At 54.2% G+C, this 55645-nt stretch carries 72 protein-coding genes and 1 rRNA gene (1 of these 73 cut by a window edge); 71 read left to right on the forward strand and 2 right to left on the reverse strand.

The genetic code is table 11. The features are described 5' to 3' along the window. Positions 1 to 290: 290 nt before the first annotated feature. From rrf to QMF38_RS13680, 69 genes are all read left to right on the forward strand, one after another. Positions 291 to 407: ribosomal RNA gene (gene rrf / locus QMF38_RS13340) — 5S ribosomal RNA — on the forward strand. A 293-nt stretch (positions 408 to 700) separates the two neighbouring features. After that, positions 701 to 1168, forward strand: coding sequence for a CtsR family transcriptional regulator (locus QMF38_RS13345; protein WP_058095338.1), 468 nt, complete (start codon positions 701 to 703; stop codon positions 1166 to 1168). 19 nt (positions 1169 to 1187) lie between these two features. Further along, a complete protein-coding gene (locus QMF38_RS13350) occupies positions 1188 to 1706 on the forward strand; it encodes a UvrB/UvrC motif-containing protein (protein WP_058095337.1) in 519 nt (172 codons plus the stop codon). 12 nt (positions 1707 to 1718) lie between these two features. Beyond that, complete coding sequence (locus QMF38_RS13355) at positions 1719 to 2798, forward strand: protein arginine kinase (protein WP_281759729.1); 1080 nt, start codon at positions 1719 to 1721, stop codon at positions 2796 to 2798. Next, positions 2795 to 5230 carry an ATP-dependent Clp protease ATP-binding subunit gene (locus QMF38_RS13360; protein WP_040288508.1) on the forward strand — a complete coding sequence of 812 codons (2436 nt, stop codon included), beginning with the start codon at positions 2795 to 2797 and terminating at the stop codon, positions 5228 to 5230. Before QMF38_RS13355 ends, QMF38_RS13360 begins: the two co-directional genes overlap by 4 nt. 162 nt (positions 5231 to 5392) lie before the next feature. Continuing rightward, entirely contained in the window at positions 5393 to 6745 is a 1353-nt protein-coding gene (gene radA / locus QMF38_RS13365; protein WP_281759730.1) for a DNA repair protein RadA, read from the forward strand. Positions 6746 to 6754: 9 nt separating this feature from the next. Continuing rightward, positions 6755 to 7834, forward strand: a complete 1080-nt coding sequence (gene disA / locus QMF38_RS13370; protein WP_006445748.1) for a DNA integrity scanning diadenylate cyclase DisA — start codon at positions 6755 to 6757, stop codon at positions 7832 to 7834. Positions 7835 to 7855: 21 nt separating this feature from the next. Beyond that, positions 7856 to 8587: a CDP-diacylglycerol--serine O-phosphatidyltransferase gene (pssA, locus tag QMF38_RS13375; protein ID WP_074693290.1), complete on the forward strand. Its 732-nt coding sequence runs from the start codon at positions 7856 to 7858 to the stop codon at positions 8585 to 8587. A 202-nt stretch (positions 8588 to 8789) separates the two neighbouring features. Next, the gene (locus tag QMF38_RS13380) at positions 8790 to 9878 is read left to right on the forward strand and encodes a PIN/TRAM domain-containing protein (RefSeq protein ID WP_074693291.1); all 1089 of its coding nucleotides are present in this window, start codon (positions 8790 to 8792) and stop codon (positions 9876 to 9878) included. A gap of 126 nt (positions 9879 to 10004) precedes the next feature. Continuing rightward, a complete protein-coding gene (locus tag QMF38_RS13385) occupies positions 10005 to 10736 on the forward strand; it encodes an IspD/TarI family cytidylyltransferase (protein ID WP_074693292.1) in 732 nt (243 codons plus the stop codon). Further along, positions 10714 to 11214, forward strand: coding sequence for a 2-C-methyl-D-erythritol 2,4-cyclodiphosphate synthase (gene ispF / locus QMF38_RS13390; protein ID WP_006445752.1), 501 nt, complete (start codon positions 10714 to 10716; stop codon positions 11212 to 11214). The genes QMF38_RS13385 and ispF overlap by 23 nt, the downstream gene beginning before the upstream one ends. Beyond that, the gene (gene gltX, locus QMF38_RS13395; RefSeq protein ID WP_006445753.1) at positions 11211 to 12659 is read left to right on the forward strand and encodes a glutamate--tRNA ligase; all 1449 of its coding nucleotides are present in this window, start codon (positions 11211 to 11213) and stop codon (positions 12657 to 12659) included. Before ispF ends, gltX begins: the two co-directional genes overlap by 4 nt. 51 nt (positions 12660 to 12710) lie before the next feature. Continuing rightward, on the forward strand, positions 12711 to 14111 hold the full coding sequence (gene cysS, locus QMF38_RS13400; RefSeq protein WP_452038984.1) for a cysteine--tRNA ligase: 1401 nt from the start codon (positions 12711 to 12713) through the stop codon (positions 14109 to 14111). Next, positions 14108 to 14506: a Mini-ribonuclease 3 gene (locus tag QMF38_RS13405; RefSeq protein ID WP_058095327.1), complete on the forward strand. Its 399-nt coding sequence runs from the start codon at positions 14108 to 14110 to the stop codon at positions 14504 to 14506. Before cysS ends, QMF38_RS13405 begins: the two co-directional genes overlap by 4 nt. Before the next feature lie 14 nt (positions 14507 to 14520). Then, positions 14521 to 15303, forward strand: coding sequence for a 23S rRNA (guanosine(2251)-2'-O)-methyltransferase RlmB (gene rlmB, locus QMF38_RS13410; RefSeq protein ID WP_390854684.1), 783 nt, complete (start codon positions 14521 to 14523; stop codon positions 15301 to 15303). Beyond that, positions 15278 to 15820 carry a YacP-like NYN domain-containing protein gene (locus QMF38_RS13415; RefSeq protein ID WP_058095326.1) on the forward strand — a complete coding sequence of 181 codons (543 nt, stop codon included), beginning with the start codon at positions 15278 to 15280 and terminating at the stop codon, positions 15818 to 15820. Before rlmB ends, QMF38_RS13415 begins: the two co-directional genes overlap by 26 nt. Before the next feature lie 115 nt (positions 15821 to 15935). After that, on the forward strand, positions 15936 to 16592 hold the full coding sequence (gene sigH, locus QMF38_RS13420; protein ID WP_006445758.1) for an RNA polymerase sporulation sigma factor SigH: 657 nt from the start codon (positions 15936 to 15938) through the stop codon (positions 16590 to 16592). An 86-nt stretch (positions 16593 to 16678) separates the two neighbouring features. Continuing rightward, positions 16679 to 16828: a 50S ribosomal protein L33 gene (gene rpmG / locus QMF38_RS13425; protein ID WP_040288514.1), complete on the forward strand. Its 150-nt coding sequence runs from the start codon at positions 16679 to 16681 to the stop codon at positions 16826 to 16828. Positions 16829 to 16870: 42 nt separating this feature from the next. Further along, the gene (secE, locus tag QMF38_RS13430) at positions 16871 to 17101 is read left to right on the forward strand and encodes a preprotein translocase subunit SecE (protein ID WP_006445760.1); all 231 of its coding nucleotides are present in this window, start codon (positions 16871 to 16873) and stop codon (positions 17099 to 17101) included. A 37-nt stretch (positions 17102 to 17138) separates the two neighbouring features. Beyond that, on the forward strand, positions 17139 to 17684 hold the full coding sequence (gene nusG, locus QMF38_RS13435; RefSeq protein WP_040288515.1) for a transcription termination/antitermination protein NusG: 546 nt from the start codon (positions 17139 to 17141) through the stop codon (positions 17682 to 17684). 126 nt (positions 17685 to 17810) lie between these two features. Then, positions 17811 to 18239: a 50S ribosomal protein L11 gene (gene rplK, locus QMF38_RS13440; protein WP_143027511.1), complete on the forward strand. Its 429-nt coding sequence runs from the start codon at positions 17811 to 17813 to the stop codon at positions 18237 to 18239. Positions 18240 to 18293: 54 nt separating this feature from the next. Next, positions 18294 to 18995 (forward strand): 50S ribosomal protein L1, encoded by a 702-nt coding sequence (gene rplA, locus QMF38_RS13445; protein ID WP_006445763.1) that lies wholly within the window; start codon positions 18294 to 18296, stop codon positions 18993 to 18995. Between the two features lie 159 nt (positions 18996 to 19154). Then, a complete protein-coding gene (gene rplJ, locus QMF38_RS13450) occupies positions 19155 to 19682 on the forward strand; it encodes a 50S ribosomal protein L10 (protein WP_058095322.1) in 528 nt (175 codons plus the stop codon). Positions 19683 to 19761: 79 nt separating this feature from the next. Continuing rightward, positions 19762 to 20130, forward strand: coding sequence for a 50S ribosomal protein L7/L12 (gene rplL / locus QMF38_RS13455; RefSeq protein WP_040288518.1), 369 nt, complete (start codon positions 19762 to 19764; stop codon positions 20128 to 20130). Between the two features lie 64 nt (positions 20131 to 20194). Next, positions 20195 to 20791, forward strand: a complete 597-nt coding sequence (locus QMF38_RS13460) for a class I SAM-dependent methyltransferase (protein WP_281759732.1) — start codon at positions 20195 to 20197, stop codon at positions 20789 to 20791. 361 nt (positions 20792 to 21152) lie between these two features. Next, entirely contained in the window at positions 21153 to 24671 is a 3519-nt protein-coding gene (gene rpoB, locus QMF38_RS13465) for a DNA-directed RNA polymerase subunit beta (RefSeq protein ID WP_390854761.1), read from the forward strand. Positions 24672 to 24719: 48 nt separating this feature from the next. Next, entirely contained in the window at positions 24720 to 28355 is a 3636-nt protein-coding gene (gene rpoC / locus QMF38_RS13470) for a DNA-directed RNA polymerase subunit beta' (RefSeq protein WP_281759733.1), read from the forward strand. Between the two features lie 115 nt (positions 28356 to 28470). Next, positions 28471 to 28728: a ribosomal L7Ae/L30e/S12e/Gadd45 family protein gene (locus QMF38_RS13475; protein WP_281759734.1), complete on the forward strand. Its 258-nt coding sequence runs from the start codon at positions 28471 to 28473 to the stop codon at positions 28726 to 28728. A 119-nt stretch (positions 28729 to 28847) separates the two neighbouring features. Continuing rightward, entirely contained in the window at positions 28848 to 29267 is a 420-nt protein-coding gene (gene rpsL / locus QMF38_RS13480; protein ID WP_006445770.1) for a 30S ribosomal protein S12, read from the forward strand. 48 nt (positions 29268 to 29315) lie between these two features. Next, positions 29316 to 29786, forward strand: coding sequence for a 30S ribosomal protein S7 (gene rpsG / locus QMF38_RS13485; protein ID WP_040288524.1), 471 nt, complete (start codon positions 29316 to 29318; stop codon positions 29784 to 29786). A gap of 33 nt (positions 29787 to 29819) precedes the next feature. Then, the gene (fusA, locus tag QMF38_RS13490; RefSeq protein WP_006445772.1) at positions 29820 to 31895 is read left to right on the forward strand and encodes an elongation factor G; all 2076 of its coding nucleotides are present in this window, start codon (positions 29820 to 29822) and stop codon (positions 31893 to 31895) included. A 13-nt stretch (positions 31896 to 31908) separates the two neighbouring features. Beyond that, complete coding sequence (gene tuf, locus QMF38_RS13495) at positions 31909 to 33096, forward strand: elongation factor Tu (RefSeq protein WP_006445773.1); 1188 nt, start codon at positions 31909 to 31911, stop codon at positions 33094 to 33096. 245 nt (positions 33097 to 33341) lie between these two features. Continuing rightward, positions 33342 to 33650: a 30S ribosomal protein S10 gene (gene rpsJ / locus QMF38_RS13500; RefSeq protein ID WP_040288526.1), complete on the forward strand. Its 309-nt coding sequence runs from the start codon at positions 33342 to 33344 to the stop codon at positions 33648 to 33650. A 57-nt stretch (positions 33651 to 33707) separates the two neighbouring features. After that, positions 33708 to 34340 (forward strand): 50S ribosomal protein L3, encoded by a 633-nt coding sequence (gene rplC, locus QMF38_RS13505; RefSeq protein WP_281759735.1) that lies wholly within the window; start codon positions 33708 to 33710, stop codon positions 34338 to 34340. A 28-nt stretch (positions 34341 to 34368) separates the two neighbouring features. After that, positions 34369 to 34989 (forward strand): 50S ribosomal protein L4, encoded by a 621-nt coding sequence (rplD, locus tag QMF38_RS13510; RefSeq protein ID WP_281759736.1) that lies wholly within the window; start codon positions 34369 to 34371, stop codon positions 34987 to 34989. Then, complete coding sequence (gene rplW / locus QMF38_RS13515; RefSeq protein WP_040288527.1) at positions 34989 to 35276, forward strand: 50S ribosomal protein L23; 288 nt, start codon at positions 34989 to 34991, stop codon at positions 35274 to 35276. Before rplD ends, rplW begins: the two co-directional genes overlap by 1 nt. A gap of 41 nt (positions 35277 to 35317) precedes the next feature. Beyond that, a complete protein-coding gene (gene rplB / locus QMF38_RS13520; RefSeq protein WP_006445778.1) occupies positions 35318 to 36148 on the forward strand; it encodes a 50S ribosomal protein L2 in 831 nt (276 codons plus the stop codon). Positions 36149 to 36192: 44 nt separating this feature from the next. Continuing rightward, complete coding sequence (rpsS, locus tag QMF38_RS13525) at positions 36193 to 36474, forward strand: 30S ribosomal protein S19 (RefSeq protein ID WP_040288528.1); 282 nt, start codon at positions 36193 to 36195, stop codon at positions 36472 to 36474. Between the two features lie 78 nt (positions 36475 to 36552). Next, complete coding sequence (gene rplV, locus QMF38_RS13530) at positions 36553 to 36894, forward strand: 50S ribosomal protein L22 (protein ID WP_058095314.1); 342 nt, start codon at positions 36553 to 36555, stop codon at positions 36892 to 36894. Between the two features lie 16 nt (positions 36895 to 36910). Then, positions 36911 to 37594 carry a 30S ribosomal protein S3 gene (gene rpsC / locus QMF38_RS13535; protein ID WP_058095313.1) on the forward strand — a complete coding sequence of 228 codons (684 nt, stop codon included), beginning with the start codon at positions 36911 to 36913 and terminating at the stop codon, positions 37592 to 37594. A 3-nt stretch (positions 37595 to 37597) separates the two neighbouring features. Continuing rightward, a complete protein-coding gene (gene rplP, locus QMF38_RS13540; protein WP_040288530.1) occupies positions 37598 to 38035 on the forward strand; it encodes a 50S ribosomal protein L16 in 438 nt (145 codons plus the stop codon). After that, the gene (gene rpmC / locus QMF38_RS13545; protein ID WP_040288531.1) at positions 38022 to 38219 is read left to right on the forward strand and encodes a 50S ribosomal protein L29; all 198 of its coding nucleotides are present in this window, start codon (positions 38022 to 38024) and stop codon (positions 38217 to 38219) included. The genes rplP and rpmC overlap by 14 nt, the downstream gene beginning before the upstream one ends. Before the next feature lie 20 nt (positions 38220 to 38239). Next, complete coding sequence (gene rpsQ, locus QMF38_RS13550; protein ID WP_040288533.1) at positions 38240 to 38500, forward strand: 30S ribosomal protein S17; 261 nt, start codon at positions 38240 to 38242, stop codon at positions 38498 to 38500. A 31-nt stretch (positions 38501 to 38531) separates the two neighbouring features. Further along, positions 38532 to 38900 carry a 50S ribosomal protein L14 gene (gene rplN / locus QMF38_RS13555; RefSeq protein WP_006445785.1) on the forward strand — a complete coding sequence of 123 codons (369 nt, stop codon included), beginning with the start codon at positions 38532 to 38534 and terminating at the stop codon, positions 38898 to 38900. Positions 38901 to 38941: 41 nt separating this feature from the next. After that, positions 38942 to 39253, forward strand: coding sequence for a 50S ribosomal protein L24 (gene rplX, locus QMF38_RS13560; protein WP_040288574.1), 312 nt, complete (start codon positions 38942 to 38944; stop codon positions 39251 to 39253). Positions 39254 to 39280: 27 nt separating this feature from the next. Beyond that, entirely contained in the window at positions 39281 to 39820 is a 540-nt protein-coding gene (gene rplE / locus QMF38_RS13565) for a 50S ribosomal protein L5 (RefSeq protein ID WP_040288536.1), read from the forward strand. 26 nt (positions 39821 to 39846) lie between these two features. Then, a complete protein-coding gene (locus QMF38_RS13570) occupies positions 39847 to 40032 on the forward strand; it encodes a type Z 30S ribosomal protein S14 (RefSeq protein ID WP_040288537.1) in 186 nt (61 codons plus the stop codon). A gap of 26 nt (positions 40033 to 40058) precedes the next feature. After that, positions 40059 to 40457, forward strand: coding sequence for a 30S ribosomal protein S8 (rpsH, locus tag QMF38_RS13575; protein ID WP_006445788.1), 399 nt, complete (start codon positions 40059 to 40061; stop codon positions 40455 to 40457). 26 nt (positions 40458 to 40483) lie between these two features. Next, positions 40484 to 41023, forward strand: coding sequence for a 50S ribosomal protein L6 (gene rplF, locus QMF38_RS13580; RefSeq protein WP_281759737.1), 540 nt, complete (start codon positions 40484 to 40486; stop codon positions 41021 to 41023). Between the two features lie 37 nt (positions 41024 to 41060). Further along, a complete protein-coding gene (rplR, locus tag QMF38_RS13585) occupies positions 41061 to 41420 on the forward strand; it encodes a 50S ribosomal protein L18 (protein WP_040288540.1) in 360 nt (119 codons plus the stop codon). 21 nt (positions 41421 to 41441) lie between these two features. After that, positions 41442 to 41939, forward strand: coding sequence for a 30S ribosomal protein S5 (rpsE, locus tag QMF38_RS13590; protein WP_006445791.1), 498 nt, complete (start codon positions 41442 to 41444; stop codon positions 41937 to 41939). A 13-nt stretch (positions 41940 to 41952) separates the two neighbouring features. Then, the gene (gene rpmD / locus QMF38_RS13595; RefSeq protein WP_006445792.1) at positions 41953 to 42141 is read left to right on the forward strand and encodes a 50S ribosomal protein L30; all 189 of its coding nucleotides are present in this window, start codon (positions 41953 to 41955) and stop codon (positions 42139 to 42141) included. 21 nt (positions 42142 to 42162) lie between these two features. Then, the gene (gene rplO, locus QMF38_RS13600; protein WP_058095310.1) at positions 42163 to 42606 is read left to right on the forward strand and encodes a 50S ribosomal protein L15; all 444 of its coding nucleotides are present in this window, start codon (positions 42163 to 42165) and stop codon (positions 42604 to 42606) included. 1 nt (position 42607) lies between these two features. After that, complete coding sequence (secY, locus tag QMF38_RS13605; protein ID WP_281759738.1) at positions 42608 to 43903, forward strand: preprotein translocase subunit SecY; 1296 nt, start codon at positions 42608 to 42610, stop codon at positions 43901 to 43903. A 61-nt stretch (positions 43904 to 43964) separates the two neighbouring features. Beyond that, a complete protein-coding gene (locus QMF38_RS13610) occupies positions 43965 to 44615 on the forward strand; it encodes an adenylate kinase (RefSeq protein ID WP_281759739.1) in 651 nt (216 codons plus the stop codon). 11 nt (positions 44616 to 44626) lie between these two features. Beyond that, positions 44627 to 44962, forward strand: a complete 336-nt coding sequence (locus tag QMF38_RS13615) for a KOW domain-containing RNA-binding protein (RefSeq protein ID WP_040288575.1) — start codon at positions 44627 to 44629, stop codon at positions 44960 to 44962. Continuing rightward, entirely contained in the window at positions 44949 to 45167 is a 219-nt protein-coding gene (gene infA, locus QMF38_RS13620; protein WP_006445797.1) for a translation initiation factor IF-1, read from the forward strand. Before QMF38_RS13615 ends, infA begins: the two co-directional genes overlap by 14 nt. Before the next feature lie 61 nt (positions 45168 to 45228). Beyond that, positions 45229 to 45342 (forward strand): 50S ribosomal protein L36, encoded by a 114-nt coding sequence (gene rpmJ, locus QMF38_RS13625; RefSeq protein ID WP_008339738.1) that lies wholly within the window; start codon positions 45229 to 45231, stop codon positions 45340 to 45342. A gap of 234 nt (positions 45343 to 45576) precedes the next feature. Continuing rightward, positions 45577 to 45945 carry a 30S ribosomal protein S13 gene (gene rpsM, locus QMF38_RS13630; RefSeq protein ID WP_040288550.1) on the forward strand — a complete coding sequence of 123 codons (369 nt, stop codon included), beginning with the start codon at positions 45577 to 45579 and terminating at the stop codon, positions 45943 to 45945. 17 nt (positions 45946 to 45962) lie between these two features. After that, positions 45963 to 46379, forward strand: coding sequence for a 30S ribosomal protein S11 (rpsK, locus tag QMF38_RS13635; RefSeq protein ID WP_006445799.1), 417 nt, complete (start codon positions 45963 to 45965; stop codon positions 46377 to 46379). Between the two features lie 123 nt (positions 46380 to 46502). After that, positions 46503 to 47129: a 30S ribosomal protein S4 gene (gene rpsD, locus QMF38_RS13640; RefSeq protein ID WP_040288552.1), complete on the forward strand. Its 627-nt coding sequence runs from the start codon at positions 46503 to 46505 to the stop codon at positions 47127 to 47129. A gap of 73 nt (positions 47130 to 47202) precedes the next feature. Beyond that, positions 47203 to 48141, forward strand: coding sequence for a DNA-directed RNA polymerase subunit alpha (locus QMF38_RS13645; RefSeq protein WP_006445801.1), 939 nt, complete (start codon positions 47203 to 47205; stop codon positions 48139 to 48141). Positions 48142 to 48192: 51 nt separating this feature from the next. Further along, complete coding sequence (rplQ, locus tag QMF38_RS13650; RefSeq protein ID WP_040288553.1) at positions 48193 to 48558, forward strand: 50S ribosomal protein L17; 366 nt, start codon at positions 48193 to 48195, stop codon at positions 48556 to 48558. Continuing rightward, the gene (truA, locus tag QMF38_RS13655) at positions 48558 to 49364 is read left to right on the forward strand and encodes a tRNA pseudouridine(38-40) synthase TruA (protein ID WP_281759740.1); all 807 of its coding nucleotides are present in this window, start codon (positions 48558 to 48560) and stop codon (positions 49362 to 49364) included. The genes rplQ and truA overlap by 1 nt, the downstream gene beginning before the upstream one ends. Positions 49365 to 49444: 80 nt before the next feature. Next, positions 49445 to 49888 carry a 50S ribosomal protein L13 gene (gene rplM / locus QMF38_RS13660; RefSeq protein WP_058095304.1) on the forward strand — a complete coding sequence of 148 codons (444 nt, stop codon included), beginning with the start codon at positions 49445 to 49447 and terminating at the stop codon, positions 49886 to 49888. 15 nt (positions 49889 to 49903) lie between these two features. Next, positions 49904 to 50296 (forward strand): 30S ribosomal protein S9, encoded by a 393-nt coding sequence (gene rpsI / locus QMF38_RS13665; protein WP_040288554.1) that lies wholly within the window; start codon positions 49904 to 49906, stop codon positions 50294 to 50296. A gap of 138 nt (positions 50297 to 50434) precedes the next feature. Next, the gene (locus QMF38_RS13670; protein ID WP_281759741.1) at positions 50435 to 51199 is read left to right on the forward strand and encodes an N-acetylmuramoyl-L-alanine amidase; all 765 of its coding nucleotides are present in this window, start codon (positions 50435 to 50437) and stop codon (positions 51197 to 51199) included. A 20-nt stretch (positions 51200 to 51219) separates the two neighbouring features. After that, a complete protein-coding gene (locus QMF38_RS13675) occupies positions 51220 to 51696 on the forward strand; it encodes a hypothetical protein (protein ID WP_281759742.1) in 477 nt (158 codons plus the stop codon). A gap of 63 nt (positions 51697 to 51759) precedes the next feature. Further along, positions 51760 to 52860, forward strand: coding sequence for an Mrp/NBP35 family ATP-binding protein (locus QMF38_RS13680; protein ID WP_281759743.1), 1101 nt, complete (start codon positions 51760 to 51762; stop codon positions 52858 to 52860). An 81-nt stretch (positions 52861 to 52941) separates the two neighbouring features. On the opposite strand, the gene gerD is transcribed toward QMF38_RS13680, so the two are convergent. Together gerD and pdaB are read right to left on the reverse strand one after the other, a co-directional pair. Next, positions 52942 to 53607, reverse strand: a complete 666-nt coding sequence (gerD, locus tag QMF38_RS13685) for a spore germination lipoprotein GerD (protein WP_281759744.1) — start codon at positions 53605 to 53607, stop codon at positions 52942 to 52944. A gap of 84 nt (positions 53608 to 53691) precedes the next feature. Continuing rightward, entirely contained in the window at positions 53692 to 54426 is a 735-nt protein-coding gene (pdaB, locus tag QMF38_RS13690) for a polysaccharide deacetylase family sporulation protein PdaB (protein ID WP_058095300.1), read from the reverse strand. Positions 54427 to 54647: 221 nt separating this feature from the next. On the opposite strand from pdaB, the gene QMF38_RS13695 reads away from it, so the two are divergent. Then, complete coding sequence (locus QMF38_RS13695; protein WP_281759745.1) at positions 54648 to 55340, forward strand: SGNH/GDSL hydrolase family protein; 693 nt, start codon at positions 54648 to 54650, stop codon at positions 55338 to 55340. A gap of 84 nt (positions 55341 to 55424) precedes the next feature. Further along, positions 55425 to 55645 carry the beginning of a diadenylate cyclase CdaA gene (gene cdaA / locus QMF38_RS13700; RefSeq protein WP_006445812.1) on the forward strand. 601 nt of this gene lie beyond the right edge of the window, so the window shows 221 of its 822 coding nt (coding positions 1-221); its start codon is at positions 55425 to 55427; its stop codon lies beyond the right edge, outside the window.

A 55645-nucleotide genomic window follows, 5' to 3' on the forward strand; every position in this document is an offset into this window, starting at 1 on the left:
GCGTAGTGATACGTGGAGCGGACAGATACGAATCGGTCGAGGGCTTCACCCGCAAGCAAGGTCATTTCATAGCAGAAGCAAAGGTACATAGCAGAAGACAACCTGAAGCGAAGTTTGTTCTGAGCAAACACACCCGCAGGCGAAAGCCAAAGCCACGTGAGTGCCAGGACAAACGTAGTCAGCACAAAGGTTGCACGAAGGACAACCTGAAGCGAAGTTTGGTCCGAGCGAACACATCTGCAGGCCGAAGGCCGAAGCCGTGTGAGCGAGGAGCAAACGAAGCATGAAAGTCTGGTGACCATAGCGGAGGGGAAACACCCGTACCCATCCCGAACACGGACGTGAAGACCTCCAGCGCCGAGAATACTTGTCTCGAGAGGGACTGGGAAGGTAGGTCGTTGCCAGGCAAGAGAGAACAGAGTCAGGCGAAGATGCCTGGCTCTGTTTTGCTATATGCACCATTCCTCGCCCACATCCCCGAGAACAGAAGCTCATCCCGACCGAGTGCATCTAAAGGTCAGGATGAGGCCGGCCTGACATGATTGGTACGAGCACACTCCACATGCCAACCTCACATTTTGTTCAGACTACGCGAATGAAAGTTGCATTTGCCCTTCCCTGCTGTATAATATGGTCAACAAAAGTCAAAGTCAAAATACGTTAAAGGGCGGTGCTGCCACACAAATGGGGGTTGCGGCCAATGGGCAATAACATTTCGGATATCATCGAACAGTACCTGAAACGTATTTTAGAGGAAAGCGACTTCGATATGGTCGAAATCCAACGCAGTGAATTGGCCGAGCAGTTCCATTGCGTTCCGTCTCAGATTAACTATGTGATCAGTACTCGTTTTACCGTCGATCACGGATATATCGTCGAGTCCAAACGAGGTGGCGGAGGTTACATCCGAATTCGGCGGGTGAAGTTGGATCGGGAACACTTAGTGTTGGAAGTGTTGCGCTCCCTTGGGGACGAGATCAGTCAGGCGACAGGTGAGGCTCTCATCGAGCGGCTGTATCGCGAGGGTTGGGTCACGCGCCGAGAAGCGCAAATGCTTCAAAATATGTTGCGCCGCGAGGTTCTTGCTGTAGACCTTCCATTACGGGACAAATTGCGAGCCAAGCTATTGTATGGTGCGTTACAGGTGATCGCTGCTCATCGGGACTGAGGAAACGAGGTGTTCGGGTGTGTTGTGTGAGCGATGTCACGAGCGTCCGGCGACGGTTCATGTGACGAAAATCATCAATGGTGAAAAGACAGGCTATCATCTGTGTGAGGTGTGTGCAAAAGAGCAAGGAGAGGTGATGAACCCATTCCTTGCAGGCAATGCGTTCGATTTTAACAAGTTGTTAAGCGGTCTCCTCAGCATGGATTCATCGCCTGGATTTGCACCTGTGCAGGCCCAGGTTCAACCTCGATGTGGAACCTGCGGAATGACCTATAACCAGTTCACCCAGGTTGGGAGGTTTGGCTGCCCGGACTGCTACGATAGTTTTGCGGCCAGACTAGAGCCTCTTCTGCGCAGAATTCAGACTGGCAACCGTCATACAGGTAAGGTACCCGTGAAATCAGGAGCGAAGATTAAGAGACTGCGTCAATTGGACGCTTTGCGCCGTGAATTACAGCAAGCCGTCGCTCAGGAACAGTTTGAACGGGCCGCTGAGTTGCGGGATCAAATTCGCATGTTGGAGCAGGCGTCGGAATAAGGAGGAAGTGGCATGTCACTCAGCGACTTTTTGCAGAGGGCAGTCAGCAAATGGATGCGGGAGGGCGGCCCGGAAGACGACATTGTACTCACGAGCCGCATTCGCGTTGCCCGCAACCTGCAGGGTTACCCATTTCCCATTCTGCAGACCGACAGCCATGCGGATGAGATCGTGCGGTTGATGGAACAGGCCATACAGTCGCCGGTTATGCAACAACTCGGGAACTATGAAATGGTTCGCTGTCGCGATTTATCGCCGCTGGATCGACAGGTCTTTGTCGAGAAGCATTTGATCAGTCCCGACCTAGCACAGCAAGAAAAGCATGGGGCTATGGTGATTCGCGAGGATGAGCTCGTGAGCATCATGGTGAACGAAGAAGATCACTTGCGAATCCAGTGTATTTTACCGGGATTGCAACTGCTCGATGGCTGGCGGATGGCTAGTGCCATTGACGACGCGTTAGAGCAACATCTCACATATGCATTCCACGACCAATATGGCTATTTGACAGCGTGTCCTACGAATGTCGGCACTGGGATTCGGGCTTCAGTGATGATGCATCTGCCTGGACTGGCGTTGACAGGGAGTATCAACCGCATGTTGACCGCTGTGTCCCAGGTCGGTTTGGCAGTACGAGGGATCTATGGGGAAGGTTCCGAATCATACGGGAATCTGTACCAGGTATCAAACCAAATTACGCTCGGCGAGACTGAAGAAGAGATTGTTGCCAATTTGCAGAGTGTCGTTTATCAACTGATTGAACATGAGCGCAATGCGAGAAAGGCGTTGTTAGCCAGGAATCGTACACAGCTCGAAGACAGAGTTAGCCGCTCGTTTGGCATTCTGGCATACGCCCGTCGCATCGACACGAAGGAGACCATGGAGCGCTTGTCGGATGTTCGCTTGGGCATTGATCTGGGCATTATTCAAGGCGTGTCTGCCGGCATTTTAAAAGAGTTGATGGTCATGACACAGCCGGCCTTTTTACAAAAATATTATCATCGTGAACTTGCGGCGACAGAACGAGACATTCGCAGGGCGGCGCTGATTCGCGAAAGGTTACGTTTGGACGACTCGGAGGTGCATCGATAATGTACGCAAGATTTACGGAGCGAGCGCAAAGAGTGTTGGCCTTGGCACAAGAAGAAGCGACAAGACTGAGTCATCCAGGAGTGGGCACTGAACATATTCTGCTTGGTCTTGTCCGCGAAGGTGAGGGTATCGCTGCGCGCGCTTTGCAAATGTTGGGCGTTCAAGCAGATAAAGTGCAACAGGAAGTCGAGCGGATCATCGGCAAAGGTCAGGGTCAAGTCAGCGCGATGACCTACACGCCCCGCGCCAAAAAGGTGATTGAGCTGTCCATTGATGAGGCTCGCAAGCTCAACCATTCTTATGTCGGCACTGAGCACATTCTGCTCGGCCTTATCCGCGAGGGTGAAGGGGTTGCGGCGCGGGTTTTGGCCAACATGAACGTCAGCTTGAACAAAGCCCGCCAACAGGTACTGCAACTCCTTGGTGGTGACGCGGTCGATCTCGCAGGCGATAAGGACAGCTCAGTAGGTACTCCGACACTCGACAGCCTCGCACGCGACTTAACACAGATGGCGCGTGATGGCAAGCTCGATCCGGTAATTGGACGCGCCAACGAGATCGAGCGCGTGATTCAAGTGTTGTCTCGGCGTACAAAAAACAATCCTGTCCTGATTGGCGAACCTGGCGTCGGTAAGACGGCTATCGCCGAGGGTCTGGCACAGCGTATTGTGGCCGGAGACATTCCGGAGACGCTGCGCAACAAGCGCGTGATGGTGCTCGATATGGGGACAGTCGTCGCGGGAACGAAGTATCGTGGCGAATTTGAAGATCGCCTAAAGAAAATCATGGATGAAATTCGGCAGGCGGGTAACATCATTTTGTTTATCGACGAGTTGCACACGTTAATTGGTGCGGGTGGCGCTGAGGGCGCAATCGATGCATCCAATATCCTGAAGCCAGCATTAGCTCGCGGGGAACTTCAGTGCATTGGCGCAACCACGTTAGATGAGTACCGCAAACACATTGAAAAGGACGCAGCACTCGAACGCCGCTTTCAGCCGATCACGGTCGATCAACCGTCTCCAGAAGAGGCCTTGGAGATTCTTCGTGGGTTGCGCGATCGCTATGAGGCCCATCATCGCGTAAAAATTACCGATGAGGCTTTGGAAGCCGCTGTGCGGATGTCGGATCGGTACATTTCGGATCGCTTCTTGCCAGATAAGGCCATCGATCTGATTGATGAGGCAGGTTCGCGCGTGCGTTTGCGGACGCACACTGCACCGCCGAATCTCAAGGAACTCGAGCAGAAGTTAGAAAAGGTTCGCAGTGAGAAAGATGCTGCCGTGCAAAGTCAGGAGTTCGAACAAGCGGCCAGCCTGCGCGATCAGGAGCAAAAGATTAAGCAGGAGCTTGAACAATTGAAGGAACGCTGGCAGCAGACGCAGCAACACGATGATGTCCGGGTTACGGCGGATGACATCGCGCATGTGGTGGCGGCTTGGACGGGGATACCGGTGAAGCAGTTGGCGCAAGAGGAATCGGAGCGGCTGTTGCATATGGAACAACTTTTGCACGAGCGCGTGATTGGTCAAGATGAGGCGGTGCAAGCCGTATCGCGTGCCATCAGGAGGGCGCGGGCCGGCTTGAAGGATCCGAAGCGTCCGATTGGCTCTTTCATTTTCCTCGGTCCAACCGGCGTTGGTAAGACGGAATTGGCACGTGCCTTGGCCGAATCGATGTTTGGCGATGAAGATGCTCTTATTCGCATCGACATGTCCGAGTTTATGGAGCGCCACACGACGTCCCGTCTCGTAGGTTCTCCTCCGGGATATGTCGGCTATGAGGAGGGCGGGCAACTCACGGAAAAGGTACGCCGTAAGCCCTATTCGGTCGTGTTGCTCGACGAGATCGAAAAGGCACATCCAGAGGTATTTAACATCTTGCTACAAGTGCTGGATGATGGGCGGTTGACCGATGGTAAAGGTAGGACGGTCGATTTTCGCAACACGGTCATCATCATGACGTCGAACGTCGGAGCTGAGGAGTTGCGCAAAGGTGGAAGTGTGGGTTTCAAGCGCGACGAAAGCAGCCGCTACCTCGATATGAAAGACAAGGTCATGCAAGACTTGAAGAAGACGTTTCGCCCTGAGTTTCTCAATCGCATTGACGAAATCATCGTCTTCCACTCACTGGATGAAGACCATATCGGCAGGATTGTCGACATGATGGTGCATAACCTCCAGCGTCGCTTGAAGGAACAAGAGATCGAATTTACGCTGACAGACGAAGCAAAGAAATTCTTGTCCAAGGAAGGCTTCGATCCGCAGTATGGCGCACGCCCATTGCAACGGGCGATTGTCCGCCATATCGAGGACCGGCTATCGGAGGCCTTATTGTCCGGCCAAATTAAGAAAGGCGACAGCGTCGTGTTGGGCCTCGATGGCGATCACCTGCGCATCGAACAGGTCAATCAGCATCCTGTAGGCGTGTAACAGGCAGCAGGCTGAATGAAAGCAGCCGCCCGGCTCTATTGGGGCATGTGGGCGGCTGCTTTCGTGTGAACAATGATTGTGTTGGATCATCTCCTGTCCGCCATGGACGAATCGCCAGAGTTCTGTATCATGTGTGATGAGGAAGAGGAAGGCGGGAAGGTATTGCCGAAGACGAAAACACAGTACGTGTGTCAGTCCTGCGGACATGTCGAGGTCAAATGGATGGGGCGCTGTCCCGGGTGCGGCGAATGGAATACGCTTATCGAGGAAGTCACTACATCGTCCCCGCATCGGGTGACGGGAAGTCTCACGCGCAGTCAGGCGTTACCTATTTTATCGATTCCAGCACAAGGGGAACGGCGCTTTCAGACGGGCGTTCAGGAATGTGATTATGTCCTTGGCGGTGGTGTTGTACCGGGATCGCTTGTCCTCATTGGTGGTGACCCGGGCATTGGCAAGTCGACGTTGCTGCTTCAGGTGTCACATGCCATCGCGCGCTCCGGTAGACGGGTTTTGTATATATCAGGCGAGGAAAGCGCCACGCAAATTCGGCTGCGGGCCGAACGATTGGGAACGGTGCACGATGATCTCTTTGTGCTAGCAGAAACGGATCTTGATCTCGCCATCGAAGCTGCGGGACAGTTGCGTCCTGATTTTTTAATTGTCGACTCGATTCAAACTGTCTTTCGGCCGGGATTGACATCGGCTCCTGGTAGCGTTGCGCAGGTGCGCGAATGTACCGGGGTTTTGTTGCGCTTTGCAAAGTCGCAGAATATCGCCACGTTCATTGTTGGCCACGTCACCAAAGACGGTGCCATCGCTGGGCCGCGCATGTTGGAGCACATGGTCGATGCCGTTTTATACTTTGAAGGCGAGCGCCATCATATGTATAGAGTATTGCGCGCTGTGAAGAATCGGTTCGGTTCGACGAATGAGTTGGCGGTTTTCGAAATGCGGGACGATGGCTTGCGCGAAGTCGCAAATCCCTCTTTGTTGTTTTTGTCGGAGAGGCGGGTCATGGCACCCGGATCCGCCGTGGTCGCAGCGATGGAGGGCAGGCGTCCCTTGTTGCTTGAAGTGCAGGCATTAGTGGCACCTACCAGTTTCGGTACACCACGGCGCATGACGACAGGGGCAGATCTGCAGCGTGTGAATATGTTACTCGCCGTATTGGAGCGGCGGCTTGGCCTGCAAGTCGGGGCATCGGATGCATATGTCAACGTCGCCGGCGGCGTTCGGGTCGACGAACCGGCGGTCGATCTCGGCATCGCCCTCGCACTTGTGTCAAGTCATCGCGATAGGCCGCTGGCACATGGCGACCTGTATATTGGCGAGATCGGGTTGACGGCAGAAGTAAGAGCTGTGACGAGGCTTTCGGAACGACTTCGCGAGGCGCGTAAGCTCGGGTTCGAGCGCTGTTTTGTACCCGCGGCGCAGACGATGACCGATTCAGTTGCCGGTCTCGAGGTTGTTCCGGTCCAATCAGTTCAAGACGCAATACAGAAGGCCTTTTGAGGTGACATTGTGAAAGAAGACGCGAAACGAGAAGCGGCAATTAATAAAATTCTCCGTATGGTGGCACCTGGGACCGTGTTGCGCGAGGGGATTGAGAACATTCTTCGAGCCAAGACGGGGGGGTTAATTGTCGTCGGTGCATCGGACACAGTCCTGTCGATCATGGACGGAGGGTTCTCCATTCAGTGCGAATTGACGCCTTCTCATCTCTACGAGTTGGCCAAGATGGACGGTGCGATTATCATCAGTGAGGACGCCCGGCGGGTTCATTATGCCAATACAAATCTGAATCCGGATCACACCATACCAACCTCGGAGACGGGTACGCGCCATCGAACGGCTGAACGCGTCGCCCGGCAGAGCGGGCATCTGGTCATCTGCATATCCCAGCGTAGAAATGTGATAACCCTGTATCAAGGCAACTTCAAATATGTCTTGCGCGACATTGGCGTCATCTTGACCAAAGCAAATCAAGCGTTGCAGACCCTGGAAAAATATAAGACGGTATTAGAGCAAGAGCTGACGGACCTCACTGCACTGGAATTCGAAGAGGCCGTAACGCTGGACGAAGTGACGACGGTGTTACAACGATTCGAAACAGTATTGCGTGTGACGGCTGAAATTCGGCGCTACATTATTGAGTTGGGCAGCGAGGGGCGTCTCGTCAGCATGCAGCTTGAGGAGTTGGTAGCCAATCTCGACGAGCAGGCATACCTCCTTCTTAAAGACTTTGTAAGTCCTGAATCGACGCATACACCGCATCAAATTATGTCGCAAATCCACAGCATGTCGGCTGAAGAGCTACTCGATGGCAGTCTCATGGCACGTGCACTCGGGTATTCACCAAGCGCAAATCAACTAGAGGAGACCGTTTCATCGCGCGGCTATCGCGTGTTGAACAAAATTAGCAGGCTTCCACAACCAGTTATTGAGAACCTTGTTGAGCATTTCGGCGTCCTTTCTAACATATTGAAAGCCAGTATTGCCGATCTCGACAAAGTGGAGGGGGTGGGGCCGGTTCGGGCGCGGATGATCCGCAACGGACTCAGCCGCATACAGGAACAAGTTCTGATTGAACGGCAGATTTGACATCATGGGAGGCGTCTTCGGTTGTTCATTCGCGCGATTCCAAACGCGTTGACGTTGTTCAATCTCGTGGTCGGTGTCGCCGCTGCGTTAGTTGCTTTACATGGGCGATTGGACGAAGCGGCACTTCTTGTTGTCTTGGGCATGTTGCTCGACGGTCTCGATGGAAGAGCCGCGCGCTTGCTCCACGCCGAAAGTGAGTTTGGTAAGCAACTTGATTCCTTGTCGGATATGGTCACGTTTGGTGTTGCACCCGTCGTGGTCATGTACCAGGTGCAATTGCGACAGTTAGGTTTGCTGGGAGACTTGCTGGCTGTGTTATTTCCGATTTGTGGTGCCTTACGCTTAGCGCGTTTCAACACGCAAACGAAGGTACGCAACTACTTCGTTGGTCTTCCCATTACCGCTGCCGGTGGCGTGCTTGCGACCATGGCCTTGATGAAACCTGTTCTCCATCCAGCACAGGTGATCCTACCGGCGGGCCTGTTCATTTTGTCGCTATTAATGGTCAGTTCCGTACGCTACCCGAATTTTAAACGGGTGTCGTATCCTAAGTCGGTGTTTGTGCTTGTGCCCGTGTTTGCCATGACTATTTTCGTATTGATCAGGTGTCACATCGTGCGCACCGATTGGCTGGCGTTCGGAATTCTCGGCCTTTACGCATTGTATGGTGTTATGCGTTCCATCCGATATAGGCTACTGACCGCAAGACGACGTTCGACGCCAACAGATATGGCGACGAGGTCTAAAGATTAATGTGCATACTTCGATAACTGTGGGACGCAGCGCCCCTGAATCGGCTTTTGACGAGCTGTCGGGGCAATGGTACACTGGAACTAGCACCCCAATATTTGCAAGGCTACTTGTGTTTTTTCATTATACTTTCCATCGTTTTTCATCAATTTTGATTAGGCTTGGATAAAGGAAGTGCATACTAACGGTAGGAGGTGACGCCGCCATGATGAAGAAGGTCGTCCATCTGTTTTTTATCGTATTGGGAGTCGTTCTAGGTTATCAGCTTTGCCCGGACTTATTCATTCACGTATTTCATCTTCATCACTCGCTGCTGACGTCAAATTGGTTTGGCGCCGCCATTGGCGGGGCGCTACTCTTGGTTGCGACCATTTCCTTGGCAGGCTACGTTTCGGCGCTTTTGCGCTGGCTGGAGGAACGTTTGAAAAGTGCACCGCTCGCCGACATTCTCGGTGGAACCATCGGGATGGTGATTGGTCTCGTTGTGGCTTACCTGTTTTCTCCTGAAATTCGTTCCATCCCGGTGGTTGGGGTGGCCGTTCAGTTTTTCGTGGCGGTCTTTTTTGCGTATCTGGGATTGCGCATTGGTTTTACCAAGCGAGAAGAACTCTTCAATTTGTTTTCCGGACGTTTGTCACTGAAAGAACGCGGTGAAGCCCGAGATAAAAAGGGAGCATTGCGCCCGGGCGACGCCAAACTGCTCGATACATCGGTCATCATCGATGGCCGAATCGCTGATTTGGTGGATACGGGCTTCGTCGACGGCACGTTGATTATTGCCTCGTTTGTGCTTGAGGAGCTGCAACATATTGCAGATTCGTCAGACGTGCTCAAACGCAATCGAGGGCGCCGTGGCCTCGATGTGCTGAATCGAATTCAGAAGGAGTCCAAAGCGACAGTTCAAATCGTCGAGATCGACTTCGACGATATACAGGAAGTGGACTCCAAACTGGTGCGGCTTGCAAAGCAAATGCACGGTAAGGTGATGACAAACGATTTTAACTTGAATAAGGTCTGTGAATTGCAGGGTGTACCCGTGCTCAATATCAATGATCTTGCGAATGCGCTGAAACCTGTCGTGTTGCCCGGCGAAGAATTGCACGTACAGGTGATTAAAGACGGCAAGGAATACAATCAAGGTGTGGCGTATTTAGATGATGGTACGATGATTGTCATCGAAGGCGGTCGTGAATACATTGGCGGCAGGGTGACCGTTTTGGTAACGAGTGTTTTGCAGACGTCGGCGGGTCGAATGATTTTTGCTAAACCGAAATTACTAGAGAAGGCTTTGTGATGAGATCAAGCCTAAATTGCACAGCACGCAGTTCGAAAAGGCGAGGGGTACCTGACGAAAGTCGGTGCTCCTCGGCTTTTCCATGCTTGGACATGGTATTCCAGGATGGAAAGGTAGGAGGCAAACATGTATCTTGCAATTGTCGTCGCCGCGGGCGAAGGCCGGCGCATGGGTTTTAAGAAGCAGTTTCTCGATCTCGCGGGAAGGCCTATGTGGTTACGCTCCGCAGAAGCTATGCTGGCTGGCGGTGCGGAGCGCGTGGTTGTCGTTACAGGAGAAGCTGATGTGACACGCATGCGTGAAGAATGGGCTGTCTATGGCTGTGATGATCGTATTTCTTTTGTACAGGGGGGCGCGACGCGCCACGAATCCGTGACGGCAGGCATGCGTGCGCTATTGGCCATGGTAAGCGAGACGGGCTTTTACATTCGTGAAACCGTCGCTGCGGTACACGATGGCGCGCGCCCGTTCGTACAAGCTGAAGATGTGGTTCGCGTCTACACAGCTGCGGCCGAGCATGGTGGAGCGGTACTCGGCAAACCGTGCCGAGATACGGTAAAGTGGGTGGAAGGGCAGCACGTGGAACGTACCATCTCGCGGGACAAGCTGTTTTTGGCGGAAACTCCACAGGCCATCCGCGGAGATTGGATTCAGCAGGCGTACTTTGGGGATTTACCCCTGGCATCGCCTACGGATGACAGCTCGCTCATGGAGGCGCTTGGCATTCCGGTTGCGGCTGTCGAATCGAACAGTTATAACGGGAAAGTGACGACGCCAGCGGATCTTGCATATGCGGAGTGGCTGGCAAATCGGTTGTGGGGGAGTCTGGAAGACCATGCGAATCGGATTCGGATATGACGTGCATCCCATCGGTTCAGATCGGCCTTTGGTGCTTGGGGGCGTGCATATCGAGGCGCCTTTTGGCCTGGTTGGGCACTCGGATGCGGACGTGATTGCGCATGCGGTTATGGACGCGATGTTGGGCGCGCTCGCGCTGGGTGATATCGGTGCCCATTTTCCGCCTGGCGATGAGACGTATCGCGGTGCGGATAGCATGGAGTTGATGGCGCACGTAGTCGCACTCATCGCGAAGGAAGGCTATGGTCTGGGCAACGTTGACGTCATGGTTTTGGCGGAGAAACCCAAGCTGTTACCTCACGTGCCTGCCATGCGGGAAAACATTGCACGCGTCTGTGGGGTCGATCCCGGACAGGTATCAATCAAAGCGACAACGACCGAGAAACTTGGATTCGTCGGGCGAGGGGAAGGTATCGCAGCTCAAGCCGTCGCTTTGCTGGTCAAGGCTGATGAATCTATCAGGGAGGTGGCAAGATGACTGTACGGGTGCGCTTTGCGCCAAGTCCCACGGGACATTTACATATCGGCAGCGTACGCACAGCGCTGTTTAACTTTTTGTTTGCGCGCCATCACGGCGGCCAATTTATCTTGCGTCTTGAGGACACGGACACAAATCGAAATGTAGAGGGGGCGGACATTCAATTTCTCGATGGGTTCCGCTGGCTCGGGATCAAGTGGGACGAAGGTTTCGACGTCGGCGGTCCCTATACCCCGTATCGCTGTATGGAGCGGCTTGACATCTATCGCCAGTACATCGATCGGTTACTCCGGGAAGGCAAGGCTTACCCATGTTTTTGTACGGATGACGATCTCGCAGCAGAGCGCAATCAAGCGGAACGGGAAGGGAGGATCCCGCGCTACAGTGGGCGCTGCCGCCATTTACCCGAGGCCCTGCGCGAGTCGAGAATGGCCAGCGGCGAACCCTACAGCATTCGCTTCATCGTGGAACCTGGTCGCGAACTGGTGGTACACGACTTGATTCGCGGTGACGTGTCATTCCAGTCGGATGATATCGGCGACTTTGTCATTGTGAAGTCGAACGGTATTCCCACGTACAATTTCCAGGTAGTCATCGACGATATTGAGATGCACATCACACATGTCATTCGTGCAGAAGAGCACTTATCCAACACGCCGCGGCAGTTGCTTGTTTATGAAGCCTTTGGCGCAACTCCGCCTGCATTCGCTCATCTGCCCATCGTCCTTGACGAGCAACGCAAAAAGTTGAGCAAGCGGGATCCGAATGTGCTGCCTATTGCGACGTATCAATCGCTAGGGTATCTGCCTGAGGCATTCATCAACTTCCTTGCTTTGCTCGGTTGGTCTCCTGGCGGCGAGCAGGAGTTGTTTACAGTCGATGAGCTTTGTCGGCTGTTTGATCTCGATCGCGTTGGGAAGTCGGGGGCTGTCTTTGATGTCGAAAAGCTAAACTGGATGGCGAATCAGTATTTTAAGGCCCTGCCCGTCGCACAAGCCGCACGCATGGTTCGGGAACAGTTGGATCGAGCAGGCATTGGGCTTCCTGCACATGCCGATGACACGTGGTTGGAGGAGGTTGTGTCGCTATATCAAGATGGGATGCGCTGTGCACATGATTTTATTGAGATGAGCAAGACGTTTTTCACGCGGCAGGTCGAGTGGGAGGACGACGCCATTGTATTGTTGCGGGATCCAACTGCGCGATCGGTCGTTGAGGCGTACTTGGCGCACTGCCGTGAGGCTGGCGAAGCATGGACCGCAGAGGCGAGTCGCGAGCGGTTCAAACGTGTGCAAGCGGATCTTGGTGTTAAAGGGCGGCAGTTGTTTATGCCTGTCCGGGCGGCCTTGACGGGGCAACTTCATGGCCCGGATCTTCAAAAGACGATTGCGCTATTGTCGCAGAAGGTTGTCATCGAGAGGTTGAGCGCAGCACTTGCTGGTTAGGAATCGGTTGGGAAAGGGTGGACGAGATTGAGTATCGTTCTTTACAACAGCATGAGCGGGGAAAAGGAACCACTGCAGACCATCGAGCCTGGTAAGGTGAGATTCTACGCCTGTGGACCAACCGTCTATCACTATTTTCACCTGGGCAATGCTCGCATGTTCGTCGCCTTTGACACCATTCGCCGATATCTGGAGTATCGAGGTTACGACGTTCGGTTTGTGCAGAACTTCACTGACGTCGACGACCGCATCATTCAGCGTGCCAATGAACTCGGTGTAAATCCGCGTGAACTGGCAAAACAGAATATCGCGGACTACTTTGCGGATGCAGAGGCGCTGTTTATCAGGCCGGCAACGGTACACCCACGGGTGACGGAATGCATACCGGAGATCATCCGGTTTATTGAAGATTTGATTCGAGATGGTCACGCCTACGAGCGGAACGGCAGCGTTTACTTTGATACCTCGTCGTTTCCGGAATACGGGAAGCTATCGCATCAGTCCCCGGACGACATGCGCGCTGGCTACCGGATCGATATTCAAGACGAAAAAGACGACCCAACCGACTTCGCCTTATGGAAGGCGGCGAAGCCCGGTGAAGAGTTTTGGCAGAGCCCTTGGGGTGTTGGGCGCCCAGGATGGCACATCGAGTGCTCGGTTATGAATTTGTTGTATCTTGGCGAACAAATTGACATTCACGCCGGCGGTCGTGATTTGATTTTTCCGCATCACGAAAACGAGATCGCGCAGAGTGAGGCTCACTCAGGCAAGGTGTTCGCGCGCTACTGGTTGCATAATGGCACATTGAATATCAATGGTGAGAAGATGTCGAAGTCGACAGGAAACTTCATCATGACGCGGGACTTGTTGGCTCGCCGCGACGGTCGCAGTGTACGCTTTTTTCTACTCAGCGCTCACTATAGGCATCCGCTCAATTATACGGAAGAAGCCTTAACCCAGGCTGAGCAGGGGTTGGGGCGGATCGATCGCCTACTTCGTAGTATCGATCACCATCTTGCTGCGCTGTCCGAACGCGCTGACGTGGTACCCGTTACCGGGGCGCTGCCCGGGGCAACCGCGACAGGTGATTGTGCCGAGATCCGCACAGCCTTTGTGGCGGCGATGGATGACGATTTTAATACAGCCGATGCCATTTCTGCGATTTTCGACGGCGTGCGCCTGATCAACACGCGACTCGAGTCCGAGCGATTGACAATGGCGGATTTGGAAGCTTACCGCAACGTGATTGTAGAATTGCTTGATGTCCTTGGGATTCCAGAACAGCATGCGGCACAGCTCGAGGCTGAGGTGGAGGCGCTGATTGAGGAGCGACAGTCTGCGCGGGCCCGCCGCGATTTTGCCAGAGCCGACGAGATTCGGGATATCTTAAAGCACCGTGGCATTATTCTTGAAGATACGCCTCAGGGGACGCGTTGGAGCTTTGAGTCATGAAACAGTTGTGGCGAGCCGAGGATATTTCGCCGCTTGGACTGGCGTTCATCGGGGATGCAATCTGGGAAATTTATGCGCGCAATCACTGCCTTAATGCAGGCGTCCGCAAACCACGCGATTTGCATCTGCGCTGCACTCGCTACGTCGCCGCCGCGGCACAGGCTGAGGCCCTGAAGATGCTGGAACCCGTGCTGAATGAGGCAGAACTGGAGATGGTCCGGCGTGGGCGAAATCAGAAGTCGGCGCACGTCAGGCGCAATGTCGATGTCCTCGTCTATCGCTACAGCACCGGCTTTGAAGCTTTGATTGGCTATTTACATGCGACGGACCAAATTGAGCGGCTACACGAGTTGGCAGCCTTGGCGCTGGCGTATTTGGACGAGATCGAACGGTGAGGGAGTGTATGCCGATGAATCGCAGCAAGGGACGGCGCATGCAACAGCCACCCCGGAGCGGATCGGAACATGTGGAAGCAGGGACAGCGCTGATTAAAGGGCGTCACCCTGTAGCGACGGCCTTGGCAGAAGGCCGTCCAGTGAACAAGGTGCTGATTGCGGAAGGTACGGAAGGACTACAACATGTTGTGGCACGGGCGCGCGAGCAGGGGGTGCTCGTGCAATTTGTTCCGCGATCGCGCCTCGATGCCATGGCGGGCGATCATCACCAAGGTGTTGCGGCATATGTCGCCCCGTACGCGTATGTCGATCTCGACACGGTCGTCACGCGCAACACGGGCCATGCGCCATTGGTCGTGGTCATCGACGGGGTAACGGATCCCCACAACCTAGGCGCCATTGTCCGTACTGCCGAGGCGGCGGGCAGTCAAGGCGTTGTGATCAGCAAACATCGGGCGAGCCCACTGACGGAGACGGTGGCCAAGGCGGCAGCTGGTGCGCTCGAGTATTTACCCGTCGCGCGTGTTGCGAACCTCGTTCAGGCGCTGAAGGAATTGAAGGAGCGTGGCTATTGGGTGGTCGGGACCGACGTGGAGGCCAAGACCAGTCTGACAAGTGTGGATTATTCGGGCCCCACGGTCGTGGTCATTGGTTCGGAAGGTGAAGGTATGCATCGGTTGGTCCGCGAAACGTGTGACTTTCTTGTCTCGATCCCGATTCTTGGACAGGTGCAAAGTCTAAACGCATCGGTCGCGGCGGGGGTCATGCTGTATGAAGTCGTCCGTCAGCGCACGTAAGCGGAAAGGGCAGCGCTGTCTGATTGTCGATGGATACAACGTCATCGCGCGGCGGGCGGGCAGGGCCCTGGCACAAATTGTCGATCTTGAGCAAGCCCGGCGGGATATGGAAGATTTGCTGAGCCAGTACCGCGCCATCTACGACGAGGATGTGGTCTTGGTCTATGACGCCCATCAGCGAGAAGGGTTAGGGGCGCTTGAGGAGCGCAGCGGCATTCGCATCGTATACACAGACACAGGTGAGACGGCCGATGCTCGAATCGAACGCTTGGTCTACGACATGCGCGACGACTACCGCGAGATTACAGTCGCGACATCCGACGCGGCGGAGCAGCAAGTCTCCTTCGGCGGAGGAGCCTTGCGTATCTCGGCCAACGAGTTGCTGCGGCGGATCGATAGAATGCAAGATTATATCATTCGACAGACGCAGCAGGAAAACGGCAAATTGCGACATACACTCGCGGATACCTTGCGCACGGATGTGGCGAAGCAGCTCGACAAATGGCGAAGAACATAGTGACGAAGGCTGAAGATCGCCGTCAGAATGCATATTTTTCTGCTCTATCACAATTGCTTCTCGTAGATTACATAATGTATAATGGCGTCATTCACGAGGCTCGGGGTGATACAGTTTGTCGACACAGCCGACACAGTTGGACGCCGATGTAACGCTATACGAAGAGCAAACCGACGAAGAACTGGTAGAAGCGGTTCGTCAAGGTGACACCGACGCGCTCGAGTATCTTATCCAGAAATACAAAAACTTTGTGCGGGCAAAGGCGAGATCCTACTTTTTAATTGGCGCGGATCGTGAGGATATTGTTCAGGAAGGTATGATTGGGCTGTACAAGTCCATCCGCGACTTTCGCGGGGACAAGCTTTCCTCTTTCAAGGCGTTCGCTGAACTGTGTATCACGCGCCAAATTATTACCGCTATTAAAACTGCAACGAGGCAAAAGCACATTCCTCTCAATTCTTATGTCTCGCTTGACAAGCCGATTTACGACGAGGATTCAGATAGAACTCTGCTCGACGTGATTTGTACGGTAAGAGTAGCGGATCCGGAAGAATTGATTATAAACCAGGAAGAGTTTGACGATATTGAAGATAAGATGTCAGAGTTGTTGAGTGATTTAGAAAGAAAGGTCCTGATGCTTTACCTGGATGGGAGATCGTATCAGGAAATTGCTGTTGACTTGGCGAGACATGTCAAATCGATTGACAACGCACTACAACGTGTCAAACGCAAACTTGAGAAATACTTGACGGTTCGCAATGTCATATGCTAATGTGATGCAGGTATGAGTCCCCGGTTTCGGGGGTTCTTCTGTTTTTGTGTCGCCAATTCGTTTCGCTGTTCGGGGAGGTGCTTGGGATGCGCGAAATTATCACCCTTGCTTGCACAGATTGCAAACAGAGAAACTACACCACGATGAAGAACAAGAAGAATGATCCAGACCGGATCGAGCTTAAGAAGTATTGTCCGACCTGCAATTCGCACACGACGCACCGTGAAACCCGCTAATTCCTGCGGCTGAGCGAACGGCGATAGAAGGAGCATCCGAACGTGGCAAAGCCAAACGATACGTTGGTGGAAGTGAACGAGCAAAAGAGATCCGGTTTTATCGCCTTTTTTGCGGAATCGTTTCGCGAATTGCGGCGCGTCCGCTGGCCTAAACGCCGTGACGTCGTCGTATATACGACTGCCTCGCTTTTGGTATGCGCCATTCTGGGGTTGTTGATATGGGGATTCGACATCGGCGTTGCGCGCCTGATGTCGGTAATCGGTGTAGATTAAGGCGTCTTGGGGGTGTCCGGGCCTACGGCCTGTGCTGATGGAAAACCTCGAAAAGAACTGGTACGTCATCCACACGTACTCCGGCTACGAAAACAAGGTCAAAAGCAACTTGGAGAGCCGCGTGCAGACGATGGGTATGGAGGATCGCATTTTTACGATTCTCGTACCGACGGAAGAAGAGCTTGAGATCAAGAATGGCAAAAAGCGCGTGGTGCAGCGCAAGACGTATCCGGGTTACGTCTTGGTCGAGATGATCATGACAGATGACTCTTGGTATGTTGTTCGCAATACGCCGGGTGTAACTGGGTTTGTCGGGTCGACTGGCGCTGGTTCGAAGCCTGTTCCGCTTATGCCGCATGAAGTGCAGGCAATTCTGAAGTCGATGGGCGTCAATCAACCGCGTCCAACTGTCTCGTTTGACGTCGGTGAAGTTGTGCGCCTTGTTGAAGGGCCATTTGCCGATATGGTGGGTACCGTCGAAGAGGTTGAGCCCGAACACCAGAAGTTAAAGGTGCTGGTATCGATGTTTGGGCGGGAAACACCGCTCGAGGTCGATTATACGCAAGTTGAGCACCTAACATGACATGGGCAGCAAGTTGGGTGGTTCGCCATCCACTTTCTGTGGCTCGCTGTGCGAGCCGTATAGATGGTTTCAAGTGGGAGGGCTTTGCCCGAAACACCACATTCTGAAGTGAAGGAGGTGGCTGTGTTGCCGAAAAAGGTTATCAAGGTTGTGAAATTGCAAATTCCAGCCGGGAAAGCAACACCTGCGCCGCCGGTAGGTCCTGCGCTTGGTCAAGCGCAAGTTGGCAACATCATGGGGTTTTGTAAGGAGTTCAATGCGCGCACTGCAGATCAGGTCGGTCTGATCATCCCGGTGGTGCTGTACGTCTACGAAGATCGTTCGTACACGTTTGACCTCAAGACTCCGCCAGCTGCTGTCCTGCTGAAAAAGGCTGCCGGTATCGAATCTGGTTCGGCTGAACCCAACCGCAATAAGGTTGCGACATTGACTCGTGACAAGGTGCGCGAGATTGCCGAGCAGAAGATGCCCGACTTAAACGCTTCGTCGATTGAAGCGGCGATGCGGATGGTCGAAGGTACGGCTCGCAGCATGGGCATCACGATTACCGACTGATTGGCGGCGGATCGTGGGAGGTTGTAAAACCGAATACCACATGGAGGTGAAACGATGGCGAAGTTGAGCAAGCGTGCCCAAGAGTTGGCGAAGCTCGTGGAGCGCGATAAATTGTACGAAGTCGACGAAGCTTTCTCGTTGGTGAAACAAACGGCGAAGGCGAAGTTTGACGAAACGGTGGAAGTCGCTGTCCGTCTGGGTGTGGACCCGAAGAAGCAGGATCAGCAGGTGCGCGGTGCGGTCGTTCTTCCGCACGGTACTGGTAAAACGGCTCGCGTCTTGGTTTTTGCGAAGGGCGATAAGGCCCGCGAAGCCACGGAAGCCGGCGCTGATTATGTGGGTGACGAGGATTTAATCCAGAGGGTTTCACAAGGTTGGTTCGACTTTGATGTTGTTGTGGCAACGCCTGATATGATGGCGTCGGTCAGCCGGTTGGGTCGTATCCTTGGTCCGCGTGGTTTGATGCCAAACCCGAAAACTGGTACGGTAACCTTTGAGGTTGCTCGCGCTGTTAACGAGATCAAAGCCGGTAAGATTGAATATCGTCTGGACAAGGCTGGGATTATTCACTGTCCGATTGGTAAAGCTTCCTTCGAGGTTGACCAATTGGCTGGCAATTTCCGTGCGTTGATTGGTGCCTTGATTAAGGCGAAGCCTTCGGGTGCCAAGGGTGTATATGTGCGCGGCATCACGATTTCATCGACGATGGGGCCTGGTATTCGCGTCAATACACAACGTGCGGTAGCTGGCGAATAAAGCATTGTAAACAAGCGAAATACGACCGTAGACAGCAGGTCCTTGGATAATGCCGAGGTTAAAGTTGCCTGCCGAGGTGTTGCAGATAGCCTTTGTGGCTGATGGGCGCCTCGTGCTGTCGAGGCGCCTTTCGTGTATCCGTTGGAGGAGGTGGATGGTTTGGCTGTACGCGCAGAAAAAGAACAGTTGGTTCAGAGTGTCGCGGAACGCCTCGAGCGCAGCAAGAGCGTGGTGCTTGCGGATTACCGTGGTTTGAATGTCGCTGAAGACACAGAGCTCCGGACGCGCTTGCGCGCTGCTGGTGTTGAATATGCGGTCATTAAGAACACGATGACCAGTCGTGCCGCGAAGCAGGTAAATCTCGAAGGGTTAGATGAGTTCCTCTCTGGCCCGACGGCCATTGCATTTGGTTACGAGGATGCTGTGACGCCTGCAAAGATTTTGCACGAGTTCGCGCGTGAACACAAAGCGTTGGAACTCAAGGGTGGCGTCGTCGAAGGGCGGATCGTCTCGGGTGCGGAGCTCGCAGAGATTGCGAAATTGCCTTCCCGTGAAGGCTTGCTCTCGATGTTGCTCAGCGTTTTGCAAGCACCAATGCGCAATCTTGCGTACGTGGTCTCGCAGGTTGCCGAGAAGAATGGCGGAGCCGGTGCTGCATCTGAAGCCGAAGCCGCTCCTGCCGAGTAATGTACATCGTCTGCGCTTGTGGTTATCAAAACCGACTGGTAGAGCCGGTTAGGAATGTATATCTAAGGAGGTTATCTCATTGACAACAGCAGAAATCTTGGAAGCCGTTAAAAATATGACGGTGCTCGAATTGAACGAATTGGTCAAGGCTATTGAAGAAGAGTTTGGCGTTACGGCGGCTGCTCCTGTTGCTATCGCTGGTGCTGGTGCGGTTGCTGACGGCGGTGCCGCTGAGCAAACGGAGTTTGATGTCATCCTTGCAAACGCAGGTGCTTCGAAGATTGGCGTTATCAAGGTTGTTCGTGAAATCACTGGCCTCGGCTTGAAGGAAGCTAAGGACCTTGTTGACAACGCTCCGAAGCCGCTTAAGGAGAAGGTTTCGAAGGAAGAGGCAGAAAGCATCAAGGCGAAGCTCGAAGAGGCTGGCGCTTCCGTCGAAATCAAGTAAGTTTCCCTTTCGTGAGGGTGCCCGTTTCTTGGGCACCCTTTTTGTTATCGTGGGGGGTGTGAACATGACGGACCATTACTATAGCCAAAGGCCATCCGTTGCCAGTGATGAACGTACAATCCACATCGATGTGCGTGGCGTGTCGATCGATCTCGTTACGGATCGCGGTGTGTTCGCGAAGAGTGGCTTGGATGAAGCGACACGCCGATTGATTGAGACGGTAGATTTGGCTGGTGCCACTGAGGCCTTGGATTTGGGGGCTGGGTACGGTGTGGTAACGGCGGTGCTGGGCAGGGTGTATCCAGGGATACAGTGGACGCTTATCGACATCAATGAGCGAGCCATCGACCTTGCCGTGCGCAATACAGTAGGTTTACTCAGAAAGCCGGTGGCTCTCGTGCATGACGGTATACCGGACGGCATGGAAGCTGTTTTCGACCACGTCCTCCTGAATCCACCCATCCGTGCTGGGAAATTGGTGATGTACCGTTTGTATGAGCAGTCGAAACGCGCTTTGCGAAAAGGGGGCAAGTTGTGGGTTGTCATTCAGAAAAAACATGGAGCGCCTTCGACCTTGGAGGAATTGCGGAGACACTTCGGCTTTGTCGAGACCGTCTATAAAAAATCTGGTTATTTCATTTTCTGTGCAGAAAAAGATTGATCAGCTTGCGCAGATGTGATAACCTTATCCAATGCAAACTGTGATGATTGGACGGATGCGCACCTCTTTACTGAATAAACTCCGTGGTTTTTGGAAATAGGTGAATACGAACCGACGTGTCCATGAACGTCTAGTATGGCGATGTGCAAAGAGAAGATTCTGCATGTATCGTTGCTTGCGGCGATGTGGACTCCTTTTTTGGGAGACTTGCGCGCATGCGTGGCGTAGCATGTCAGAGGTCGTCTCTTCGTCGTCTGTGGGCGCTAGTCCGAGAGTCAACAGGCCTCATCTTCTATAAGCCTCACAAAGTATCGCATCGTCCAACAAATCCGCTTGAGGGGTGACGGTTTTGCAGGGACATATGGTCAAGTACGGATGGGCGGAGCGTCGTAGCTACTCGCGCATTCGTGAAGTCCTCGATCTGCCCAACCTGATTGAAATCCAGCAAAAATCGTATGAATGGTTCTTGCGTGAAGGACTGCGTGAAATGTTTGCCGACATTTCCCCAATTCAGGACTTCACGGGCAATCTGGTGCTCGAATTCATCGACTACAGTCTCGGCGAGCCGAAATATGACGTCGAAGAGTCGAAGGAACGCGATGTCACGTATGCAGCTCCGCTTCGTGTCAAGGTGCGTTTGCTGAATAAAGAGACCGGGGAAGTGAAGGAACAGGAAGTGTTCCTTGGCGACTTTCCGCTGATGACAGACACAGGAACGTTCATTATCAACGGAGCTGAGCGCGTGATTGTCAGCCAGTTGGTTCGTTCGCCTAGTGTCTATTATAGCAGTAAGATCGACAAAAATGGCAAACGTACGTTCGCTGCTACTGTAATTCCAAACCGCGGTGCTTGGTTGGAATTCGAAACCGATGCGAAGGACGTCGTCTATGTCAGGATCGACCGTACGCGCAAACTGCCAATCACGGTATTGCTGCGTGCGCTTGGCCTTTCGTCCGATCACGAAATCATCGACCTGTTGGGCGAGGATGAGTACCTGCAGAACACTCTCGATAAAGACACGACCGATTCGACGGAACGGGCTTTGGTGGAGATCTATGAGCGCCTGCGACCGGGCGAGCCGCCGACGGTGGAAAATGCGCGGGCGCTGTTGGCGTCGCGTTTCTTTGATCCGAAGCGCTACGATTTGGCGAGTGTCGGTCGCTATAAAATCAATAAGAAACTGCATTTGAAAAACCGGCTTTTAAATCAACGGTTGGCCGAGACGCTCGTCGATGCGGACACCGGTGAGATCATTGCAGAGGCAGGGGCGGTACTCGATCGCCGGACGTTGGATCGGGTGATTCCGCATTTGAACGGCAATGTGGGCCGTTTCACGATTCGTGCCACGCGGGATCTGCTTGAGGACGAAGTTGTGCCGTTGCAGATGATCAAGATTTTCAGCCCATCCGAGGACGGGCGCGTATTGCATGTGATCAGCAACGGTGAATTGCCGTCTGACGTGAAATACATCACGCCGTCCGATATCTTGGCGGCTGTGTCGTATTTCTTTAACTTGTTGCGTGGGGTTGGTACGACCGACGATATCGACCATTTGGGCAATCGTCGTCTGCGCTCCGTGGGCGAGTTGTTACAGAATCAGTTTCGCATCGGGTTGTCGCGCATGGAACGGGTCGTCCGTGAACGAATGTCCATTCAGGATGCGAGTGCCATCACACCGCAGGCTCTGATCAATATTCGTCCGGTGATCGCGGCTATTAAGGAATTCTTTGGTTCTAGCCAGTTGTCGCAATTTATGGATCAAACCAACCCGTTGGCGGAGTTGACGCACAAGCGTCGTCTGTCTGCCTTAGGGCCTGGTGGCTTGACGCGTGAGCGTGCCGGTTTCGAAGTGCGCGACGTTCACTATTCCCACTATGGGCGCATGTGTCCGATTGAAACTCCTGAAGGTCCGAACATCGGGCTTATCAACTCGTTATCGACGTATGCTCGGATCAATGAGTATGGATTCATTGAAACGCCGTATCGTCGCGTTGATCCCGAGACCGGTGTCGTCACGGATCAAATTGATTATTTGACGGCCGACGAGGAAGAGAACTATGTCATTGCGCAGGCCAACGAGCCGCTGACAGAAGATGGCCGTCTCGCTTCGGAAGAAATCACGGTTCGCTCCCGCGAAGACGTGATTACGGTCAATCGGGATCGCATCGATTACATGGACGTGTCTCCGAAGCAAGTCGTGTCGGTTGCGACGGCTTTGATCCCGTTCCTCGAAAATGACGACGCGAACCGTGCTTTGATGGGTTCGAACATGCAACGCCAAGCGGTTCCGCTGTTGGTGACCGACTCGCCGTATGTCGGCACAGGTATGGAACATCAGGCGGCGAAAGACTCCGGCGTTTGCGTCGTCTCGCGTCATAACGGCGTGGTCGAACGCGCGACGGCTCGCGAGGTCTGGGTCCGCCAGGAAGCGGAAGTCGATGGCAAGGTCGTGAAGGGCGATCTCGCTAAGTACCGGTTGATTAAGTTTGCGAGATCGAACCAAAACACATGCATTAACCAGCGGCCAATTGTGCGTGAGGGCCAGCGAGTCAAGGTTGGCGATATTTTGGCCGATGGACCTGCAACTCAGAACGGCGAGCTGGCGCTTGGACGCAATGTGCTTGTCGCGTTCATGACGTGGGAGGGCTACAACTACGAAGACGCCATCCTGCTATCTGAAAAGATGGTCAAGGAAGATGTCTATACGTCGATTCACATCGAGGAGTACGAAATCGAGGCGCGCGATACGAAGTTGGGGCCAGAGGAGATCACGCGTGACATTCCGAATGTCGGCGAAGATGCTTTGAAAAACCTCGACGAGCGCGGCATTATCCGGATTGGCGCAGAAATCCGCACGGGCGATATCTTGGTTGGCAAAGTGACGCCCAAAGGCGTGACGGAGCTGACAGCGGAAGAACGCTTGTTGCATGCCATCTTCGGAGAAAAGGCACGCGAAGTGCGCGATACCTCGTTGCGCGTCCCGCATGGTGGCGCCGGGATCGTGGTGGATGTCAAGGTGTTCACCCGCGAGAATGGAGACGAGTTGCCGGCGGGTGTTAATGAACTGGTGCGCGTGTACATCGCACAGAAGCGCAAGATTTCGGAAGGCGACAAAATGGCTGGTCGACATGGTAACAAGGGTGTTGTCGCCCGCATTTTGCCGGAGGAAGACATGCCGTTCCTAGAAGATGGAACGCCGGTCGAAATCGTGCTGAATCCGCTCGGCGTGCCGTCCCGTATGAACATCGGGCAGGTGCTTGAGACCCACTTGGGTATGGCGGCGAAGGTGCTCGGGCTGAAAATGGCGACCCCGGTCTTCGATGGCGCGCATCCTGAAGATGTGTTTTCGACGCTGAAAGAAGCCGGATTGCCTGAGGATGGCAAGCAGGTTCTGTACGACGGACGCAGCGGTGAGCCGTTTGAGAACCGTGTTACGGTTGGCTATGTCTATATGCTGAAGTTGCACCACCTCGTCGACGATAAGATTCACGCTCGTTCGACGGGCCCGTATTCTTTGGTGACTCAGCAACCGCTGGGTGGTAAGGCGCAGTTCGGTGGCCAGAGGTTCGGTGAGATGGAGGTTTGGGCGCTCGAAGCGTATGGCGCTGCATATACCTTGCAAGAAATCCTCACGGTCAAGTCCGACGACGTCGTTGGTCGCGTGAAGACGTACGAGGCCATTGTGAAGGGTGAAAACGTACCGGAACCAGGCGTGCCAGAGTCTTTCAAGGTCTTGATCAAGGAATTGCAAAGCCTTGGTATGGATGTGAAGATCCTCAGCGGTGACGAACGCGAGATCGAGATGAAGGAGATCGACGAGGACGACGACGGGTCGGAAAAGCTCAACCTGAATCTCGAATACAACGAAGTCGGCGATTGACCAGACGGTGTCCGTTGAAGCAGGCGCTACGATTGGAGGGTGCACGATTTGCTGGATGTGAACAACTTTGAGTTCATGAAAATCGGCCTCGCATCGCCGGAAAAGATCCGCTCGTGGTCGCACGGCGAAGTGAAAAAACCGGAGACCATTAACTACCGGACGCTCCGCCCGGAAAAGGAAGGCCTGTTCTGTGAAAAGATCTTTGGCCCGACTCGCGACTGGGAGTGTCACTGCGGCAAATATAAGCGCATCCGCTACAAAGGTGTCGTTTGTGACCGCTGTGGTGTCGAGGTAACACGTGCGAAGGTTCGTCGTGAGCGGATGGGCCATATTGAACTGGCCGCTCCGGTCTCGCACATTTGGTACTTCAAAGGGATTCCGAGCCGGATGGGGCTTGTGCTCGACATGTCTCCGCGCGCGCTTGAGGAAGTTATCTACTTCGCGTCCTATGTCGTGACCGATCCGGGCGATACGCCACTGGAGAAAAAGCAACTGCTTTCGGAAAAGGAATATCGTTCGTATCGGGAAAAGTACGGCTACGCGTTCCAGGCGGGCATGGGTGCAGAAGCTATCCGCACGCTTCTGCAAGAGATCGATCTCGATCGCGAAGTCGAGTTGTTGCGCGAAGAACTGCGTACAGCTCAGGGTCAACGACGCAATCGGGCCATTAAACGGCTGGAGGTCGTCGAGGCGTTCCGCCAGTCCGGTAACAAACCGAGCTGGATGATTCTCGAGGCACTTCCCGTTATTCCGCCTGATTTGCGCCCAATGGTCCAACTGGATGGCGGTCGTTTCGCGACTTCCGATTTGAACGATTTATATCGGCGTGTGATTAACCGCAACAATCGTTTGAAGAGATTGCTCGATCTCGGTGCGCCCGACATCATTGTGCAAAATGAGAAGCGTATGTTGCAGGAGGCGGTTGATGCTCTGATCGACAATGGGCGTCGCGGTCGACCTGTCACAGGGCCTGGCAATCGTCCGCTGAAGAGCCTTTCGCACATGCTGAAAGGTAAACAAGGGCGTTTCCGTCAAAACCTGCTCGGTAAACGTGTCGACTACTCAGGGCGCTCGGTTATCGTTGTCGGTCCGGAACTGCGGATGTACCAGTGTGGATTGCCGAAGGAAATGGCCTTAGAGCTATTCAAGCCATTCGTCATGAAGGAGCTCGTCGCTCGTGGCTTGGCGCACAACATTAAGAGTGCGAAGCGCAAGGTGGAGCGCGTCTCGGATGAAGTCTGGGATGTCGTCGAGGACGTGATCAAACAGCATCCGGTGCTGTTGAACCGTGCACCAACGTTGCACCGTCTGGGTATTCAGGCGTTCGAACCCACCTTGGTCGAGGGGCGTGCCATTAAGTTGCACCCGCTCGTATGTACGGCGTACAACGCTGACTTTGACGGCGACCAAATGGCTGTGCACGTGCCACTCTCCGCGGAGGCGCAGGCAGAAGCTCGGTTGCTGATGTTGGCGGCGCATAACATCCTGAACCCGAAGGATGGCAAACCAGTCGTCACGCCGACCCAGGATATGGTCCTTGGCCCATACTACTTGACCATCGAGCGCGAAGGAGCGCAGGGCGAAGGGACGGTCTACTCGTCGATCTCGGAGATGGAATACGCGTTGCATCAGCGATTGATCACCTTGCAAACGCGCATCGTCATCCCGGCGAGGGCACTGAATAAGACAAGTTTTACGGAACGTCAACAACGCGCTTTGTTGATTACGACGCCTGGCAAGGTGATTTTCAACAGCATTTTCCCGGCGGATTTCCCGTACCTCAACTCAGCTGCCAAGTCGAACTTGCTGGAAGGTCCGGCTGACGACACGTTCATCTACGAAAAGGGCGTCAATCCGATGGAAGCCATCGCACAGCGCAAGGTGCCGAAGGCGGTCATCAAGAAGGACCTTGGGAACATTCTCGCGGAGTGCTTCCGACGCTACGGCACGACGATGACTGCCGAAATTCTCGATCGCGTAAAGCGCCTTGGCTTCAACTACTCGACCAAGGCAGGCATTACGATTGCCGTTAGCGATATCATCGTGCCTGAAGAGAAACACCGCGTCGTTGCGGAGGCAGAAGCCAAGGAACACAAGCTGAAGCAGCAGTACAGGCGCGGTTTGATCACAGAAGAAGAGCAGTACATCACGTTCAGCCAAATTTGGTCTGAGGCGAAAGAAAAGATTTCGTCGACCCTGATGGACAGCATGGATCAGTTCAATCCGATTTACATGATGGCGACATCAGGGGCCCGCGGTAGTAACTCGCAGATCACGCAGCTGGCGGGTATGCGCGGCTTAATGGCTAATCCTTCAGGCGAAATCATTCAGTTGGCGATTAAATCCAACTTCCGTGAAGGCTTGTCCGTGTTGGAATACTTCATTTCGACGCACGGAGCACGTAAAGGCTTGGCAGACACGGCGTTGCGTACGGCTGACTCGGGTTATCTGACGCGCCGCTTGGTCGATGTGGCACAGGACACGATTGTTCGCGAGCATGACTGCGGTACTGACAAGGGCTTGCGCGTCGCTGAAATTCGCGACGGGCGGGAAGTCATTGAGGATCTGCGCGATCGCCTGGAAGGCCGCGTCTCCTTCCAAGACGTCTTCCATCCGGAGACAGGTGAGAAGATCGTCGGGAAGAATGAAATGATTGACGAGGAAGCTGCCGAAAAGATTGTTGCGGCAGGTATCAAGGAAATGTACATTCGATCCGTCTTGACTTGTCGTACGCGCCACGGCGTGTGCATTCAGTGCTATGGGCGCAACTTGGCGACGGGCAAGATGGTCGAGATCGGAGAAGCGGTCGGAATTATTGCCGCCCAGTCCATTGGTGAACCGGGTACACAGTTGACGATGCGCACGTTCCATACCGGTGGCGTCGCGGGCGATGACATCACCCAAGGTTTGCCGCGCGTACAAGAGTTGTTTGAGGCTCGAAATCCAAAAGGTCAGGCTGTCATCGCTGAGTTTGATGGCACCATCACCGATATTCGTGAAGGTAAAGACAAACGCGAGATCGAGTTGACTGGTGAAAGTGAGACCAAGACCTATCAAATTCCGTACGGATCGCGTATTCGCGTGTCTGTCGGCCAAGTGTTAGAGGCCGGTGAGGAACTTACGGAAGGCTCGGTCGATCCGAAGGAAATGCTGCGCGTCAAGGGCCTGCAAGGTGTGCAGAATTACCTGTTACGTGAGGTACAGCGCGTTTATCGCCTGCAAGGTGTCGACATTAACGACAAGCACATCGAAGTCATGATCCGCCAAATGCTGCGCAAAGTTCGCATTCTCGACGCTGGGGATACCGAACTATTGCCTGGTACCTATGTGGATCTGTTCGATTACGAAGCTGCGAACCGTGAAGCGTTGTTGTCCGATCACGAACCTGCCGTAGCGCGCCCGGCGCTACTCGGCATCACCAAGGCTTCGTTGGAAACTGATTCGTTCCTGTCGGCTGCTTCCTTCCAGGAGACAACTCGCGTGTTGACTGAAGCTGCGATTAAGGGCAAGGTCGACAGGCTATTAGGCCTGAAGGAGAACGTGATCATCGGCAAATTGATCCCGGCGGGCACGGGAATGGCGCGGTATCGTCAAGTGGCGCCCATTTCCGGGGCGGAAGCAGGGGCCGAAGTCGCCGTTGGTGTGAACGAAGAGGAACATCAAGCTCTCGAGACGGTGGAATAACCACTCTGGGAAATTTGGGCTGTCGACAGTGATTTGGTTGACAGCCCGGAAATCTCGGTGATAGAATTCCGTAGTGTGCGTCAGCACGATGTTTTCCCCTAAGGAGGATCGTGCGGTGTCCATTGACGACATACGCCAAGCGAAAAGGAAGACCATAGGCACGAACCAAACGCTGAAAGCTCTCAAGCAGCCTTCAGGACGAGTCCTCTGCGTATATGTTGCAAAGGATGCTGAGCCTCGTGTGACGGAGCCTGTCGTTCAATTGGCGTCCAGGCTCGGAGTTCCAATCGAGTGGGTCGACACGATGCGGCAGTTGGGCAAAGCTTGTGGTATTGAAGTGGGGGCAGCCACGGCAAGCATTCTCGCCGAGTGATGCTGTCTAGTTTGGTGTGACGTCTGTGGATTTTTGTTTGCGTATCGATGAACCACCAGGCTCTGTGAGCTTGCAACGGACACGGGATGGGACGTTCAACAGTGAGAGGAGGTGCAGATATGCCGACAATCAACCAATTGGTGCGCAAGGGTCGTAAGGACATCGAGAAGAAGTCTACGGCGCCTGCGTTGCAAAAGGGTTACAACAGCCACGAGAAGTCGCTGACCGACTTGCCGTCCCCACAAAAGCGCGGCGTGTGCACGCGCGTTGGCACGATGACCCCGAAGAAGCCGAACTCGGCACTGCGCAAATATGCGCGTGTTCGTTTGACGAACACCATCGAAGTCACGGCTTATATTCCGGGCATCGGGCACAACCTGCAAGAGCACTCCGTCGTATTGGTGCGCGGTGGGCGCGTTAAGGACTTGCCGGGTGTGCGCTATCACATTGTTCGCGGTGCCCTTGATACAGCGGGTGTGAAAGACCGCATGCAAGGTCGCTCTAAGTACGGTGCGAAGCGTCCGAAGGCGAAGTCGTAATAGAGCGATAACGTCCTCGTGCGGGGATGAATGGAAGGAGGGTGTTCAGTGCCGAGAAAAGGCCCGGTTCCGAAGCGTGATGTGCTTCCGGACCCGATTTACGGGAATAAGTTGGTCACTCGTTTGATCAACAAAGTTATGCTGGACGGTAAAAAAGGTGTATCACAGCGTATCGTCTACGGTGCGTTCGATTTAATTCGCGAGCGGTCTGGGAAAGATCCTATGGAAGTCTTCGAGACTGCAATGCGGAACGTGATGCCGGTGTTGGAAGTCAAGGCTCGTCGTGTTGGCGGTTCGAACTATCAGGTTCCTGTTGAAGTTCGCAACGACCGTCGCATTACGCTAGGCCTTCGCTGGTTGGTCAACTACGCGCGCATGCGCAGTGAGAAGACCATGGAGGAGAAGCTGGCAAACGAGCTTCTTGATGCAGCGAACAACACTGGCGGTGCGGTGCGTAAGCGCGAAGATACGCATCGTATGGCGGAGGCGAATAAGGCGTTCGCGCATTACCGCTGGTAACCATTACCCTTTAATTAGGAAGGAGGCGGCGCGATGGCACGCGAATTCCCGCTCGAAAAAACGAGGAACATCGGTATTATCGCACATATCGATGCCGGTAAAACCACGACGACCGAGCGCATTCTGTTCTATACTGGCCGTGTTCACAAGATTGGCGAAGTCCATGACGGTGCGGCTACCATGGACTGGATGGTGCAAGAGCAGGAACGCGGTATTACCATCACGTCCGCCGCTACAACTGCTCAGTGGAAAGGGCATCGCATCAACATCATTGACACGCCGGGCCACGTCGACTTCACGGTTGAAGTGGAACGCTCTCTGCGCGTGCTCGATGGTGCTTGTGCGGTGTTTGATGCCAAGGGCGGCGTCGAACCTCAGTCTGAGACGGTGTGGCGGCAGGCGGACAAATATCATGTCCCGCGCATTGCCTATGTCAACAAGATGGACATCATTGGAGCCGACTTCCTCGCTTGCGTTGACCAAATGAAAGAACGCCTTGGCGCGAAAGCGGTGCCGATTCAATTGCCCATCGGTGCTGAAGATGAGTTCCGTGGCATGATTGACCTTGTTGAAATGAAGGCTATCATTTACACGGATGATCTCGGCACGCAGGCGCAGAACACTGAGATTCCGGAAGAATTAAAGGACCTTGCAGAGGAAAAGCGGGCAGAGTTGATCGAGGCGGTAGCCGAGGTCAACGAAGAGTTGATGATGAAGTACCTCGAAGGCGAGGAGCTTACGGTCGACGAGATCAAAGCTGGCCTGCGCGAAGGTACGTGTAAGGTGCAACTCTTCCCGGTCCTGTGCGGATCATCCTACCGGAACAAGGGTGTTCAGCTCATGTTGGATGCGGTCGTGGATTACCTGCCGGCTCCGACGGACGTGCCTGCTATTAAAGGTGTGACGCCCGATGGTGAAGAAATTGAGCGTCATTCTTCGGACGAGGAACCCTTCTCGGCTCTGGCCTTCAAGATTATGACGGATCCGTTCGTCGGTAAGCTCGCGTTCTTCCGCGTGTACTCCGGCATTTTGGAGAGCGGATCATACGTCTTGAATTCGACCAAGGGCAAGCGGGAGCGCATTGGCCGTATCTTGCAGATGCACGCAAACCACCGCGAAGAAATCTCCCGGGTATATGCGGGTGACATCGCGGCTGCGGTAGGCCTAAAGGATACGACCACTGGCGATACCTTATGTGACGAAAAGAATGTCGTTCTTCTCGAGTCAATGGAATTTCCGGAACCGGTTATTTCGGTTTCCATTGAGCCGAAGACAAAAGCCGACCAAGACAAGATGGGTATTGCTTTGTCGAAGTTGGCGGAAGAAGATCCTACGTTCAAGACATATACGGACCCTGAGACCGGACAAACCATCATCCAGGGCATGGGTGAGTTGCACCTTGAGGTCATTGTCGACCGCATGCAGCGCGAGTTTAAGGTTGAGTGCAACGTGGGTATGCCACAGGTTGCCTATCGTGAGACGATCACCAAGCGTGTCGATCAGGAAGGCAAGTTCGTGCGCCAATCTGGTGGCCGCGGGCAGTATGGTCACGTCAAGGTCATCTTCGAACCGTTGGAACGTGGACAAGGTTTCGTCTTCGAAAACAAGATCGTCGGCGGTGTGATTCCGAAGGAATACATCCCTGCGGTCGAAGAAGGTATTCAGGAAGCTATGCGCAACGGCGTATTGGCTGGCTATCCACTCGTCGACGTCAAGGCGACGTTGTATGACGGTTCGTATCACGATGTCGACTCGAGTGAAATGGCGTTCAAAATCGCTGGTTCGATGGCCCTGAAGGCCGGTGCCGAAAAGGCTGCACCCGTTCTGCTGGAGCCCATCATGCGCGTCGAGGTAACGGTCCCCGAGGAGTACATGGGTGACATCCTGGGCGACATCAACTCGCGCCGTGGTCGTGTTGAAGGTATGGATACGCGCAATAACGCAAGCATCGTCCGCGGATTTGTTCCGCTGTCCGAGATGTTTGGTTATTCGACCTCGCTACGCTCACGTACTCAAGGTCGCGGCACCTATTCCATGGAGCTCGCCGCCTATGAAGAAGTGCCGAAGAGTGTTGCTGAGGGCATCATTAAGAAGAGCAAAGGCGAATAAGGAGTGATCTCTCGTGGCAAAGGAAAAATTTGATCGCAGCAAACCGCACGTCAATATTGGTACCATCGGTCACGTCGACCACGGTAAGACGACTTTGACGGCCGCTATTACGTCCGTACAGGCTGCTAAGGGTAAGGCGAAGGCTCAGAAGTACGACGAAATCGACAAAGCTCCAGAAGAGCGCGAGCGCGGTATCACCATTAATACCGCTCACGTCGAATACGAAACCGACAATCGTCACTATGCACACGTGGACTGCCCAGGACACGCTGACTACGTGAAAAACATGATCACCGGTGCTGCTCAGATGGACGGTGCTATCCTGGTCGTATCCGCAGCTGACGGTCCGATGCCGCAAACGCGTGAGCACATCCTGCTCTCCCGTCAGGTCGGCGTTCCGTACTTGGTGGTCTTCCTGAACAAGTGCGACATGGTCGACGATGAAGAATTGCTCGAGCTCGTCGAAATGGAAGTTCGCGAGTTGCTCAGCGAGTACGAGTTCCCTGGAGACGACATCCCGGTCATCCGCGGCTCCGCTCTGAAGGCTCTCGAGGGCGATCCGGAATACGTCAAGAAGATTGAAGAGCTCATGGATGCAGTCGACAGCTACATCCCAACGCCAGAGCGCGACACGACCAAGCCATTCCTGATGCCGGTCGAGGACGTGTTCACCATCACGGGTCGCGGTACGGTTGCTACGGGCCGTGTTGAACGCGGTACTTTGAAGGTTGGCGACGAAGTTGAAATCGTCGGTCTGCGTGAAGAGCGCCGTAAGACGGTTGCCACCGGTATCGAGATGTTCCGTAAACTTCTCGACCAAGCGGAAGCTGGCGACAACATTGGTGCACTGTTGCGTGGTGTCGAGCGTAAAGACATCGAGCGCGGTCAGGTTGTCTGCAAGCCTGGCAGCATCAACCCGCACACTCAGTTCACCGCTGAAGTGTACGTCTTGACGAAGGAAGAAGGCGGCCGTCACACCCCGTTCTTCAACGGCTATCGTCCGCAGTTCTACTTCCGTACAACGGACGTTACCGGTGTTGTTCAATTGCCGGAAGGCACAGAAATGGTGATGCCCGGCGATAACGTTTCCATGACGGTTGAATTGATCGCCCCCATCGCTGTTGAAGAAGGTACCCGTTTCTCCATTCGCGAAGGTGGCCGCACAGTTGGTGCTGGTGTCGTCGCGTCGGTCATCAAGTAATATCACTTCACGCAAGTGATGATTCAGAGAAGGCGGCCCATTGTGGCCGCCTTGTTTCATGGCCAAGTTTACGAATTCGCAAAAAACCTTGCCACGTAGATGATGGTCTAGTATAATATCGGACGTTGGTCTCAAATAGCGATGAAGCGGAAGGTTGCCTATGTGTCCATAAGCCATATGGGATACCGATGGGGGAATTTCTGCGGAGTATGTCCAACGAATTGGGCGAAAAGGAGGGAAAACATATGGCGAAACAAAAGATTCGGATTCGATTGAAGGCGTATGATCACACGATTTTGGATCAGTCGGCAGAGCGAATTGTCGACACGGCGAAGCGCTCTGGCGCAAAGGTGGCCGGACCCATTCCGCTTCCGACGGAGCGCGAGGTGTACACTATTCTGCGTGCGCCGCACAAGTATAAGGATTCGCGTGAACAATTCGAGATTCGTACACATAAACGCTTGATCGATATCCACAATCCGACGCCGCAAACTGTGGACTCGTTGATGCGTCTCGATTTGCCGTCTGGTGTTGATATCGAGATCAAGTTGTAATTGGGATACGGCACACCAGGTGCCGTTGTATTGTATGTGTTTGAGGAGGTGCACACTTTGAAGGGGATTCTCGGGCGCAAGCTTGGCATGACACAAGTCTTTACGGAAGACGGTGAAGTTGTGCCGGTAACGGTCATTGAGGCTGGTCCGTGCGTCGTGCTGCAAAAGCGCGAAGAGGCGGTCGATGGCTATGAAGCAATTCAGGTGGGCTTTGCCGACCAAAAGCCCAACCGGGCGACGAAAGCGGAAAAGGGACACGCCGAAAAGGCGGGGACCGCACCAAAGCGTTTTGTGCGTGAGTTTCGCGGTGTGAACTTGGCGGAATACGAAGTTGGTCAACAACTGAAGGCTGACGTGTTTGCTGTTGGTGATGTCGTTGACGTGATTGGCGTGTCTAAGGGCAAGGGTTATGCAGGTCCTATTAAACGCCATAATCAGCATCGTGGTCCCATGGCGCACGGCTCGAAATACCACCGTGGAGTCGGTTCACTTGGTTCTATTGCTGCAAACCGTACGTTTAAGGGTCAGACCATGGCAGGACGTATGGGTGGAGAACGTGTGACAGTCCAGAACTTGGAGGTTGTCCGCGTCGACGTCGAAAAGAATGTGTTGCTCATTAAGGGTTCTGTTCCGGGACCGAAAAATTCGTTTGTGACTATTCGTTCCGCCGTGAAGGCGCAACAGAAGTAATGATTTGCGTTTGAAAGGAGGCAGAGTCATGCCGACAGTGGCAGTTTTGAATACAGCCGGTCAACAGGTTTCCGAGTTGCAGCTTAGCGACAAGATTTTCGGTGCGCCTGTACGGTTGGATCTCATGCACCAAGTCGTGTTGCAGTATTTGGCTGCGCGCCGTGCCGGTACGCACAAGGTTAAGAATCGTGCGGCGGTATCCGGTGGTGGCCGTAAACCGTGGCGTCAAAAGGGGACGGGCCGTGCTCGTCAAGGTAGTATTCGCGCTCCGCAATGGAAGGGTGGCGGCGTTGTGTTTGGACCTACGCCTCGCTCGTACGCCTTCTCTGTGCCTAAGAAAGTGCGTCGTCTTGCGCTATACAGTGCACTTTCCTCCAAGGTTGCAGAAGGCAAAATCATCGTGCTGGATGACCTGCAATTGAATCAGCCGAAGACCAAGGAAATGGTTTCCGTTCTGAAGAACCTTAACGTCGGTAAAGCGCTGATTGTCGATGGTGAAAAGAAGGAACCTGTATACCTGTCTTCGCGGAACATTCCTGGAGTGAAATACATGGATGCGGCCGGCATCAATGTCTATGAGCTACTCCGTCACGATCACCTCGTACTGACGAAGGATGCGGTTGCGAAGGTAGAGGAGGTGTTCGCCTGATGGATCCGCGGGATTTGATTAAACGTCCGGTCATCACTGAACGCTCCACTGAGCTCATGGAAGAAAACAAGTACGTGTTTGAGGTCGACCGCCGCGCGAACAAGGTTGAGATTCGCAAGGCGATTGAGAAGTTGTTCGACGTGAAGGTCGTTTCCGTAAACACGCTGAACCAGACAGGTAAGGTCAAGCGGGTTGGCAAGTATGTGGGCCGTACGCAGGATCGCAAAAAGGCCATCGTCAAGCTTGCACCGGATTCGAAGCCGATCAATTTCTTTGGCGAGTCGTGATCGGACTGCCTCGAACGCAATAAACAAAGGAGGTCGTCGATATGGCGATTAAGAAGTATCGTCCGACTTCTCCTGGACGCCGCTTTATGTCGGTCTCGACGTTCGAAGAGATCACGACCGACAAACCGGAGAAGTCGTTGCTGGTTCCGCTGAAAAACCGTGCGGGCCGCAACAATCAAGGTAAGATCACCGTTCGTCACCAAGGCGGCGGGCACAAGCGCCAATACCGCTTGATTGACTTTAAGCGGAACAAAGACGGCGTGCCGGCCAAGGTGGCAACGATTGAGTATGATCCTAACCGCTCAGCTCGCATTGCCCTGCTGCACTACCGTGACGGTGAGAAGCGTTACATTATTGCACCGCACGGATTGAAGGTCGGGGACATTATTGTCAGCGGTGAGAATGCGGATATTCGCGTTGGGAATGCGTTGCCGTTGTCGTCGATCCCTGTTGGTACGGTTATTCACAACATCGAGTTGAAACCCGGTAAGGGTGGACAGTTGGCTCGTGCGGCTGGCGCGTCTGCGCAGCTGATGGCGAAGGAAGGCGATTATGCGCAAGTTCGTCTCGCATCTGGCGAAGTGCGCAAGGTTCGCGTCGAGTGCCGTGCGACAATTGGTCAAGTCGGCAATCTGGATCACGAAAATATCAACATCGGTAAGGCTGGACGCAGTCGCTGGTTGAATCGACGTCCAACTGTCCGTGGTTCCGTCATGAACCCTGTGGATCACCCGCACGGTGGTGGTGAGGGTCGCGCTCCGATCGGTCGCAAGTCGCCGATGTCCCCTTGGGGCAAGCCGACTCTTGGTAAAAAGACGCGTAAGAAGAACCATCCGACTGATAAGTACATCGTTCGTCGGCGGACGAAGTAATACGGATCACGTCTGGATTGTTTGAAGAAGGGAGGCGACTGACGTTGGGTCGTTCATTGAAGAAGGGGCCGTTCTGCGACGACCACCTCATGAAAAAGGTGGAGGCGTTGAATGAGTCGGGCGAAAAGAAGGTTATTAAGACCTGGTCGCGACGTTCTACCATTTTCCCTCAGTTTGTCGGACATACGTTCGCTGTTCATGACGGGAGAAAGCACGTGCCGGTGTACGTAACTGAGGATATGGTCGGTCACAAGTTGGGCGAGTTCGTCCCGACGCGGACGTTCAAAGGTCACGCTGGCGATGAGAAGTCTTCTCGATCCCGCTAAGCGGTTTTTTGAGTACCTGATATAGGCGTCGTCGCAGTTTTCGCTCGTCGGCGCCAGTCTCGTGGAGGAGGTAGCAGGATGGAGGCAACGCAAACGCGTGCTGTTGCGAAGTATATTCGCATCGCTCCGCGCAAGATGCGCCTGGTGGTCGACTTGATTCGCGGCAAAGGTGTGCAAGAAGCCCTCGCGATATTGAAGTTCACGCCTCGCGCTGGTTCGCCGGTCGTTGAAAAGGTGCTGCGGTCTGCGATCGCGAATGCGGAGAACAATCACAATATGGACGTTGATCGGCTCTACGTAAAGGAGATTTACGTGGATGAAGGTCCGACGCTAAAAAGGTTCCGTCCTCGTGCGCAAGGACGCGCATTCAGCATTTTTAAGCGGACGAGTCATGTGACGGTCGTCGTCGCTGAAAAGTAAGGGAGGGATTTGCTGCATGGGTCAAAAGGTTAACCCTGTTGGTCTCCGAATTGGCATCATCCGTGATTGGGAGGCGAAGTGGTTCGCGAATAAGAAGGACTATCAAGACCTGTTGCTTGAGGACTTAAAGATTCGGAACTATGTTTCACGTCGTCTCAAGGATGCTGCTGTGGCATCGATTGACATCGAACGTGCTGCCAATCGCATTAATGTGACGGTGCACACCGCGAAACCGGGCATGGTCATCGGCAAGGGCGGTGCGGAAGTCGATGCGTTGCGCAATCAGTTGAACGCTCTTACCGGGAAACGCGTCCACATCTCCATTTCGGAGATCAAGTCGCCGGATTTGTCAGCAAAGCTGGTAGCTGAAGGGATCGCGCAGCAACTGGAGCGCCGTGTTTCGTTCCGTCGCGCGATGAAGCAGGCAATTCAACGCTCAATGCGCGCGGGTGCAAAGGGTGTTCGCGTTCAGGTTTCTGGTCGTCTTGGTGGTGCTGAAATCGCACGTACCGAGGGTTATTCGGAAGGTACGGTTCCGCTGCACACCCTGCGTGCGGATATTGATTATGCGTTGGCTGAAGCGCATACCACCTACGGCCGAATCGGCGTTAAGGTTTGGATTTATCGCGGTGAAGTGCTTCCGCAGCGGAAGAATCATTCTGCGGAGACCGCAGAGGACGCTGTTCAAGGAGGTCGGTAAACCATGTTGATGCCAAAGCGCGTAAAGCACAGAAAAGAGTTCCGTGGCCGCATGAAGGGTCATTCCAAGGGCGGCAACGAAGTGACGTTTGGCCAGTATGGCCTGGTTGCTCTCGAGCCTGCCTGGATCACGAACCGCCAAATCGAAGCGGCTCGTATCGCGATGACGCGCTATATGCGTCGTGGCGGCAAGGTGTGGATTAAAATCTTCCCGAGCAAACCAGTTACGCAAAAGCCTGCGGAAACTCGTATGGGCAGTGGTAAGGGTTCGCCGGAGAAGTGGGTGGCTGTGGTAAAGCCTGGTCGCGTGATGTTTGAGGTGGCCGGCGTTAGTGAAGAAATTGCTCGTGAGGCTATGCGCTTGGCGGCAATGAAGCTCCCGATCAAGTCGAAGTTTGTGACTCGTGAAGAAGTGGGTGGTGACGCAAATGAAGGCAACTGAGTTGCGGGAACTGAGCAGCGAGGAGCTGGCGTCCCGCATTGAGGGGCTGAAGGACGAGCTGTTCAACCTCCGCTTCCAACTGGCAACGGGGCAATTGGAAAACCCGATGCGTATTCGCCAGGTGCGCAAGGATATTGCACGCGCAAAGACGATTTTGCGTCAGCGTGAGCTTGGCATTGGTTAATTCGGAAAGGAGGTCATTTCATGGAACGCAATGAGCGCAAAGAGCGCGTTGGCAAGGTCGTCAGCGACAAGATGGATAAGACCATCGTCGTTGCTGTAGAGGAGAACGTGAAGCACCGCCTCTATAACAAGACAGTTCGCCGGACCAAAAAGTTTAAGGCGCACGATGAAAACAATGAGGCGAAGATCGGCGACGTTGTACGGATTATGGAAACCCGTCCGCTCAGTAAGGATAAGCGTTGGCGGTTGGTCGAAATCGTCGAGAAGGCCGTTATTATCTGAGTTTCATTAGTCGGAAGGGAGGAAATCTAGGATGATTCAACCGCAAACACGCTTGACCGTGGCAGACAACTCTGGGGCGAAGGAAATCATGTGCTTTCGCGTGCTCGGTGGTTCGAACCGGAAGACGGCCAACATCGGTGATATCATCGTTGCGTCTGTTAAGAGTGCAACACCCGGGGGCGTTGTCAAGAAGGGTGACGTCGTGAAGGCTGTGATCGTTCGCAGCAAGCGCGGTCTTCGCCGCAATGATGGATCGCATATTCGTTTCGACGAGAACGCAGCGGTCATCATTCGTGAAGACAAGAGCCCTCGCGGCACGCGTATTTTTGGGCCTGTCGCGCGCGAATTGCGCGATCGCGATTTTATGAAGATTATCTCCTTGGCACCTGAAGTGCTCTAAGGAGACGGGATTTGAACGCGGGAGGTGGCAACGTGACGAAGTTGCGAGTGAAGACCGGAGATAAAGTCGTCGTCATCGCAGGCAAGGACAAGACGAAGACCGGCCGCATTTTGAAGGTGTTCCCGAGTGAGGGTCGTGTGATCGTCGAGGGCGTGAACATCGTAAAGCGCCATTCAAAGCCGAGCCCGGCACATCCGGAGGGCGGCATTATCGAGAAGGAAGCACCCATTCACGTTTCGAATATCGCGATCGCGGATCCGAAGACGGGTGAGGCTTCGCGTATCGGATACAAGTTCCTAGAAGACGGGCGCAAAGTGCGTTACTCGAAAAAGTCTGGCGAAGTTCTCGACTGAGTAGCCAGGTGAAGGGAGGTTTTGTCGTTGACTCGATTGCAAGATATGTACCGGGCGCAGGTCGTGCCGGCGTTGATGAAGGAGTTCCAATACAAGAATGCGATGCAGGTTCCTCGCGTCGAGAAGGTTGTCATTAACATGGGTCTCGGCGAAGCGACGCAGAATCCAAAAGTGATTGATGCTGCGGTTGAGGATTTGCAGGCTATTGCGGGACAACGTCCTGTTGTTACGCGTGCGAAGAAGTCCATCGCGGGTTTTCGTCTTCGTCAAGGCATGCCAATTGGTGTGAAGGTGACGTTGCGCGGCGAACGGATGTACCACTTCCTCGACAAGCTGATGAACGTTGCGCTTCCTCGTGTGCGCGACTTCCGCGGCGTTTCGCCAAAGGCGTTTGATGGCCGTGGCAACTACACGTTGGGTTTGCGGGAACAGTTGATCTTCCCTGAAATCGATTATGACAAGATCGATAAAGTTCGCGGCATGGAAGTGGTTGTCGTGACGACGGCGAACACAGATGAAGAAGCTCGTGCGCTGCTCACGGAGATGGGCATGCCATTCCGGAAGTAAAAGTCTTTGACGAGGAGGTCGAGACCGTGGCAAAGAAGTCGATGATTATCAAGGCGCAGCGGAAACCGAAGTTTAGCACGCGTGCCTACACTCGTTGCCGCGTGTGCGGGCGTCCGCACTCGGTGTATCGTAAGTTCGGTATTTGCCGCATTTGCTTCCGCGAGTTGGCCTATAAAGGGCAGCTTCCGGGCGTGAAGAAGGCAAGCTGGTAATTCGTTCGGAAGGAGGTTTTGTACAGATGATGACATCCGATCCGATTGCGGATATGCTCACTCGCATCCGCAACGCGAATCAGGTACGGCATGAAAAGGTGGAGATCCCGGCGTCGAACATTAAGCGTGCGATCGCTGAGATTTTGAAAAATGAGGGTTATGTTCGCGACGCGGAGTTCGTCCAAGACGGACCACAGGGTACGATCCGCCTGTTCCTGAAGTATGGCAAGGGTCAAGAGCGCGTAATCACAGGACTGAAACGGATCAGCAAGCCGGGTTTGCGCGTGTATGTAGGGCACGACAACATTCCGCGCGTACTTGGCGGGCTCGGTGTGGCGATTCTTTCGACTTCTAAGGGGATCATGACCGATCGCGAAGCTCGTAAACAGGGCGTCGGCGGCGAAGTCCTTTGCTACGTTTGGTAAGTTCTCTTCGATTGGAGGTGTAGCACATGTCCCGTACAGGGCGTAAGCCGATCCCGGTTCCGGCTGGGGTCGAAGTGACTGTAAACGGTACGCACTTGGTCGTGAAGGGGCCGAAGGGCCAGCTTGAGCGCCAATTGCATCCTGATATGAAACTGGTCGTGAATGACGGCGTGATCGTCGTTGAGCGGCCGTCCGATGAAAAGAAGCACAAGGCCTTGCATGGTACCACGCGCAGCGTCGTGGCGAACATGGTGGAAGGCGTGACGAACGGATTTGCCAAGAATCTTGAGTTGGTTGGCGTTGGTTACCGCGCGAACAAGGCAGGTAGCAAGGTGACGCTATCGCTCGGGTTTTCGCATCCGGTTGAGTTGCCCGAGGTACCTGGCATTGAGGTCGAAGTTCCTGCTCAAACGAAGCTGATTGTCCGTGGTATCGATAAGGAATTAGTCGGTTCGTATGCTGCGAAGGTGCGCGAGTTGCGTCCGCCTGAGCCGTACAAGGGCAAGGGTATTCGTTATGAAGGCGAGAACGTGCGCCGTAAGGTCGGTAAGACTGGTAAGAAGTAAGAATCGTGATCGATTGCGGGCAAAGGAGTGAGTCTTGGTGATTACGAAGGTGAATCGCAACGAAGCGCGCAAGCGGCGCCATGTTCGTGTGCGTGCGCGCGTTTCCGGTACGCCGGAGCGTCCGCGGTTGAATGTCTACCGTTCAAACAAGCACATTTATGTGCAGTTGATCGACGATACGACCGGCCGCACGTTGACGAGCGCTTCGACGGCGGAAAAGGGCTACGAAGGCAACGGTGGCAATGTGGAGGCGGCTCGCAAAGTTGGACAGTTGATTGCAGAGCGGTCGCTTGCGAAGGGATACAAGGCAGTCGTATTTGATCGCGGTGGTTACCTCTATCACGGGCGCATTCAGGCGTTAGCCGATGCAGCGCGTGAGGCAGGTCTCGAGTTTTAATTTAGAGAGGAAGGTGTTCACGTGCGCATAGATCCGAATCAGCTCGAACTGACCGAGCGCGTCGTTCATGTGAATCGCGTTGCGAAGGTCGTCAAGGGTGGTCGTCGTTTCTCGTTCTCCGCGTTGGTGGTTGTCGGTGACGGCAATGGTTACGTTGGCGCTGGTCTTGGCAAAGCGCAGGAAGTCCCTGATGCGATTCGCAAGGCCATCGACGACGCGAAGAAGCATTTGATTCACGTTCCTATGAAGCGCACCACGATTCCGCATGAGGCGCTGGGGCGGTTTGGCGCCGGCCAGGTTCTGATTAAGCCGGCTCCGACAGGTAGCGGCGTGATTGCTGGTGGCCCCGCACGCGCGGTGCTGGAGTTGGCTGGAATTAAGGATATCGTGACGAAGTCGCTCGGGTCGAATAACCCCATCAACATGGTGCATGCGACACTCGACGCGTTAAAGCAATTGAAGCGTGCCGACGAAGTGGCGCGTTTGCGCGGTAAGTCGTTGGAAGAGATTCTGGGATAAGGAGGCGTACAACGTGGCAAAAAAGCTGGCGATCACGCTGAAGAAAAGCCCCTTTGGGCGCCCAGAGAATCAGCGCAAGACTGCAGCTGCGCTGGGACTGCGCAAGCTGCAACAGACGGTTGTCCGCGAGGATACCCCGGTTATTCGAGGCATGATTAACCGCATCAGCCATCTGGTTGAAGTGGTGGAACAGGACGCGTAATCGCGAGGGAGGTGTACGTAGATGCAATTGCACGAGTTAAAGGCGCAGCCAGGTGCTCGCCGCAGCAAGAAGCGCGTGGGTCGCGGCACCAGCTCCGGTCACGGTAAGACTTCTACGCGTGGTCATAAAGGGCAGTGGGCGCGCTCGGGCGGTGGCGTGCGGATTGGTTTTGAAGGCGGTCAGACGCCATTGTTCCGTCGACTCCCGAAGCGTGGCTTCAACAACAGTCGTTTTGCGAAGGTATATGCGACGGTGAACGTGGAAGCCCTGAATGACTTCCCGGCTGGCACGGTTGTAACCCCAGAATTGTTGCTTGAACAACGTTTAATCCGTGAGCCTTTGGATGGCTTGAAGGTCCTGGGTACGGGTGAGTTACAGGTGAAGTTGACGGTGAAGGCGCACGCGTTCTCGGCTGCGGCGAAGGAGAAGATCGAAGCCGCAGGCGGAATCGCCGAGGTGATTTGACGTGTTGCAGGCCATTGCGAATCTGTGGCGCCTCAAGCACCTTCGCAATCGGATTTTGTTTACCCTGATGGTGCTTGCCGTCTACCGGATTGGCACTTACATTCCGGTACCCGGCATGAACGTCAGTGCTCTGAATGCTGGACAGGGCAATAATGCATTGTTCAGTTTGTTGAATATGTTTTCCGGGGGCGCGTTTTATCGCTTCTCGATTTTTGCGATGAGTGTGACGCCGTATATTACGGCGTCGATCATCGTCCAGTTGCTTCAATCCGGTGTCATTCCGAGGTTTGAGGAATGGCAAAAGGAAGGCGAGTCAGGGCGTCAGCGGTTGACGCAAGTGACACGGTATCTCACGGTAGGGCTAGGCTGCTTACAAGCGATTGGGTTTACCTATATGTTCGCTCGGTCAGGCCTGTTGTTGGCGAGTGCGAACAACTTGTGGTCATATATCGTGATCGTCGTGACTTTGACCGCCGGAGATACGCTGTTGATGTGGTTTGGTGAGATGATCACCGAAAAAGGCGTGGGTAACGGTATTTCACTGCTAATCTTTGTCGGTATTCTGTCTCGATTTTCGACGCTCGGGCAAGAAGTATACTCGAGTTGGTACATGGGGCAGTCGAGTCACCTGTTTCTCGCCATCTTGAAGACCCTGCTTTTAATTGCCGGGATCGTGGTGATCTTTGCACTCATTGTGCTGGTTCAGCAGGCTGAGCGCAAGGTTCCAATTCAATATGCGAAGCGGGTGGTAGGGCGTACCGTGTACAGCGGGCAGCAGTCCTACATTCCGATCAAAGTCATTGCAGCCGGCGTGATTCCCGTGATCTTCGCTGTTTCGCTGCTCATTTTGCCATATACGATTGCCTCGTATTTTCAATCGCATCATTGGGCGGCTTTCATTCTGCGGTATCTCAGTCCGCAGACGGGCTGGTACATGGCTCTGGAAGTCCTCTTGATCATCGTGTTTTCGTTCTTCTACACGCATGTACAGATCAACCCGCAGCAGTTGGCCGAACAATTGCAGAAGCATGCGGGTTTCATTCCGGGTGTGCGTCCGGGGCGCGATACGGAGATGTACATTATCAAGGTCATCAATCGGATTACGGTATTCGGTTCGGTGTTCTTGGGCGTAATCTCCATCTTGCCTTTCTTGCTGCTGGGGGCCATTAACTTGACCGATTACAACATTCAGGGAACGTCGCTGATTATCTTGGTCGGCGTAGCGTTGCAGACGATGCAGCAGATGGAAGGGCAATTGTTGCAGCGCCAGTATCGAGGCTTTTTACGAGAATCGTGACGGGGACGCCGTCCGCGGCGGTTGGTAGCGTGGGATCGCAGAGACCAAGGAGGAGATGTCGGTGCAGGTCATTTTGGTAGGTCTCCCGGGCGCTGGTAAGGGTACGCAGGCCGAGCGGATCCAGTCTGAGTATGGCATTCCGCATATTTCGACTGGTGACATGTTCCGCAAGGCCGTGGCGTCGGGCAGTCCGTTGGGTTTGGAGTTGAAGGCGTATCTGGATTCCGGGCGTCTTGTGCCTGATGAGACGACAATCGCGGTCGTGCGCGAACGTCTTCAGGAGGCGGATGCTGCCAATGGGTTTTTGCTCGACGGATTCCCTCGGACACTGGAACAGGCCCGTGCCTTGGACGCGATGTTGCACGAACTCAATCGTCCGTTGGACGTCGTCTTGTATATTCACGTAGATCCTGGTGTCTTGAAAGAACGTTTGACCGGGCGCCGCATATGCAAGTCGTGTGGTGCAACATACCACATGGTCTTTCAACCGCCCAAGGTGGCTGGTGTCTGCGATAAGTGCGGCGGTGAGCTGTATCAGCGTGCCGACGATACCGAAGAAGCGGTGGCGACAAGGCTGGAACAGTTTAAGCAGACCGCGCCGCTCATCGAGTATTACGATCAGCGGGGTTTGTTGCGGCAGATTGACGGTGAGCAGCCAATTGACAAGGTGCACGCCGACGTCGTTGCAGCATTGGCTCCATTCAAGAGGTGAGAGTGCAAGCGATGAGCGTACCTCGGGAATTGCCGCCTCTTGGTTCTCTCGTCGAGGTGATGCAGGGGCGCGACGCCGGACTCGTGGCAGTAGTTATCGGGCATCTGGAGGATCGTTTCATCCTTGTCGCGGACGGCAGCGTCCGCCGTGCCGATAAGCCAAAAAAGAAGAATGTGCTCCACGTACGGCGCTTGTCGCACATCGCAGGCGAGGTTGCAGAAAAACTTCGCATCGATGGCAAGGTGACGAATGCGTTGTTGCGTCACACGGTCAGAATGTTTCTGGAAGAACGTCTGGCAGCAGCGAACCAACGTGATCAAGGAGGGGCGTTCCATGGCGAAGGATGATGTAATCGAAGTTGAGGGCACGGTCATTGAGCCGTTGCCAAACGCGATGTTTCGCGTTGAATTGGAGAATGGACACAAGGTACTGGCACATGTCTCCGGAAAGATCCGGATGCACTATATCAAGATCTTGCCGGGGGATCGCGTGACCGTCGAACTTTCTCCGTACGATCTTACACGTGGTAGGATTACCTACCGCTACAAGTAATCGTAGACTGGCATTCAGCGCTGATATGCGGTATGATACCCCAAGTGAAGGAGGGTTTCTGATGAAGGTGCGTCCTTCTGTCAAGCCCATGTGCGAGAAGTGCAAAGTGATTCGTCGTAAAGGGAATGTCATGGTGATTTGCGAGAATCCGAAGCACAAACAGCGCCAAGGCTAAGGCTTTGCGTTCGTGCACGGCGCTTGTGATAGATGTAATGTTAGAACATATCGCGTGTCTTAGGTGTTATCACGAAGGCAGCGCGGCTGTTTCCTTGTGTACACGTCCGGAGGTGCGTCTTTCGCATTTCTGTTGATGGTGCAGAGGGACTGTCTTCGTGTTTTCATAAAGTGTGCCGTGGGCTTGTCCCTTGGCAGTGAATTTGCAGCTCACACGTGGAGGTGGAGTCTTTACATGGCACGTATTGCCGGTGTCGATTTGCCGCGCGACAAGCGCGTCGAAATCGGATTGACCTATATTTTTGGCATCGGCCGGACGACCGCCAATAAGATTTTGGCGACGACTGGCATTGATCCGAACCGTCGAGTGAAGGACCTCACGGAAGAAGAAGTCGTACGTTTGCGCGACGAAATTGAGCGTTCCCATAAGGTTGAGGGCGACCTCCGCCGTGAGATCGCGCTGAACATCAAGCGTCTGACGGAAATCGGCTGTTATCGTGGTATTCGCCATCGCCGTGGTTTGCCAGTTCGCGGTCAACGCACGAAGACCAATGCTCGTACGCGCAAGGGTCCGCGTCGTACGGTTGCGGGTAAGAAGAAGTAATCTTTCAGGGGGTGTAATTGTTGGCGAAAGTGAAGCAACGTCGTGGGGCGGGTTCTACTGCGCGTCCGCGTCGTCGTGATCGTAAAAATGTGGAGGCTGGCGTCGCGCATATCCGTTCGACGTTTAACAATACAATTGTCAGCATCACAGATCCGAGCGGTGCTGTGATTTCGTGGTCGTCGGCTGGTAATGTCGGTTTTAAAGGATCGCGTAAGAGCACCCCGTATGCGGCCCAAATGGCTGCCGAAGCGGCTGCTCGCACGGCCATGGAACATGGTATGAAAACTGTCGAAGTCATGGTCAAGGGTCCTGGTGCGGGCCGTGAAGCGGCGATTCGGGCTCTCCAAGCTGCTGGCTTGGAAGTTGCGGGTATCCGTGATGTGACGCCGATTCCGCACAACGGTTGCCGGCCGCCGAAGCGCCGTCGCGTATAATCGACTGCGGATGGGTTGGTTGCCAGCGATGTTCGCTGGTAGTACGGAATTTCTTACGGTGTGCATTGTCACGCCGTTTTATGTGATACGGGTATACAAGAAATTGGAGGTGTCAATCCTAGAATGGCAAGATATACAGGGCCAGTGTGCCGTCTGTGCCGCCGCGAGGGTATTAAGTTGTACCTGAAGGGTGAGCGCTGCTTCAGTGAAAAGTGTGCCATCGACAAGCGGCCGTACGCACCTGGACAACATGGACAAGGTCGCAAGCGCAACTCGGAGTATGGTAGCCAGCTGCGCGAGAAGCAAAAGGCTCGCCGTTACTATGGAGTATTGGAAAGCCAGTTTGAGCGTTACTACGAAGAGGCTGCGCGCCGTCGTGGGGTTACCGGTGAGACGCTGTTGTCTTTGCTCGAAAGCCGTTTGGACAACGTCGTCTATCGCTTGGGCTTCGCGGCTTCGCGTGCCGAGGCTCGTCAGATCGTGCGTCATGGTCACATCGAAGTGAACGGCCGGCGCGTCGATATTCCTTCGTTCCTCGTGCGTGAAGGCGATGTGGTCGCTGTTCGCGAGAAGAGCCGCGACAATGGCCGCATTAAGGAATTGGCCGAGGTCATCGGAAATCGGACGATCCCGGCATGGCTCCAGCTCGACGCCGAGAAGTTGAGCGGTAAGGTTCTGCGCAAGCCTGAGCGTGAAGAAATCGACACGCCAGTGGCTGAGCAGATGATCGTCGAGTATTATTCGCGGTAACCCTTAGCGCAGGCTGACCAGCTTCCGGTCAGCTCCGAGCGTCGACTAGTACCACTCCCAAGGAGGATTAGGAATGATTGAAATAGAGAAGCCGCGAATCGAGATTGTGGAACAAACCGAAGACTACGGCAAGTTCGTATGCGAACCGCTGGAGCGCGGCTATGGCACGACGTTCGGCAATTCACTGCGGCGCATCCTATTGTCCTCCATTCCGGGGGCAGCGGTGCGCTCCGTCAAGATTGAGGGCGTCCTTCACGAGTTTGCGACGATTCCTGGTGTGGTCGAGGATGTCACGGAAATTATCCTCAATCTCAAACGGCTCTCGCTGAAAATTCATTCCGACGAAGAGAAGATCCTTGTCATCGACGCCGATCGCCCTGGGGTTATCACTGCTGCGGACATTCGAGCCGATTCGGACGTGGACATCATGAATCCGGATTTGCATATCGCGACTCTGACCGAAGGGGCGCGCGTGTACATGGAAATGCGCGCCGGCCGCGGTCGTGGGTACGTGCCAGCGCATCGCAACAAGCCGGAAGAACAGGAAATTGGGCTGATTCCAATCGACTCACTGTACTCGCCGATCTCGCGCGTCAACTTCTCTGTAGAGAATACACGTGTGGGTCAGGTCACCGACTACGACAAGCTGACGCTTGAAGTGTGGACGGATGGCAGCGTCGCTCCCGACGAGGCGGTGAGCGTCGGTGCGAAAATCCTGACGGATCACTTGATGCTTTTCGTCGGACTGACGGATCGTGGCAAGGACACAGACATGATGGTTGAGAAAGAAAGCAGCCAAAATGATCGTGTTCTCGACATGCCGATTGAGGAACTCGACCTGTCGGTGCGTTCTTACAATTGCCTGAAGCGGGCTGGTATTAACACGGTCGCTGAACTGTGTGCCAAGTCCGAAGAAGAGATGATGAAAGTGCGAAATCTCGGGCGTAAGTCCCTTGAGGAAGTCATTGAGAAGCTCGAGGGCTTAGGGTTGGGTTTGCGTCAGGAAGACTGACTGCCTGGATAGCTATGGATGACGGATGACGTTTGAAGGAGGGATAACGGAATGGCTTACCGCAAGTTGAATCGTACGTCGTCGAACCGGAAGGCTCTGTTCCGCAGTTTGGTGACGGATCTCGTGCTGTACGAACGTATTCAGACGACAGAAGCGAAGGCGAAGGAGCTTCGTTCTATCGCTGAGAAAATGATTACCCTCGCAAAGCGTGGGGATCTGCATGCTCGCCGTTTGGTTGCACAGTACGTACGTCGAGAGTCTTTGGGACTGGATGGAGAAGGTCCAGACGCCATTCAGAAGCTGTTTAGCGATATCGCACAGCGGTACCAAGACCGGAACGGCGGTTACACCCGTATTGTGAAGATTGGGCCACGCCGCGGCGATGCTGCGCCGATGGTCGTTATTGAGCTTGTTTGATGGCCGATAGCATTAGGGAAAGCCGTGGGAACCGGATACGCCTTGTCGTCGCATACGATGGCGCCGGTTTTCACGGCTTTGCCCGTCAGGATGGGCTGCGTACCGTGCAGGCCACGTTGGAAGAAACGTTGACACGCATGCTGAGTACGCCCATCGAGGTGCACGGGTCTGGACGCACGGATAAGGGTGTGCACGCGCGTGCGCAAGTCGTTCATTTCGATTTGCCTTATGGTCCACCTGCAGAGCGGATGGTTTATGTTCTACGGCGCCGCTTACCAGCAGACATCATACCGCTATGGGCGGATCGGGTGGACACCGGGTTCCACGCGCGGTTTTCTGTGGTTCGTAAAACCTATCGCTACCTGTTATATCGAGGTGCGACACCAAATCTGTTTTTGTATCGGTTCAGCTGGCACGTGCCAGGTGTGCTTGGTGTAGAGGCTATGCGGGAAGCAGCGGCACACCTGCTTGGCCGCCATGATTTCACGTCGTTTTGCGCCAGCGCGACGCCGCAGGAAGACAAGGTGCGCTCGCTCTATCGGATCGATTTCGTCGAGTCACCCAATCGGTTGGCGATTGAGGTTGAAGGAAGCGGTTTTTTGCAGTACATGGTGCGGATCATTGTCGGCACGCTGGTGAAGGTTGGCCAAGGTCGTGAGAGAGCGGATCGAATACCGGCCATTCTGGCGGCGAAGGATCGCCGGTTGGCGGGCGAGACCGCGCCACCACATGGCCTGTGTCTTTGGAATGTCGAGTATCCGCCAGAGTACGGCGGGAAAGTTGTTGATCCGGAAGCGGATTTGTAATAAAATTGTGCAGGTATATTTGACCCACTGACTCCCCCGTTACGCCAGTTGGTCAAATTGAGGATCCGGAGGGAATCTGAATGCGTACGACGTACATGGCAAAGCCCGGCGCGGTTGAGCGCAAGTGGTATGTCATTGACGCCGCTGGCTGGCGCGTGGGCCGTTTGGCTACACATATTGCGTCTATTCTTCGCGGCAAGCATAAACCTGAATTTACACCGCACGTTGATACGGGTGATTTCGTCATTGTCATCAATGCGGACAAAGTCGAATTCACGGGTAAAAAGTTGCAGGACAAGAAGTATTATCGCCACTCTGGTTATCCAGGCGGTTTGAAGGTCACGACGGCTCAGGATATGTTGCAAAAGCACCCCGAGCGCGTGTTGTATTACGCGGTTCGCGGTATGCTGCCGCACAATACACTTGGACGCGCCCAGCTGAAGAAGCTGAAAGTGTATGCTGGTCCGGAGCATCCGCATGCTGCACAGCAGCCCATTCCACTCGTACCCGGTACGAAGGAATAAAGGAGGGACAGAACCTTGGCACGTTTGCAATACATGGCAACTGGACGCCGTAAGACGTCTGTCGCTCGCGTACGTCTTCTCCCGGGCGACGGCAATATCGTAGTCAATAAGCGCTCGATGGACGAGTATTTTGGTCTGGAAACGCTGAAGTTGATTGTAAAGCAGCCGCTTTTGTTGACGGAGACGCTGAGTCAGTATGACGTTTATGCTAACGTCTACGGCGGTGGTATCTCTGGACAGGCCGGTGCTATCCGCCACGGCATCGCACGCGCGTTGCTGAAAGTGGATCCGGAATTGCGGCCGACCCTGAAGAAGGCTGGTCTGTTGACGCGCGACGCACGCATGAAGGAACGTAAGAAGTATGGCTTAAAGGCCGCACGGCGCGCACCACAGTTCTCGAAGCGCTAACCGAGTTTGTATCGATTATCCCTGCTGTCTGCATGAATTTTGTGCAGGCAGCTTTTTTGTTGCTCTCTTCGTTCATGGTTTCCGGTTCGTCTGCACAAACTGAGCAGAGCGAGCATGTCTGACGAAGGGAGTAGGAGAATGTTTAGCAAACAGAGACACCTGCCAGTGTTGATTGGTGCGATGGCATGCATGCTCTCCGCCTCCGCGGTCGTACCAATGACACAGGCGAGTGCATGGTTTTATAAACATGCGCATACCGTCAACAGTGAGGCTGCTCCTTCGGGTATTGCTGGCAAGACCATTGTCGTCGACGCCGGGCATGGGGGCAAAGACTCCGGGGCACGAGGCATAGGCGGTCTCCAGGAAAAGGACATTACATTGGCAGTCGCGCAACGTTTGATTGCCTACTTGCAGCAGGCGGGCGCAATCGTGGTGGCGACCCGGACGACAGATGTCGATCTCGCCACCGACGAGGATCGCGCAAACCGACGTCGTCACCTCGGAGACTTACGAGGGCGGATGAACGTGGTTCGCAAGCAGAAGATTGACGCATTTGTTTCCATTCACTGCAATGCTGCACCATCCGCGGACTGGCATGGTGCACAGGTGCTCTATTTTGCGACAAACGATCACGCTAAAGCGCTTGCTAGCCTCATGCAATCCGAATTTCGCGAAGAATTGCTGCCGACCAAACGCGAGATCGAGTCCAATCGCTCCTTGTATCTGTTGAAGCGCATTGAAGGACCAACAGTACTGGCGGAGATTGGTTTCCTCACGAATCCGCAAGAGGCTATGGCGATGCGTACGGCGTCGTACCAAGACAAGGTTGCCTTCGCGATGTACCAGGCATTGGTCCGGTACTTTAGCGATCCATCCGTGGCCAAGGCGGCTGAGAAATTCTGAGAAGCCAAGGGGGCGGCGATATGAGGCGTCGGCGCAGAGCAAGGTCCTGGATGTATTGGCTGATGCTGGCGGTTGTGTTCTTTGCCGTCATTCGCTTCATCGGCCCACTCGCGGCCGACGTCGCGGGACGCCCCCATTCAGCGGTGCGTGATTCGGTCAGCCAACACGCCGCGCCGGTGCTCGAACTATCTGCGACCGGCTGGACCTGGAACGGCAGGCCGGTCTACCGCGTACAGAATCTCTCCAACCGTGTGCTTTCTCATGTAAGTATCACAAGCTGGCAGGGAGATCTTCTGCCGCTATTGGCCATTTCCCGAGAATCTCCGAAGCACATGCCGGAACAGCCGTTGGCCCAGCCACCCTATCAAGTTCCTCCTGGTAATTCTGCTTGGTTTGTGGGCGAGGATGAGGGGCGACCGCGCTATGTCGTTTCGTGGCTCGCGAACGGCGAGGAAGCGTACGAAGTAGTGACCACGCGTTTGGTTTCGCCCGCCTGATGATGTACACTAATGCTATTGGAATAGGTAGTGCGCAAACATACTTGGGAGGTTGTCGCACGAGTGGTTACACGTGAGCAAATCATAGAAGCGCTCCGGGACGTACAGGATCCCGAGGTTCATAGAAGCATCGTCGAGTTGGATATGGTACAAGCTGTTGAGATCGACGGCGGTCGAGTGAGTGTTGAAATCTTGCTGACCATTCGCGGTTGTCCACTAAGTCATGTCATTGAGGACGAGGTGAAAAAGAGGCTGCTCGCTGTTGCTGGTGTCGAGCAGGTCGAAGTTCGCATCAGCCACATGACGGACGAGCAACGCGCGGCGTTTGCCGCAAAAGTTCGCAGTGTCGGCCAAGCCGCTGGTGCCAACGCCGGGCAGGCTGCACTTCCGCCACTTTTGCAGGGAAAAGGCACACAATTCCTCGCGATCGCGTCCGGCAAGGGCGGTGTTGGCAAGTCGACGGTTACGGCGAACCTCGCTGTGGCCTTGGCGAGACGAGGTGTCAGAGTGGCGCTCATCGACGCCGATATTTACGGCTTCAGCATACCCGTCATCTTTGGCATTCAGGACCAAAAACCGGCCACGATTGAGGATTTGATCATGCCGGTGCAGGTTGAGGGCGTTAAAGTGATTTCGATGCAGTTCTTCGTTCCCAAGGACACGCCTGTCGTCTGGCGCGGCCCGATGCTTGGCAAAACCCTACGCAGCTTTTTTGGCCAGGTTCATTGGGGTGACGTGGATCTTGTGTTGCTTGATTTGCCGCCCGGGACGGGGGACATAGCACTTGATATTCACACGCTGTTACCGCAAAGCAAGCAATTGATTGTCACGACGCCACAGGCTGCCGCTGCAGAGGTCGCAGTTCGAGCGGGTCTGATGGGCGTGCGCACCAATCATGAGGTGATTGGTGTCGTCGAGAATATGGCGTACTACGTCTGCGATTCGTGTGGAGATCCGGCATACATCTTCGGTCGGGGCGGTGGTGAGCGCGTTGCATCGCAGCTGAACACAACCCTACTAGCCGAAATCCCCATTGCCAATCTCGACGTTCAAACGCCGGGTATTTTCACGCAGGATTCGTTGCAAGGGCAGGTCTTCGACAAGCTTGCGAGCCGCGTCGCCGAGGCGATGGGGATTGGTCAGGTACAGCAGTCGCACGCGTAATTCCCCAACGTTTCAGCAACATAAACGGCCGTCAAGAGGGCATAGGTGCTCTCAACGACGGCCGTATTTTGTATCGAATCGTCAACTGCCGGATGATTCGCCCTGACTACTATTTTCCGATCCCGATTTACCTTGTCCACCACCGCCTTCGCCTCCAGCCGTTGCTTGTCCCGCTTGCATGGCCTTTTGCACGGCTTGTTGAACAGTTTCCTGAAACTGGACTTGAAAGGTCGGCGAAGTCATTGTTTGTAAAATAACTTTTTGCAAGTCGGATCGAAATTGGGGACCTTGCATCATCGTCTGCAGGTTTTTCGTAAAATCATCCGATTGTAGCAGCACCAGCATATCCTGCTGAAAGCTGGGATCCTTCATCAGGTTTTGCACGGTGGACTTCAGTTCCGGTTGTGCAGCCTTTGCAAGTGCTGCCGCAAAAGCAGGATCCTTTGCGGCCTCGGTCAAGAATGTCTGACTTTGTTGCGACTGGATAAACTGCGTCAATGCTTGCTTCACGTCGTCTGGGGAAGCAATCAATTGATTTTTAAACTCGGGATTCTTCAATGTATCGAGAAGTGCTTGCTGGCCTTCTTTGGAGTTCAGTATATCGACGACCATCTGTTTGGTTTGGCTATAGTTGCCGCCGCCATCGGTCGCACCGCTGACGTCAGCGCCCGCATTGGTAATACCGCATCCAGTGACAATTAGGGCGCACAGCCCGATTCCGGCCAAGCGCACAGCTTTTCCGCTCACGGCAGCCCCTCCCCGCGACAGGTTTGTACAGTCAGTATGTGACATGCACCGCCGGGCTATCCCATGATTTCGACTTCTGTCTGCTCAGCGGACGTTAGAGGAAACCTTTGCCCCTGCCAACAATTCTGAAACCGTTACAAACTGGTACCCTTGGTTACGCAGTTGCGTGATGATTTGAGGAAGCGCCTCCACAATTTGCTTCGATGAATCACTCGCATGCATCAGAATGATGTCACCTGGAACGACACGCTTCGTCACACGGCTGACAATGTTTTGCACGCCAGGATTCTTCCAGTCGAGTGAGTCGGTATTCCACTGAATGACCGTGTAGCCCATGTTGTTCAGGCAACGCAAGACGCGCGGATTGAAATCGCCGTTCGGTGTTCGAATGAGCTTCGTCTTGACGCCAGTCACTTGATAGATGGATTTTTCGGACAAGGCAACTTGTTCGCGAATCCAGCTGTCGGGGTAATTCGAGAAATCTTTGTGCAGGTTGCCGTGGTTGCCAATTTCATACCCCATGTCTTTGATTTTCTTCGCAATTTCAGGATGATGCAGCGTCCATGGCCCGCTCAAAAAGAATGTCGCCTTCTTCACGTTCTGTTGTTTAAGAACGTTCAGAACCGGTTCTGGCACTTTGTTGCCCCATGAAATATCAAAGGTCAAAGCGACAACCTTCTCTTTCGTATCCACCTTATAGATGGCCTTTGGCTGATTGGGCTGCGTACTTGCCGCGGAAACCTGGGGACCAATACCGCACCCAAACGCGACAAGACACGCGGCTAGTGCGCTCATGAGCCAGCGCCGAATCGATTTCATATGCGGTTCAACCTCCTTTAATTCTCTGGGAAGTGTTTGCACTCGTCGCGGCGGATATACCGAATCGCGCGTACCGAGGGCCGGATGGCAACTGGTATAGCATGACCTGTGCGAACAGATTGATGTGTTACGGGAGGACTGCATTTTCTGGGCGACTTTTGTGACCACTTCGCGCGTAAGCCCATAGCTTACATCAGTACACGATGCTGGGGGGGCTACCAATGCTCATGCTTGCGCTCGGAGATTCCATTACATATGGATACGGCGCCACGACGCCCGAGCACAGTTTTGCAAAACTCCTGCAGAAACAGTTTGCCAAGAACGTTCGCGCAACCTTGCACGTGCAAGCGAAACCAGGGTGGACATCACGTCAGTTAAACCGTTCATTGCGCGAGTTGCCCACATGTATCTTTGACGAGGCCGAGATCGTCACGCTGATGATTGGCGGAAATGACTTGTTAAAGGCAGCTCCATTCTTGTTGACCGGCAGCACGGACAGAATCGCACAGGTCTGTGAGCGATCGCGCGAGGAGATCGAGGAAATTGTCGAGTGTGCGAACCGCTCGTACAATACATTTGCACTCGCGACGTTGTATAACCCGTTTCCAAACTTCGGTTTAGCCGAACAAATCACGAATCAGTACAACGACATGCTGCGTACAGTCGCAGCGCGCAATGGTCTGGTACTGGTCGAGTCGCAAAAGTCATTCCGTGGTCGCGAACAAGACTACGTCGAAAATTATCGAAACGGACTATTCCGCGACATTCGCCTTTTCCGCAATCCGATTCATCCAACCGATGCCGGCCATCACGCGTTGTATCAGGCTTTTTACCGGGCTCTGCAACGCGCGCGGGCGCGCGAGCGCGCCAAGGCACAGCGCCGGCGCCTCAATCGGCAAACGCGTCGCGCTTAACACACAACGCAGGGATGGACTTGACTCGCTCCTGCTTGTAGGAAACAATGGGTAGGAGAATCCCCGATCGTTGGGTGGATGGTTATGGACGCATGGCTCTCGGCAATCCGCGGTTTCGGGTTTAAAGACGTGATCGATATCGTCTTTGTCGCCTTTATGATCTATTATCTCCTGTTGCTCATCCGCGGTACGCGAGCGGTGCAACTGCTCAAAGGCGTGATCATTGTCATCATGGTGACGATGATCAGCAGTCTTCTCAATCTCTCTGCATCCAATTGGTTGCTCAACAAAATCATCGAAATCGG

It is taken from the genome of Alicyclobacillus hesperidum subsp. aegles (assembly GCF_027923525.1).
GTDB lineage: Bacteria > Bacillota > Bacilli > Alicyclobacillales > Alicyclobacillaceae > Alicyclobacillus > Alicyclobacillus aegles.

Coding starts and splice junctions, on each gene's coding strand:
- QMF38_RS13345 (WP_058095338.1), top strand. CDS start 701: ATGGGCAATAACATTTCGGATATCATCGAACAGTACCTGAAACGTATT.
- QMF38_RS13355 (WP_281759729.1), top strand. CDS start 1,719: ATGTCACTCAGCGACTTTTTGCAGAGGGCAGTCAGCAAATGGATGCGG.
- QMF38_RS13380 (WP_074693291.1), top strand. CDS start 8,790: ATGATGAAGAAGGTCGTCCATCTGTTTTTTATCGTATTGGGAGTCGTT.
- QMF38_RS13385 (WP_074693292.1), top strand. CDS start 10,005: ATGTATCTTGCAATTGTCGTCGCCGCGGGCGAAGGCCGGCGCATGGGT.
- ispF (WP_006445752.1), top strand. CDS start 10,714: ATGCGAATCGGATTCGGATATGACGTGCATCCCATCGGTTCAGATCGG.
- gltX (WP_006445753.1), top strand. CDS start 11,211: ATGACTGTACGGGTGCGCTTTGCGCCAAGTCCCACGGGACATTTACAT.
- cysS (WP_452038984.1), top strand. CDS start 12,711: ATGAGCGGGGAAAAGGAACCACTGCAGACCATCGAGCCTGGTAAGGTG.
- QMF38_RS13405 (WP_058095327.1), top strand. CDS start 14,108: ATGAAACAGTTGTGGCGAGCCGAGGATATTTCGCCGCTTGGACTGGCG.
- rlmB (WP_390854684.1), top strand. CDS start 14,521: ATGAATCGCAGCAAGGGACGGCGCATGCAACAGCCACCCCGGAGCGGA.
- QMF38_RS13415 (WP_058095326.1), top strand. CDS start 15,278: ATGAAGTCGTCCGTCAGCGCACGTAAGCGGAAAGGGCAGCGCTGTCTG.
- rpmG (WP_040288514.1), top strand. CDS start 16,679: ATGCGCGAAATTATCACCCTTGCTTGCACAGATTGCAAACAGAGAAAC.
- nusG (WP_040288515.1), top strand. CDS start 17,139: ATGGAAAACCTCGAAAAGAACTGGTACGTCATCCACACGTACTCCGGC.
- rplA (WP_006445763.1), top strand. CDS start 18,294: ATGGCGAAGTTGAGCAAGCGTGCCCAAGAGTTGGCGAAGCTCGTGGAG.
- QMF38_RS13460 (WP_281759732.1), top strand. CDS start 20,195: ATGACGGACCATTACTATAGCCAAAGGCCATCCGTTGCCAGTGATGAA.
- rpoB (WP_390854761.1), top strand. CDS start 21,153: ATGGTCAAGTACGGATGGGCGGAGCGTCGTAGCTACTCGCGCATTCGT.
- rpsL (WP_006445770.1), top strand. CDS start 28,848: ATGCCGACAATCAACCAATTGGTGCGCAAGGGTCGTAAGGACATCGAG.
- fusA (WP_006445772.1), top strand. CDS start 29,820: ATGGCACGCGAATTCCCGCTCGAAAAAACGAGGAACATCGGTATTATC.
- rpsJ (WP_040288526.1), top strand. CDS start 33,342: ATGGCGAAACAAAAGATTCGGATTCGATTGAAGGCGTATGATCACACG.
- rplD (WP_281759736.1), top strand. CDS start 34,369: ATGCCGACAGTGGCAGTTTTGAATACAGCCGGTCAACAGGTTTCCGAG.
- rplW (WP_040288527.1), top strand. CDS start 34,989: ATGGATCCGCGGGATTTGATTAAACGTCCGGTCATCACTGAACGCTCC.
- rplB (WP_006445778.1), top strand. CDS start 35,318: ATGGCGATTAAGAAGTATCGTCCGACTTCTCCTGGACGCCGCTTTATG.
- rplV (WP_058095314.1), top strand. CDS start 36,553: ATGGAGGCAACGCAAACGCGTGCTGTTGCGAAGTATATTCGCATCGCT.
- rpsC (WP_058095313.1), top strand. CDS start 36,911: ATGGGTCAAAAGGTTAACCCTGTTGGTCTCCGAATTGGCATCATCCGT.
- rplP (WP_040288530.1), top strand. CDS start 37,598: ATGTTGATGCCAAAGCGCGTAAAGCACAGAAAAGAGTTCCGTGGCCGC.
- rpmC (WP_040288531.1), top strand. CDS start 38,022: ATGAAGGCAACTGAGTTGCGGGAACTGAGCAGCGAGGAGCTGGCGTCC.
- rpsQ (WP_040288533.1), top strand. CDS start 38,240: ATGGAACGCAATGAGCGCAAAGAGCGCGTTGGCAAGGTCGTCAGCGAC.
- rplN (WP_006445785.1), top strand. CDS start 38,532: ATGATTCAACCGCAAACACGCTTGACCGTGGCAGACAACTCTGGGGCG.
- rpsH (WP_006445788.1), top strand. CDS start 40,059: ATGATGACATCCGATCCGATTGCGGATATGCTCACTCGCATCCGCAAC.
- rplF (WP_281759737.1), top strand. CDS start 40,484: ATGTCCCGTACAGGGCGTAAGCCGATCCCGGTTCCGGCTGGGGTCGAA.
- rplO (WP_058095310.1), top strand. CDS start 42,163: ATGCAATTGCACGAGTTAAAGGCGCAGCCAGGTGCTCGCCGCAGCAAG.
- QMF38_RS13615 (WP_040288575.1), top strand. CDS start 44,627: ATGAGCGTACCTCGGGAATTGCCGCCTCTTGGTTCTCTCGTCGAGGTG.
- infA (WP_006445797.1), top strand. CDS start 44,949: ATGGCGAAGGATGATGTAATCGAAGTTGAGGGCACGGTCATTGAGCCG.
- rpmJ (WP_008339738.1), top strand. CDS start 45,229: ATGAAGGTGCGTCCTTCTGTCAAGCCCATGTGCGAGAAGTGCAAAGTG.
- rpsM (WP_040288550.1), top strand. CDS start 45,577: ATGGCACGTATTGCCGGTGTCGATTTGCCGCGCGACAAGCGCGTCGAA.
- rpsD (WP_040288552.1), top strand. CDS start 46,503: ATGGCAAGATATACAGGGCCAGTGTGCCGTCTGTGCCGCCGCGAGGGT.
- QMF38_RS13645 (WP_006445801.1), top strand. CDS start 47,203: ATGATTGAAATAGAGAAGCCGCGAATCGAGATTGTGGAACAAACCGAA.
- rplQ (WP_040288553.1), top strand. CDS start 48,193: ATGGCTTACCGCAAGTTGAATCGTACGTCGTCGAACCGGAAGGCTCTG.
- truA (WP_281759740.1), top strand. CDS start 48,558: ATGGCCGATAGCATTAGGGAAAGCCGTGGGAACCGGATACGCCTTGTC.
- rplM (WP_058095304.1), top strand. CDS start 49,445: ATGCGTACGACGTACATGGCAAAGCCCGGCGCGGTTGAGCGCAAGTGG.
- QMF38_RS13670 (WP_281759741.1), top strand. CDS start 50,435: ATGTTTAGCAAACAGAGACACCTGCCAGTGTTGATTGGTGCGATGGCA.
- QMF38_RS13675 (WP_281759742.1), top strand. CDS start 51,220: ATGAGGCGTCGGCGCAGAGCAAGGTCCTGGATGTATTGGCTGATGCTG.
- pdaB (WP_058095300.1), bottom strand. CDS start 54,426: ATGAAATCGATTCGGCGCTGGCTCATGAGCGCACTAGCCGCGTGTCTT.
- QMF38_RS13695 (WP_281759745.1), top strand. CDS start 54,648: ATGCTCATGCTTGCGCTCGGAGATTCCATTACATATGGATACGGCGCC.